This is a genomic window from Streptomyces sp. NPDC058000, from assembly GCF_042886435.1.
Taxonomy (GTDB): domain Bacteria; phylum Actinomycetota; class Actinomycetes; order Streptomycetales; family Streptomycetaceae; genus Streptomyces.
On sequence record NZ_JBHVQS010000010.1, the window covers coordinates 142,547 to 200,217 of the forward strand.

The 57,671-nt window shown below is 70.3% G+C and carries 44 protein-coding genes and 7 pseudogenes (2 of these 51 running past the window's edge); 19 read left to right on the plus strand and 32 right to left on the minus strand.

The window, feature by feature from the left end; translation table 11 throughout:
* The 5 genes in view from ACFVT2_RS13590 to ACFVT2_RS13610 are tightly spaced (at most 42 nt apart) and all read right to left on the minus strand, a layout consistent with a single transcriptional unit that may run on beyond the window.
* Positions 1-12,720 carry the 5' portion of an SDR family NAD(P)-dependent oxidoreductase gene (locus ACFVT2_RS13590; protein ID WP_390016314.1) on the minus strand. It extends 8,373 nt beyond the left edge of the window, so 12,720 of the gene's 21,093 nt are visible here — the first part of the coding sequence; it begins with the start codon at positions 12,718-12,720; its stop codon lies off the left edge, out of view.
* On the minus strand, positions 12,717-14,720 hold the full coding sequence (asnB, locus tag ACFVT2_RS13595; protein WP_390016317.1) for an asparagine synthase (glutamine-hydrolyzing): 2,004 nt from the start codon (positions 14,718-14,720) through the stop codon (positions 12,717-12,719). The genes ACFVT2_RS13590 and asnB overlap by 4 nt, the downstream gene beginning before the upstream one ends.
* 15 nt (positions 14,721-14,735) lie before the next feature.
* Positions 14,736-14,987: an acyl carrier protein gene (locus ACFVT2_RS13600; protein ID WP_390016319.1), complete on the minus strand. Its 252-nt coding sequence runs from the start codon at positions 14,985-14,987 to the stop codon at positions 14,736-14,738.
* 34 nt (positions 14,988-15,021) lie between these two features.
* The gene (gene fabD / locus ACFVT2_RS13605) at positions 15,022-15,870 is read right to left on the minus strand and encodes an ACP S-malonyltransferase (protein ID WP_390016322.1); all 849 of its coding nucleotides are present in this window, start codon (positions 15,868-15,870) and stop codon (positions 15,022-15,024) included.
* 42 nt (positions 15,871-15,912) lie between these two features.
* The gene (locus tag ACFVT2_RS13610; RefSeq protein WP_390016324.1) at positions 15,913-16,482 is read right to left on the minus strand and encodes an aldehyde dehydrogenase family protein; all 570 of its coding nucleotides are present in this window, start codon (positions 16,480-16,482) and stop codon (positions 15,913-15,915) included.
* A gap of 137 nt (positions 16,483-16,619) precedes the next feature.
* Between ACFVT2_RS13610 and ACFVT2_RS13615 the strand changes: the two genes are divergently transcribed.
* The 6 genes from ACFVT2_RS13615 to ACFVT2_RS13640 all read left to right on the plus strand — a co-directional run bounded on the left by ACFVT2_RS13615 (position 16,620) and on the right by ACFVT2_RS13640 (position 20,201).
* Complete coding sequence (locus ACFVT2_RS13615; RefSeq protein WP_390016327.1) at positions 16,620-17,192, plus strand: RICIN domain-containing protein; 573 nt, start codon at positions 16,620-16,622, stop codon at positions 17,190-17,192.
* Positions 17,193-17,615: 423 nt separating this feature from the next.
* Positions 17,616-17,765, plus strand: coding sequence for a hypothetical protein (locus tag ACFVT2_RS13620; RefSeq protein ID WP_390016330.1), 150 nt, complete (start codon positions 17,616-17,618; stop codon positions 17,763-17,765).
* 140 nt (positions 17,766-17,905) lie between these two features.
* Positions 17,906-18,439 carry a DUF1648 domain-containing protein gene (locus ACFVT2_RS13625; RefSeq protein ID WP_390016333.1) on the plus strand — a complete coding sequence of 178 codons (534 nt, stop codon included), beginning with the start codon at positions 17,906-17,908 and terminating at the stop codon, positions 18,437-18,439.
* Positions 18,440-18,532: 93 nt separating this feature from the next.
* Complete coding sequence (locus ACFVT2_RS13630) at positions 18,533-19,201, plus strand: SDR family NAD(P)-dependent oxidoreductase (RefSeq protein WP_390016336.1); 669 nt, start codon at positions 18,533-18,535, stop codon at positions 19,199-19,201.
* Between the two features lie 168 nt (positions 19,202-19,369).
* Complete coding sequence (locus ACFVT2_RS13635; protein ID WP_390016338.1) at positions 19,370-19,792, plus strand: GNAT family N-acetyltransferase; 423 nt, start codon at positions 19,370-19,372, stop codon at positions 19,790-19,792.
* 25 nt (positions 19,793-19,817) lie between these two features.
* Positions 19,818-20,201 (plus strand): hypothetical protein, encoded by a 384-nt coding sequence (locus tag ACFVT2_RS13640; RefSeq protein ID WP_390016341.1) that lies wholly within the window; start codon positions 19,818-19,820, stop codon positions 20,199-20,201.
* Between the two features lie 65 nt (positions 20,202-20,266).
* Here ACFVT2_RS13640 and ACFVT2_RS13645 read toward each other — a convergent pair.
* From ACFVT2_RS13645 to ACFVT2_RS13670, 6 genes and pseudogenes are all read right to left on the minus strand, one after another.
* Positions 20,267-20,591: pseudogene (locus tag ACFVT2_RS13645) on the minus strand (IS1182 family transposase); the annotation flags it as partial.
* Positions 20,592-21,378: 787 nt separating this feature from the next.
* Positions 21,379-21,633, minus strand: coding sequence for a PLD nuclease N-terminal domain-containing protein (locus ACFVT2_RS13650; protein ID WP_390016344.1), 255 nt, complete (start codon positions 21,631-21,633; stop codon positions 21,379-21,381).
* 129 nt (positions 21,634-21,762) lie between these two features.
* A complete protein-coding gene (locus ACFVT2_RS13655; protein ID WP_390016346.1) occupies positions 21,763-22,314 on the minus strand; it encodes a DUF1700 domain-containing protein in 552 nt (183 codons plus the stop codon).
* 13 nt (positions 22,315-22,327) lie between these two features.
* On the minus strand, positions 22,328-22,636 hold the full coding sequence (locus ACFVT2_RS13660) for a PadR family transcriptional regulator (RefSeq protein ID WP_390016349.1): 309 nt from the start codon (positions 22,634-22,636) through the stop codon (positions 22,328-22,330).
* Positions 22,637-22,814: 178 nt separating this feature from the next.
* Entirely contained in the window at positions 22,815-25,466 is a 2,652-nt protein-coding gene (locus ACFVT2_RS13665) for a SpoIIE family protein phosphatase (RefSeq protein ID WP_390016352.1), read from the minus strand.
* 272 nt (positions 25,467-25,738) lie between these two features.
* The gene (locus ACFVT2_RS13670; RefSeq protein WP_390016355.1) at positions 25,739-26,110 is read right to left on the minus strand and encodes a hypothetical protein; all 372 of its coding nucleotides are present in this window, start codon (positions 26,108-26,110) and stop codon (positions 25,739-25,741) included.
* Positions 26,111-26,801: 691 nt separating this feature from the next.
* Between ACFVT2_RS13670 and ACFVT2_RS13675 the strand changes: the two genes are divergently transcribed.
* On the plus strand, positions 26,802-27,056 hold the full coding sequence (locus ACFVT2_RS13675) for a PLD nuclease N-terminal domain-containing protein (protein ID WP_390016344.1): 255 nt from the start codon (positions 26,802-26,804) through the stop codon (positions 27,054-27,056).
* Positions 27,057-27,476: 420 nt separating this feature from the next.
* Entirely contained in the window at positions 27,477-27,653 is a 177-nt protein-coding gene (locus tag ACFVT2_RS13680; protein WP_390016492.1) for a transposase, read from the plus strand.
* A gap of 124 nt (positions 27,654-27,777) precedes the next feature.
* Here the strand turns inward: ACFVT2_RS13680 and ACFVT2_RS13685 are convergent, their stop codons facing one another.
* The 11 genes and pseudogenes from ACFVT2_RS13685 to ACFVT2_RS13735 all read right to left on the minus strand — a co-directional run bounded on the left by ACFVT2_RS13685 (position 27,778) and on the right by ACFVT2_RS13735 (position 39,668).
* On the minus strand, positions 27,778-29,508 hold the full coding sequence (locus ACFVT2_RS13685) for a mycolysin (protein WP_390016358.1): 1,731 nt from the start codon (positions 29,506-29,508) through the stop codon (positions 27,778-27,780).
* Between the two features lie 249 nt (positions 29,509-29,757).
* Positions 29,758-29,916, minus strand: a pseudogene (locus ACFVT2_RS13690) (aminoglycoside phosphotransferase family protein); the annotation flags it as partial.
* 508 nt (positions 29,917-30,424) lie between these two features.
* Positions 30,425-31,861, minus strand: coding sequence for an aldehyde dehydrogenase (NADP(+)) (locus ACFVT2_RS13695; RefSeq protein ID WP_390016361.1), 1,437 nt, complete (start codon positions 31,859-31,861; stop codon positions 30,425-30,427).
* A complete protein-coding gene (locus ACFVT2_RS13700; RefSeq protein WP_390016363.1) occupies positions 31,836-32,132 on the minus strand; it encodes a hypothetical protein in 297 nt (98 codons plus the stop codon). Before ACFVT2_RS13700 ends, ACFVT2_RS13695 begins: the two co-directional genes overlap by 26 nt.
* Before the next feature lie 112 nt (positions 32,133-32,244).
* Positions 32,245-33,744: an amino acid permease gene (locus ACFVT2_RS13705; protein WP_390016366.1), complete on the minus strand. Its 1,500-nt coding sequence runs from the start codon at positions 33,742-33,744 to the stop codon at positions 32,245-32,247.
* A gap of 84 nt (positions 33,745-33,828) precedes the next feature.
* A complete protein-coding gene (locus ACFVT2_RS13710) occupies positions 33,829-34,830 on the minus strand; it encodes a proline racemase family protein (RefSeq protein ID WP_390016369.1) in 1,002 nt (333 codons plus the stop codon).
* Positions 34,830-35,762, minus strand: coding sequence for a dihydrodipicolinate synthase family protein (locus tag ACFVT2_RS13715; protein WP_390016372.1), 933 nt, complete (start codon positions 35,760-35,762; stop codon positions 34,830-34,832). The genes ACFVT2_RS13710 and ACFVT2_RS13715 overlap by 1 nt, the downstream gene beginning before the upstream one ends.
* A 75-nt stretch (positions 35,763-35,837) precedes the next feature.
* Complete coding sequence (locus ACFVT2_RS13720; protein ID WP_390016374.1) at positions 35,838-37,319, minus strand: FAD-dependent oxidoreductase; 1,482 nt, start codon at positions 37,317-37,319, stop codon at positions 35,838-35,840.
* A complete protein-coding gene (locus ACFVT2_RS13725) occupies positions 37,316-37,750 on the minus strand; it encodes a (2Fe-2S)-binding protein (RefSeq protein WP_390016377.1) in 435 nt (144 codons plus the stop codon). Before ACFVT2_RS13725 ends, ACFVT2_RS13720 begins: the two co-directional genes overlap by 4 nt.
* Positions 37,747-38,946: an NAD(P)/FAD-dependent oxidoreductase gene (locus tag ACFVT2_RS13730; protein ID WP_390016380.1), complete on the minus strand. Its 1,200-nt coding sequence runs from the start codon at positions 38,944-38,946 to the stop codon at positions 37,747-37,749. Before ACFVT2_RS13730 ends, ACFVT2_RS13725 begins: the two co-directional genes overlap by 4 nt.
* Positions 38,947-39,053: 107 nt before the next feature.
* The gene (locus tag ACFVT2_RS13735; RefSeq protein ID WP_390016383.1) at positions 39,054-39,668 is read right to left on the minus strand and encodes a helix-turn-helix domain-containing protein; all 615 of its coding nucleotides are present in this window, start codon (positions 39,666-39,668) and stop codon (positions 39,054-39,056) included.
* A gap of 240 nt (positions 39,669-39,908) precedes the next feature.
* On the opposite strand from ACFVT2_RS13735, the gene ACFVT2_RS13740 reads away from it, so the two are divergent.
* The gene (locus tag ACFVT2_RS13740) at positions 39,909-40,220 is read left to right on the plus strand and encodes a hypothetical protein (RefSeq protein WP_390016386.1); all 312 of its coding nucleotides are present in this window, start codon (positions 39,909-39,911) and stop codon (positions 40,218-40,220) included.
* Between the two features lie 68 nt (positions 40,221-40,288).
* On the opposite strand, the gene ACFVT2_RS13745 is transcribed toward ACFVT2_RS13740, so the two are convergent.
* Genes ACFVT2_RS13745 through ACFVT2_RS13765 form a run of 5 tightly spaced genes read right to left on the minus strand, consistent with a single transcriptional unit; the run spans position 40,289 to position 45,974 of the window.
* Positions 40,289-41,305 carry an ABC transporter ATP-binding protein gene (locus ACFVT2_RS13745; protein WP_390016389.1) on the minus strand — a complete coding sequence of 339 codons (1,017 nt, stop codon included), beginning with the start codon at positions 41,303-41,305 and terminating at the stop codon, positions 40,289-40,291.
* Positions 41,302-42,306, minus strand: a complete 1,005-nt coding sequence (locus tag ACFVT2_RS13750; protein WP_390016391.1) for an ABC transporter ATP-binding protein — start codon at positions 42,304-42,306, stop codon at positions 41,302-41,304. Before ACFVT2_RS13750 ends, ACFVT2_RS13745 begins: the two co-directional genes overlap by 4 nt.
* Positions 42,306-43,292: an ABC transporter permease gene (locus ACFVT2_RS13755; protein WP_390016394.1), complete on the minus strand. Its 987-nt coding sequence runs from the start codon at positions 43,290-43,292 to the stop codon at positions 42,306-42,308. Before ACFVT2_RS13755 ends, ACFVT2_RS13750 begins: the two co-directional genes overlap by 1 nt.
* Entirely contained in the window at positions 43,289-44,215 is a 927-nt protein-coding gene (locus tag ACFVT2_RS13760) for an ABC transporter permease (protein WP_390016397.1), read from the minus strand. The genes ACFVT2_RS13755 and ACFVT2_RS13760 overlap by 4 nt, the downstream gene beginning before the upstream one ends.
* Before the next feature lie 13 nt (positions 44,216-44,228).
* Positions 44,229-45,974 carry an ABC transporter substrate-binding protein gene (locus tag ACFVT2_RS13765; protein ID WP_390016400.1) on the minus strand — a complete coding sequence of 582 codons (1,746 nt, stop codon included), beginning with the start codon at positions 45,972-45,974 and terminating at the stop codon, positions 44,229-44,231.
* 406 nt (positions 45,975-46,380) lie between these two features.
* On the opposite strand from ACFVT2_RS13765, the pseudogene ACFVT2_RS13770 reads away from it, so the two are divergent.
* From ACFVT2_RS13770 to ACFVT2_RS13800, 7 genes and pseudogenes are all read left to right on the plus strand, one after another.
* Positions 46,381-46,818, plus strand: a pseudogene (locus ACFVT2_RS13770) (M24 family metallopeptidase); the annotation flags it as partial.
* 7 nt (positions 46,819-46,825) lie between these two features.
* Positions 46,826-47,785: pseudogene (locus tag ACFVT2_RS13775) on the plus strand (aldehyde dehydrogenase family protein); the annotation flags it as partial.
* A gap of 47 nt (positions 47,786-47,832) precedes the next feature.
* A complete protein-coding gene (locus ACFVT2_RS13780) occupies positions 47,833-48,555 on the plus strand; it encodes a GntR family transcriptional regulator (RefSeq protein WP_390016403.1) in 723 nt (240 codons plus the stop codon).
* A 177-nt stretch (positions 48,556-48,732) separates the two neighbouring features.
* A complete protein-coding gene (locus ACFVT2_RS13785; RefSeq protein WP_390016406.1) occupies positions 48,733-49,998 on the plus strand; it encodes an alpha/beta fold hydrolase in 1,266 nt (421 codons plus the stop codon).
* Between the two features lie 45 nt (positions 49,999-50,043).
* Entirely contained in the window at positions 50,044-51,240 is a 1,197-nt protein-coding gene (locus tag ACFVT2_RS13790; RefSeq protein WP_390016409.1) for a M6 family metalloprotease domain-containing protein, read from the plus strand.
* Positions 51,241-51,340: 100 nt separating this feature from the next.
* Positions 51,341-51,757 (plus strand): annotated as a pseudogene (locus ACFVT2_RS13795) (helix-turn-helix domain-containing protein); the annotation flags it as partial.
* The gene (locus ACFVT2_RS13800; protein ID WP_390016503.1) at positions 51,699-51,962 is read left to right on the plus strand and encodes a hypothetical protein; all 264 of its coding nucleotides are present in this window, start codon (positions 51,699-51,701) and stop codon (positions 51,960-51,962) included. The pseudogene ACFVT2_RS13795 and the gene ACFVT2_RS13800, both read left to right, overlap by 59 nt.
* A gap of 12 nt (positions 51,963-51,974) precedes the next feature.
* Here the strand turns inward: ACFVT2_RS13800 and ACFVT2_RS13805 are convergent, their stop codons facing one another.
* Positions 51,975-52,199, minus strand: coding sequence for a hypothetical protein (locus ACFVT2_RS13805; RefSeq protein WP_390016411.1), 225 nt, complete (start codon positions 52,197-52,199; stop codon positions 51,975-51,977).
* A 370-nt stretch (positions 52,200-52,569) separates the two neighbouring features.
* Here ACFVT2_RS13805 and ACFVT2_RS13810 point away from each other — a divergent pair.
* Positions 52,570-52,738, plus strand: a pseudogene (locus ACFVT2_RS13810) (FHA domain-containing protein); the annotation flags it as partial.
* Between the two features lie 29 nt (positions 52,739-52,767).
* On the opposite strand, the pseudogene ACFVT2_RS13815 reads toward ACFVT2_RS13810, so the two are convergent.
* A pseudogene (locus tag ACFVT2_RS13815) lies at positions 52,768-53,609 on the minus strand (IS5 family transposase).
* A gap of 187 nt (positions 53,610-53,796) precedes the next feature.
* Here ACFVT2_RS13815 and ACFVT2_RS13820 point away from each other — a divergent pair.
* Positions 53,797-54,483, plus strand: coding sequence for a TetR/AcrR family transcriptional regulator (locus ACFVT2_RS13820; RefSeq protein ID WP_390016414.1), 687 nt, complete (start codon positions 53,797-53,799; stop codon positions 54,481-54,483).
* A 127-nt stretch (positions 54,484-54,610) separates the two neighbouring features.
* A complete protein-coding gene (locus ACFVT2_RS13825) occupies positions 54,611-55,822 on the plus strand; it encodes a serine hydrolase domain-containing protein (protein WP_390016417.1) in 1,212 nt (403 codons plus the stop codon).
* Positions 55,823-55,956: 134 nt separating this feature from the next.
* Here the strand turns inward: ACFVT2_RS13825 and ACFVT2_RS13830 are convergent, their stop codons facing one another.
* The 3 genes in view from ACFVT2_RS13830 to ACFVT2_RS13840 are tightly spaced (at most 14 nt apart) and all read right to left on the minus strand, a layout consistent with a single transcriptional unit that may run on beyond the window.
* Positions 55,957-56,409, minus strand: coding sequence for a Fur family transcriptional regulator (locus ACFVT2_RS13830; protein ID WP_390016419.1), 453 nt, complete (start codon positions 56,407-56,409; stop codon positions 55,957-55,959).
* A 14-nt stretch (positions 56,410-56,423) separates the two neighbouring features.
* On the minus strand, positions 56,424-57,287 hold the full coding sequence (locus ACFVT2_RS13835) for a metal ABC transporter permease (RefSeq protein WP_390016422.1): 864 nt from the start codon (positions 57,285-57,287) through the stop codon (positions 56,424-56,426).
* Positions 57,284-57,671, minus strand: partial view of a metal ABC transporter permease gene (locus ACFVT2_RS13840; RefSeq protein ID WP_390016425.1) — the end only. It continues 518 nt past the right edge of the window; the window shows 388 of its 906 coding nt (coding positions 519-906); its start codon lies beyond the right edge, outside the window; it ends in the stop codon at positions 57,284-57,286. Before ACFVT2_RS13840 ends, ACFVT2_RS13835 begins: the two co-directional genes overlap by 4 nt.

A 57,671-nucleotide genomic window follows, 5' to 3' on the forward strand; every position in this document is an offset into this window, starting at 1 on the left:
CGGTGTGTACTCCTCGACGATCACGTGGGCGTTGGACCCGCCGGCTCCGAAGGAGGAGACGGAGGTGATCCGGGGCCGACCGTCGAAGTGCCAGGGCGCCGCCTCGCGCTGAACGAAGAAGGGGGTGCGGTCGAACGCGATGTTCGGGTTGAGTTCCCCGGTGTGCAGGGTGGGCGCGAACTGCCGATGCCGGAGTTGGAGGACCGCCTTGGTGAGTCCGGCGATGCCGGCCGCGGCCTCCAGGTGCCCGATGGCCGACTTCGCCGACCCGATCGCACAGAACTGCTTGTCGTCGGTGTCCTGTTCGAAAGCGGTCGTCAGCCCCTGGATCTCGATGGGGTCGCCCAGTTCGGTGCCGGTGCCGTGAGCCTCGACGTAGCCGATGTCGCGCGCGGACACCCCGGCGCGGTCCAGGGCCTCGCGGATCAGTTCCGCCTGGGCGCCGGAGCGCGGCACGGTGTAGCCGTTGGAGCGGCCGCCGTGGTTGACGCTCGTGCCACGGATGACCGCGAGGATGCGGTCGCCGTCGGCCTCGGCCATGGACAGGGGCTTCAGCAGGACGCAGCCCACTCCCTCGCCCGGCACGAACCCGTGGCCGCCGCAGCCGAAGCTCCGGCAGTGCTGGTCCTGCGACAGCATGCCCGAGTGGCACAGCTCGATGTAGTCCAGCGGGTGGAGGTAGAGGTTGACGCCACCGGCGATGGCCATGTCGCAGGCGCCCCGGTGGATGTTCTCGCACGCCTCGTGCACCGCGGTCAGCGATGCCGAGCACATCGTGTCGATGGTCATGCTGGGACCGTTGAGATCCAGCTGGTACGACGTGCGGGAGCTGAGGGACGCGAACGACAGGGCGGGTACGACCGTCCCACCCGAGGGCAGCCGGGCGGCGCCGTGGCGGGTGTGGCCGCTCTTGGTGACGCCGGCGAAGACCCCGACGCGCTTGCCGTGGCGGCGGCTCAGCGTCTCACGGGTGTATCCGGCGTCCTCCATCACCTCGTGCGCCGCCTGGAGGAAGAGCCGCTCCTGCGGGTCCATGACGTAGGCGTCGCGGGGGGCGATCTGGAAGAACAACGGGTCGAACGCGGCGAAGTCGTCGAGAAATCCGCCCCATTTGCTGTAACTGAGTCCGGACGCGACAGCCTTGCGCCGGTCGGGCTCGTAGAAGCCGGTCAACGGCCAGCGGTCGGCGGGCACTTCGCGGATGCAGTCCCGCCCTTCCCGCAGGTTCGTCCAGAACGTATCGAGGTTGTCCGCCTGCGGGTAGCGCCCGCTCATGCCGATGACCGCGATGGGCTCGCGCACCAGCGGGACGGAGGCCGCGGCGCTCTGCCGCCCCGGCACCCGGTCGGCTACCCGGCCCGCCGTCGCGGGACGGTACGGTCGGCGCCCGTCCCCATCCGGCTCTGCGATCCCGTGCCCGCCACTGCGCTCCGCCGCGGCCGGTCCGGGAGCAGGCTCTGGGGGCTCGGTGGGCCGCGCGGCGTCCGCACCAAGGGACGCGAGCCGCTCCGCTATCTTCCGCAGGGTGGGCAGGTCGTAGAAGAGGGTCTTCGGCACGTCACCGAAGGCCAGCGCGAGTTCCCGGTTCAGCTGAACGACCATGATCGAGTCGAGGCCGGTCTCGCCGAGCGGCCGGTCCACGTCGATGGTGTCCACGGCGGTCTTCGTCACACGGGCGAAGAGCGTGACGAGATGGCGCAGGCTGTCCGCGGCGTCGCGCTCGCGGGAGGCGGTCGGCGCGGTGCCGGCAGCCTCCTGGCCCGGCGTGGCGGGTGCCGGGGACAGCCGGCCGTGGTGCACCCACACCCGGTCCTCGCCCAGCTGCCACGCGCGGGACAGCGCGGCGATTCCGTCGGCGGCGGGCATGGGGGCGAGGCCGCGGCTCCGCCACAGGTGGGCGAGGGCCGCGGGCGACACCGGCATCCCGCCGTCCGCCCACAGCGGCCAGGCCACCGACAGGGTTCGTCCCTGGCGTTCCCCGGCCGCGACCCGCACGTTGCGCAGCTCTGCGAACTCGTCGAGGAAGGCGTTCGCAGTGGCGTAGTCGCACTGACCGGGGTTCCCCGTGACCGCGGCCCCGGAGGAGAAGGCGATCAGGAAGTCGAGCGGCGCGTCACCGAGCGCCTGGTCGAGGTTGACCAGGCCGTCACTCTTGGGTTCGAGGACGTCCTCCCACTCCTGGTCGGTCTTGTTGGTCAACGCGGAATCCCGGAGCACACCGGCCGCGTGGAACACGCCGTCGATCCGGCCGAACTCGGCGCGGACACCCGCCACGAGACGGCGTGTCTCCTCCCATCGGGAGATGTCGGCCCGCGCGTGGCGGACGGTGGCGCCGGCGGCCCGCAGGCCGTCGAGGAGGGCGTCGGTCGCGGCGCTCCGCGGCGAGCGGCCCGCCAGGACGACAGTGGACCGCTCGGCGCGCTCGGCGATCCAGCGCGCGACGACGGAACCGACTCCTCCGGCCCCGCCTGTGATCAGGTACACGCCGTCGGGGCGCAGCGGGCCGTCCGCGGTGGGCCGCGCCGCCCGGGCCGCCTCCCACGTACGGACCAGGCGCTCGCCGTCGCGGTGGAGCACCAGGTCGTCGCCGACGCCCGCCTCCGCGGCCAGGGCGACACCGAGCGCGCCGCCCTTGCCAGGCTCGTCGAACCCGATGACCTGGCAGGTCAAGTGGGACGCTTCGAGCATCGCGGTCCGCATGAGCCCGGCGAGGGCGAACGCAGTGGCTCCCCGTCCGGCGGCCGGGACGACCGCCTGTACGAGGGTCCTGCCCGGACGTTCGTCGGCCGCCGCCGCACGGACGGCGTCCAGGCACTGGCGCGTCACGTCGCGGAACCAGCCGTCGAGTCGTTCCTTGGGCGAGGTGACGGTCACGCAGCGCACGTCGGGGTCCTGGACGAGGGCGTCCCGCGCGGCCTGGGCTTCCTCCAGGAGGATGACCAGGCGCCGTGCCGGGGCAGTCGCGCTCTCGGCCGCCGTGCGGGGCCGAGGCGTCCACCGGGGCACGAGCAGGGTGGTCTCCATGGCCTGGGTCCTCATGGCGGGGGTGCCGGAGCCGGTGTCCGAGGTCGTCGGCACGGCCGGGGCCCGCCCGGCGGCAGGGGCCGAGATGCGGCGCGGCGGGTGGCCGGGAATCCAGTGGCGATCGCGGGCGAAGGGGTACCCCGGGAGGTGCGCACGCTTCGGCGTGCTCGCTCCGTGCAGTGTCCGCCAGTCGGGGTCGGCGCCGCGGGTCCAGTCCAGCAGGACCTGCCGTAGGTCGTCGTACCCGGCCGTCCGGTCCGTCGCGGGGGTGGCGGATGCGCCGGCGCCGGCGTGGCGCCGCGCACCGCCGTCGGCGGGCAGTTCGACGCTTCCCCGCGCGCCGCCCTCGACGACGTGGCCGTCGGTGACGAACGCGTCGAGGGCCTGCGCGAGCCGTTCGTGGGACTCCACCACCCATCCCACGCGTTCCGCCATCGCCTCCCGTCCGGCCTGGAGAGTCCAGGCGAGGGAGGTGAGCGGAAGCGGAGTGTGGCGCTCGTCCCGCAGCCGGGCGAGAAGGTTGCACGCGATGTCGCGCAGGCGGTCCTCCGTACGCGCGGAGAGCGGGACGACGACCGCGCCCGCGGCCGGGCCCTGGTCGGCCCGGCCGGTGTCCGGGTCCAGGTACTCCTCCACGACGAGGTGGCAGTTGGAGCCGCCGAAGCCGAAGCTGCTGACGCCCGCGCGGCGCGGGGCCGAGGCGCCGTCGCGGCCGGTGGGCCGCTGCCAGATCTCGTTCTCCCGCACGATGTGGAAGGGTCCGCCGTCCAGCTCGATGAACGGGTTGATCTCGCCGCAGTGGAGCGTGGCCGGCAGCACGCCGTGCCGCATGGCGAGCAGCACCTTGAGCAGCCCGGCCATCCCGGCGGCGGCCTCCAGGTGACCGATGTTCGACTTGACGGAGCCCAGGCCGCAGGCGCCGTCGCCGCTCGCGCCGAGTCGCCGGAACGCCGAGCGCAGGGAACGCACTTCGACGGGGTCGCCGAGCGCCGTCCCGGTGCCGTGCGTCTCGATGTATCCGATGGTGTCCGGGTCGGTGCCGCCGACGGCCGCCGCGACGAGGTCGGCCTGAGCGTCGGCGTTGGGCGCGGTCAGCGAGTGGGCCCGACCTCCGTGGTTCTCGGCGCTGCCGAGCAGTACCCCGAGGACGGCGTCGCCGTCGCGTTCGGCGTCGGCGAGGGGTTTGAGGACGACCGCTGCGACGCCCTCGCCCCGAACGTAGCCGTTCGCCTCGCTGGAGAAGGTCTTGCACCGTCCGTCGGGGCTGAGCATGCCCGCCTTATGGGCGCTGACGAAGGTGTCCGTGCTGAGCAGCAGGTTCACCCCGCCCGCCACGGCCATGCGGCAGGCGCCCGAGCGGATGGCCTCCAGCGCGCGGTGGACAGCTACCAGGGAGCTGGAGCAGGCCGTGTCGACCGGCTCGCTCGGCCCTCGTACGTCCAGTACGTAGGAGAGGCGGTTGGCGAGCATGGAATGCGCGTTGCCGGTCGCTGTGAACGCGTCCGGCTCGATGCCGTGGGCGCTCAGCAGCGTGGCGTAGTCGGTGCCCGAGACGCCGAGGAACACGCCGGTGTCGACCGGCAGGTCGACGGGGCGGTACGCGCTGTCCTCCAGCGCGCTCCAGACGGTCTCCAGGGCCAGGCGGTGCTGGGGGTCCAGGAGTTCGGCCTCGCGCGGGTAGATGCGGAAGAAGCCCGCGTCGAAGGCGTCCACGTCCTCCAGGACTCCCGCGTGGTGCGGGAAGTCGGCGTCCTCGGCGATCGCCCGGTACGTGTCGTCGTAACGGTGCAGCGGGAACGTGCCCACGGAGTCCACGCCCGCGACCAGGTTCGCCCAGTACTCGTCGAGGTTGCGGGCACCGGGGAAGCGTCCGGCCGCGCCGACGACGGCGACGGGCATCGGTGAGCCGTCGACGGTGTCCCCGGGGCCGGTTGCCTCAGTGACGGGAGCCGTCGCCGCCCTCCGGGCCTCGGGCGAGCGCTCCGACGCGGCCGTGGTCGCATCGGCCCTCTGCTCCTGCGCGCCGACGGGGCGTGGGGGCGCGGTGCCGGTCGTCGGCGCGGCGGGAGGGGCCGGGGGCAGGGGGCAGTTGGTGGGTATCCGGTCGCCGAACTCCGCCACCAGGTGTCGTGCCAGGGCGTCGAGCGTGTCCAGATCGAAGAAGAGGGCCGGACTGACCTGCACGCCGAACCGTTCGCTCACGCGCCCGGCGAGGGTGACGAGCGAGATCGAGTCGAACCCGAAGGCGTAGAAGCCCGTGGTGGGTTCGATCTCCTCGGGCTCGAACCCGAGGATTCCGGCCGCGATCCCCCGCAGCTCACCGGCGACAAACCCGACCGCACCCTCACCTGAGGCGGTGGCCTCGGTGGCCTCGTCGAGGGACGCGGACGCGCCTGCGGGGGCGGGCGCCGCCGCGCTCACCGGTACGGAGACGGATGTGCGCGGCGGAGCCGAGGGGTACGGGATGGTACGCCGCTCGGTCCGACGTCCGGGCAGGTCGGCATCCTCGTCGCCCCACCACACGTCGGTCAGCTCGCCGACGAGGCGGCCGGTGCCGGACAGCAACAGGACGCGTCCGCCGAGTCCGCCGTCGCCGGGGACGAGGTCGAGGACGACGCGTGCCACATCTGCGATCGGAGGATGCACCACGGCGGCCTCGCCGATGCGGTGCGGTATCAGGCTCGCCCACCTCGCCGTGCCCGCTCGCTTCGCTACGAGCTGCGCGCCGTGCGCGACGGCCGCGAGGACGGCGGGCTCGATCGAGACGTTCCGCTTGACGTGGTTCTGCTGGAAGTCCGGCTCGGTGACGTCGAGCGCGAGGCATCCGTCCGGCAGCCAGTAGGCCGCCCGCACGCCTTCGGACATCGGCTGCCGCTCGATGCCGCCTTCGGCCAGCTCCGCGAGGAACTGCTCCTGGGTGAGTACGGCGACGGCTTCACGGGAGAGATCGCCGGCGCCTGGCGCGGTACCGGCCCACCGGTCCGCCGTGCCGGCGTCGTCACCGGCGTGCGCGGTGAACTCGGCGATCGCGGTACGGGCTCCCGTGTCGTCCTGCGTGAAGACAGTGCCGTACCCGCGGCCCTCGGCGGCGGCGAACGTGGTGACCAGCCGGGACGCTTTCTCCCAGTCGACGCGGCCCACGGTGCGCAGATCACGGATCAGGGCACCGGCCGCGAAGCCGGAGACGCGCGCGCAGGCGAGGGCCGAGTCGACGGCGAACGTCGGCACGACCGCGCGCCGCTTGTCGCGCAGGTGACCGTAATCGAGTAGGTCGTCCAGGCGCAGGTCCGTGCCGTAGCGCAGGCCACGGAGGTCCGACTCGTTCTCGCCGAGGAACGGATGCAGCGCGCGGCGGAACACCAGCGGAGCGACGACCGAAGGAGCGGCCGGGTCCTCCTCGACCCAGCAGCTCACCCGAGCGAAGGGGTAGGCGGGCAGCGGCAGGCGCCGGGGCCTGCGGTCGCCGTCGAGCACGCTCCAGTCGGTCTTGTGGCCGCGGGTCCAGGTGAGGGCGGTCTCCCGCGCCTGCCCGGCCTGCGGACCGTCCCCGGCAAGGGCGGCAGCGGTGTCGCGGTCTCCCGCGAGGTAGCGTTCGACGGCTGCGAGGACGTCCTGGCGGTCCTTCGCCAGGAACGCCCAGCGGCGCGGCAGTTCGTTCTTGCCGACGCGCAGGGTGAAGGCGATGGCGGGGAGGTCGTCGTCGGAGCGCGTGGCGACGAAGTCGCGGAAGCGCAGCAGGTAGCTCTCCAGGGCTTCGTCGGTCATCGCCGAGAAGACGAAGAGTTCGTGACCGCCGTCGTGTGCCGGGACAGGGGCGGGGGTGTACTCCTCCAGCACGAGGTGGGAGTTCATGCCTCCCGCTCCGATCGAGGTGACCCCGGCCCGCCGGGGGTGCTCGACCAGACCGCCGGCCACGAGCGTGGTCGGCCTGCGCCAGTCGGTGAGCCGGCGCTGCACGTGGAAAGGCGTGTCGCCGAACGGGATGTCCGGGTTGATCTCGTCGCTGTGCAGCGAGGGCGCGATCTGGCCCTCGCGCATCTGCAGGACGACCTTGGTGATGCCGGCTACGCCCGCCGCCGCGAGGAGGTGGCCCATGTTCGACTTGACGGAACCGAGGGCGCAGAAGCCGGTGTCGGCCGTGGACGCTCGGAAGGCGTCGTCCAGCGCCTTGACCTCGATGGGGTCGCCGAGCGATGTGCCCGATCCGTGGCCCTCGACGTAGCTGATGGTCCGGGCGTCGACGCCCGCGTCGTCCAGGGCCTTCCTGACCGCGCTGGCCTGCATGGCCACGCTGGGGACGGTGAACCCGTTGCGGGTGCCCGCGTTGGTGATCGCCGTTCCCTTGATGACCGCGTGGATGTGGTCGCCGTCCCGCTCCGCGTCGGCGAGGGTCTTGAGGACCACGACGCCGGCCCCCTCGCCGAGGATGGTCCCGTCCACGCCGAGGCCGTAGCTGCGGATGACGTCGGAGGTCGCCGTCGTGAAGTGCTCCTGGGACGACGTGATCAGGTTGTACGGGTGCAGCAGGAGGTTGACACCGCCCGCGACGACCATCTTGGACTCGCCGGCCCGCAGCATCTGGACGGCCTGGTGCACGCAGGTCGACGACGTGGAACACATCGTGTCGACGAAGAGCGAGGGGCCGGTCAGCCCGTAGAAGTACGACAACATGTTGGGCATGGTCGCGTTGTAGCTGCCACTCTGCGGGGCTCCGCGCACCAGGCTGTTCTGGAAGCCGTAGAGGCCGTAGTGGTTGCTCATGGTGCCGGTGAGCACCGCGACGTCGCCCTGGTACTGGCGCTGGATCTGCTCCCGCGAGTAGCCGGCGTCCTCCAGCGCCTCGACTCCGAGTTGGAGGAAGAGGCGGACCTCCGGCGACATCTGTTCCGCATCGCGCTTGGAGATGTGGAAGTACCGGGGGTCGAACTTGTCGATGTCGCGCAGGAAGGTGCCGGTGCGGATGACGCTCTTGCCCGGCTCGGCCCGGTCGCGGCTGTAGATGGCGTCGTGGTCCCAGCGCTCGCGTGGGACCTCCTCGAAGGAGTGCCGCCCGTCCCGCAGGAGTTGCCACAGCTCATCCATGGTCGCGGCGCCGGGGTAGCGGCCGGAGATGCCGACGATGGCGATGTCCCGGCTGCCGTCGGCCTCGGCGGACGGCTTCGCGGGCTCCGTGACGGTGATCGCCGCCGGGCCGGTGGCCGGTGCCGCGGCCACGGGCGTCGTGGTGCCCGTGGCGGGCTTCATGGCCGTCGCCGGGGCGGTGGGCTCGGGTGCCTGCTCCGCGTTCTGTTCCGGGGCCTGTTCCGTGTCCTGTTCGGCGAGGAGGCTCACGAGCCTGTCCCGGTGGGCCTCGGCGAAGTATCCGGCCACGTCGGTGACGTTGAGGTACTCGAAGAAGAGCGTCTTGGACAGCGTGCCGAACAACCCTTCCAGGCGCGCGGTCATGTCGAGGATGGCGAGGGAGTCGATGCCGTACTCGACCAGGTTCGCGGTGGGGTCGATGGCGTCGGGACGGTACTGGAGGACCTCTGCGAGAAGCCTCGTCACGAGCACCACCGCGCCCGCCCGAAGAGCCTCCTCTGAGGGGGCCGCTGGGACCCCCGTCCGGGGCTCGTCCCCGGACGGCGCCGGGGCGGGAACCGAGGTGTCGTCCCAGCGTCCGGCACCGGCGTCCGCCACCGGCGTGAGCGCCGGGTCGGTGAGCCTCGCCTCGACTCCGTGGGCCACCACGACGTGCGTGGGACCGTGGGCCAGCACATGTCCCAGAGCGCGCACGCCCGCCTCCGTAGGCAGCGGCTCCCAGCCGTGCCGCTCGCGCATCGACGCGCGGGTCAGATCGTCGACGCGCATCCCACCCTCGGCCCACAACGGCCAGCTCACCGCGAGGGTGGTACCGGTGCGCTCTCCGGCCTCGACGAGGGCCTGACGGTGCCCGGCGAAGGCGTCGAGGAAGGCGTTCGCCGCCGCATAGTCGGACTGTCCAGGATTGCCGAAGACCCCGGCAACGGAGGAGAACAGGACGAAGAAGTCCAGGTCGCAGTCGCGGGTCGCGGCGTCGAGGTGCAGGGTGCCGCGCACCTTGGGACCGAGCACGGTGTGCAGGTCCTCGTGGCTCTTGCGCAGGGCGAAGCCGTCCCGGAGCACACCGGCCGCGTGGACGACACCGTCGAGGGAGCCGTGAGCGCGCATGATGGCGCTCACCGCGCGCTCGACGTCCTGCGCCGAGGTGACGTCTACAGGCAGGCTGTGCGCGTCGACGCCCTCGTCGCGCAGGGTGCGCAGGGCGGCGTCGGTGTCCGAGCCGGACGCGGAGCGCCCGCTGAGCACCACGGTGACGCCATCGTGGCGGGCGAAGTACCGGGCGATGTGCCGTCCCAGGCCACCGAGGCCGCCGGTGACCCAGTAGACGCCGTCGTCCTTGAGTGGGGGTATCGAGGGTCCCTCGACGACCGTGGCCGGCAGGGTCCGGCGGACGTGCCGTACGCCGTCGGCGGTGTAGCGGACCTCCGCGTCGGCCACCGCGTCGGCGGCCTCGTCGCGCACAACGCGCCGCAGCAGTTCCGCGTCGGCCACATCGAGCCCGGCCACCCTGACGACCCGTCCCCGGACTACGGGGTTCTCCAGGGCCACGGTCCGGAACAGGCCGGTGAGCGGGGCGTGGAAATGCCGCGGCACACGGTCATCGACCAGGACGACGAAGCGATGGTCCTGCCTGGGCCTGCTGTTCAGTACCGCACCAAGCGCGCCAAAGACAGTGTCCGTGACGGCCGCGATCCCTTCGGCGGCCTTGGTGCGCGCCACTGCGGGCAGCCGTGCGAAGCCGGTGGCAGCGGAGTCCGGGGCCCCGGCGAGGTAGGCGTGCACGACGGTACCGGGGTCAGGCTCGCCGGTACCCTCCGGCAGCGGCACGGGTGTCCATCCGGTGACGGCCGCGACGACGTGCGAGCCGTCGGAGGCGGCAGGCAGCGGCGCCCCCGGCCTCTGGACCAGTCCGCGGACCCGAGCCGTCACCCGGCCCTCGCCGTCGGCGAGATCGATGTCGAACTTGTCCACCATGCCACTGCTCCCAGCTCGTCTGACCCAGGCCCATGTCTCGGCCGGGCTCGGTCCGGCGATCTCGATCCGTTCCAGTACGAACGGCATCACCGCCGTGTCTGGCGGCTCCGGCGCCTCGGCCGTCATCAGCGCGACCGATGCCTGGAACGCGGCGTCGAGCACACTCGGGGGCAGCACCAGACCGTCGTGCGGCGCCGGGTCGCCGGGCACGGTGATCCGCGCAAGCACGCCGTGCGCACCGTGCCGGATCTCCCGCAGACCGCGCATGGCAGGCCCGTACTTCAGGCCCTGGCGACGCAGTTGGGCATACAGCTCGGTGACCGGCGCGGGCGCGGAGGCGGCCCGCAGCGCGTCGAGGTCGAGTACGGCCGGGGCTTCGGCCAGGAGCCGTGCCTCGGCCGTTCCCCGGCTGTGCACAGTGTCCGGGGAGCCGGCGGTGGCGCCCTGCCGTACCTCGAAGGCGACGGCACCGTCCTCGTTCCGGGAGAGCTCCACGTGCACCTTGACGGGCTCGTCGCCGACGGTCAGCGGGCGCAGCCACGTCATGTCCTTCAGGATCACGGCGGCCCGCTGCCCGTGCCCGTCGGGTTCCACGGCACGGCCGACCGCCTCGCGGACCATCTCCACGTACGCCGCGGCGGGCAGGACGCGAGCGCCGTTCACCCGGTGCGCCTCCAGGAAGGGTTCGGCGCCGGTGAAGACGGAGGTGAAACGCTGCCGACCGAGCACGGAGGTGTTGCGGTGTACCAGGGGGTGCGGCTCGTCGCGGCTCTCGACGGCGGTGACCCGCCGCTCCTCGGGTATCACGTACCAGTGCGGCACGCGCTCGAAGGGGTAGGTGGGCAACCGGACGCGGCGCGCCTGCGGGTATCCCGCACGCTGCCGCCCGGCCTCCCAGTCGACCGTTTCTCCGGCCTGCCACTCCCGCGCGACGGCGAGGAGGACGGCCGGGTCCTCGTCCGGCGCCGTGGCGGCCCCGTCCGTGCTGCCGTCCATGGGGGCATCGGAGGCGGACAGGTTATCCCGCAGGAAGGTCTCCAGCGCCTCGGCCAGCCGGGCATGGCTGGTGGCGGTGATGACGCGGCGGACCTGCATGGCCTCTCGCCCGATCTGCAGGGTGTATGCGATGTCGGCCAGTGCCTGGCGGGGCTGTAGCGACGCGGCGTCGCCGTCGGCGGAAGCGGCGAGGTGTGCGAGGAGTTGACGGGCGACCGCGCGCAGGCGGTCCTCGGTTCGCGCCGAGAGAGGGAAGACCTCTACGCGTCCGTCCCGCGTACCGGCCGGCGGGTCGTCGGCGAGGTGCTCCTCCAGCAGGCAGTGCGCGTTGGCGCCGCCGAAGCCGAAGGAGCTGACTCCCGCGCGGCGGGGCAGTTCGCCGCCGTTCGGGGCGGTACCGGGGGCCTGCCACGGCTGGGTGTCGCGCACGACGTAGAACGGGCTGCCGTCGAGGTCGATGAGCCGGTTGGGCTGGGTGAAGTTCACCGTGGCGGGCAGTGTCCGGGTGGCGAGGGCACCGATCACCTTGACGATGCCCGCCACCCCGGCGGCCGCCTCCAGGTGACCGATGTTGGTCTTGACCGAGCCGAGGCCGCAGGTCCCCGGCACGGGGCGGGTGCCCTCGGCCGCGTGCAGGCGGTCGAATGCCTTCTTCAGGCCGAGTACTTCGATGGGGTCGCCGACCGGGGTGCCTGGTCCGTGGGCCTCGATGTATCCGACGCTGCCCACGGGGATGCCCGCGCGGGTGTACACGCCCTCGATGAGGTCGGCTTGGGCGGCGGGGTTGGTGACGGTGAGCGAGTTGGTCCGGCCGCCGTGGTTGGTGCCGGTCGCCTTGATCACGGCGTAGACCGGGTCCCGGTCCTCGACGGCGCGGTGCAGCGGCTTGAGCAGCAGCATGGCGCCGCCCTCGCCGCGGACGAACCCGTCGGCGCCCTTGTCGAACGCGTGCGACCTACCGGTCGGCGAGAGCATGCCCGCCTGGCTGAAGGCGACGAACAGCTTGGGCGACCAGATCAGGTTGATGCCACCGGCCAACGCCATGTCGCACTCGCCGCCGTGCAGCGCGGCGACGGCCTGGTGGACAGAGACGAGCGAGCTGGCGCAGGCCGTGTCGTTGATGACGCTCGGACCGTGGAGGTCGAAGTAGTACGACACCCGGTTCGCCACGATGGCGAAGTCGGTGCCGGTGGGGAGGTAGGCGTCGATCTTCGCCCCGTCCCGTTCCATCATCTCGGCATAGTCCGAGTGTGAGACGCCCATGAAGACGCCCGTATTAGTACCGGCCAGCGCGCTCTCCGGGTACCCGGCGTCCTCGATGGCCTTCCACGCCAGTTCGAGGGTCAGCCGCTGCTGGGGGTCCATGGTTGCGGCTTCGCGGGGCGAGATGTTGAAGAAGGCGGCGTCGAAGCATTCGGCGTCGTCGATGAAACCGGCCCAGACGCTCCTGGTCTTCTCCGCACCACCGCGCGGATCGCCGAACCAGCGCTCCTTGAGCCAACGCCTCTCGGGAACTTCGGAGATGAGCGATCGTCCGGCACGCAGCTCGCGGAAGAGACCGGCGAGTGTGTCGGAGCCGGGAAAACGCAGGGAAAGGCCGATGACAGCGACGTCACAGGACTGGTCGGAGATCGGACGGCTCATCGATCGGCTCCTGTCCGGACGGCTACGCGCCGCTTGTCGACGGTCGTCCGCAGATTCATCCGCGCCCGCTTCGGGCCGTATGCCGCGCCCGCGGAAGTCGCCTGCCCGGCGAGGACGTACTGCTGGTTGAGGATCGCGGTCGACAGCAGGTACACGAACGCCTGGTCCTCTTTGGTGCTGATCTGTTCGACCGGTGCCCGCATGATCTTCGAAACGAGTTTTCCGGCGAAGACGGGATTGACGCAGTCGATTCGGCGCAGCTCGTTCTCGGACAGCACCAGTTCGAGGCAGTCGGGCCGTTGTCCCTTGAACACCGCGCTGCCCGGCGCCCGGTAGGGCTGTTTGGGCCGGTTGAGCGTCCATTGCAGAAGATCATCGGCGAAAGCATTCTTCAGGATGGCCTTCTCGTCCGATCCGTCGTCGTAGCGGAGATTCACAGAGGCCGCGGCGCGTACGACGGACGGGTCGAGGAACGGGGCACGGTTCTCGACGCTGTGGGCGAGGCTCGCCCGCTCCCCCTGGGTCGACAGGAGATATCCGGCCAGAAGTGTCTTGTACTCGATCCACTGTGCTTTCTGCACAGCGGTAAGACGGTGGTATCCGGGCGTGCCGCGCACGAGTTCCCGCATGGGTTCCAACGGGTCGCCGGGGTCCTTGAGCAGGCGGGTGGCGAACATTCCGTTTTGGTAGCGCAGTTCGTGCGAGAAGAGGCCGGGGGCGCGCTCGGCGCTGAACTGCTGGAAGAGGCCCAGCAGATGGGACCGGCGGGCGGCACCGAAATGCGCGAGCTCCGGGTGCAGGGTGGCGAGCCGACGCAGCCGGTCCTCCTCGGACAGGGTGTTCCAGGACTCACGGAGCATGGTCTCGCGGAAGAGCGAGTAGCCGAGGAACGCCTCGTCGGCGCCCTCTCCGCTGAGCACCGTCTTGATACCCGCGTCGCGGACGTGCCGGGACAGCAGGTACATCGGGACGAACGAGGTCCGGAAGGCGGGCACCTCGGCGTGCCACACCGCGTCGGCGAAGGAGTCGGCGATGTCGCGGTGGGAGACGCGCAGGGCCGAGTGCTGGGTGCCGAGGTGGGAGGCCACCAACTGCTGGCTGCTGGACTCGTCGAAGGTCCGGTCCGCGAACTCGACGGAGAACGTGCGGACTTCGTGTGCGGACTGCTCCGTCGCCAGCTTGGTGACGATGGACGAATCGAGGCCGCCGCTGAGGTACACGCCCACCTCGACGTCGCTGCGCAGCCGCACCTCGACGCTGCGGCGCAACGTCTCCCGTATGAACGCGATGGCTTCCCGCTCGTCGCCGTCGAACGCCGGTCCGTCGACGCGCAGTTCCTCGTAGTGCGTCACGGTGCGCCGACCGCCCTCAACCGACAGGAAACCGCCCGCCGGCACCTGCCGCACCCCCTGGAACGGCGTGCGGCCTGGCAGCGGAGCCCACAAGGTGTACACGGAGGCGAGTTCCCGCGCGTCGAACTCGAACCGGAATCCGGGGTAGGCGGCGAAGGCCTTCATCTCCGAAGCGAAGAGCAGGGCGCCGTCGTGCTCGGTGTAGAAGAGCGGCCGCTTTCCGTACCGATCGCGGGCCAGAAAAAGTGTCCCGGCCTCGTTGTCACGGATAGCCAGGGCAAAGGCGCCGTTAAATCGCGTGAGGCATTCGGGTCCCCATTGGATCCACGCCTGGAGCACGACCTCCGTGTCCGACTTGGTACGGAAAGGACGCCCGAGCCGCCGGAGTTCCTCGCGGAGTTCTACATGGTTGTACAGTTCCCCGTTAAAACAGATCCAATGACGTTCACCGGGATCGGACATGGGCTGTGCGCCCGATTCCAGATCGATGATGGCCAGTCGGACCGTTCCCATCGCGACGCCATCGTCCAGGTAATAGCCGGCCTCGTCGGGCCCTCGGTGATGGATCGAAGAAAGCATCGAAGTAATACATCCAGAGACTTCTTCACCGAGCGAACGGGAAGCAACCAAGCCGACTATGCCACACACGTCGAATTCCCCTACCTACGCGTTCAATTCAATCTTTTCGGCCACGAAATCGTCGATCGTGGCGAGCGACACAAAAACGTTTCCGAGAATCTCGTCCGATGAGATCTTCATGCCGAACTCAGCTTCCAGGAAATCCATGAGCTGCAAGTAACCGAAGGAATCCATGACACCGGCCTTGAAAAGGTCGGTGTCCGGTGTGACGTCCTCACCGAACTCGACCAGGAACCGATCCTCCATGTAGTCCCTGATCTTCTCTCTCCTACCCATTCCCCAACCCTTCACTGTTCATTGAAAACCGCTGTCACACGCCGACGGTACGAATGTGCTGAACCATCCGCGTGAGGTCTTTTCCGCCGACTTCCTGGCATTCCAGTTCACCGCGCGACATGAGGTACCGGATGCTGTCGGTCCAGCGGACCGGCCTTACCAGCTGCTCGGCCAGCCGCTCGCGAATCCTGCCGGGCTCATGCGGCCGTGCCGTGACATTCGAGATGACGCGAACGCGCGGCGCACCGAAGGAGAAACCCTCCAGAAAACGGGCGAATTCGCGTCGCGCCGACTCCATATACCGGGAGTGGAACGCGCCGCCGACCCGCAGCGGAACGAACCTCACCCCCCTGTTCCGCAGCGCGGCGTGCGCCGCCTCCAGCACCCGCTCGGGGGCCGCGACGACCACCTGTGCGTCGGTGTTGAAGGCGGCGATGTCAACGCCCTCGACGCCGTCCTCCGCGAAGATCTCCGCCAGTCGGGCTTCCGAGGTGTTCATCACCGCGGTCATCCCGCCCCCGACCGCCTCGGCCATCAGCTCGGCACGCCTGCGCACGATCCGCAGACCGGTCTCCAGATCGAGGACGCCCGCCGCCATCAGGGCGTTGTACTCACCGAGGCTGTGTCCGAGGCAGTAATCGGCGGTGCGTTCCTCGCGCCGCTCCCGTTCGAACAGGTGCAGGGCGTTGACGACGAAGAGGGCTGGCTGCGTGTAGGCGGTGTCGGCCAGCCGGCCGCCGGGATCGTCCCGGCATAGTGCCACCAGGTCGTACCCCAGCAGGTCGGACGCGAACTGCGTCACTCCCGGATACTTCGGGAAGACGTCCTGCCCCATGCCACGGAACTGTGAGCCCTGGCCGGGAATCAACACTGCGAAAGCCATGAGTTTTCAACTCCGTGCGTTTCGTCCGGTGGGCACGCCTGATCACCCCCGGGATTCCACAGGGAATTCACGGCCCGTCCGCTTCCGCGGCGCGTATCTCGCACCGCGGGCGAACGACGGACCGCAGGAATGAAGGACAGCCGAGCGAGCCCGGCACGAGGGCCGCACCGTGGAGTTCAGCGCCCGGGTTCCGTCCGGCACCGCCGTGGCGAACGCCTGCTCCGGGCGACCCCAGGCCAGGTCGGCGTAGGCACGGAAGTTCGCGATCCCCCGGGGGATGTCGACGCTGCGGGCCAGCGACGCCGGTTTGCCGGTGTCGGCCACCTCCGCCGCGACGAACTCCTCGAACCGGGCCTCCATGCCGTCGGCGATCCGCCGCAGCACGGCGCAGCGCTCCTCCACCGTGCTGCTGCCCCACGGCCCGTCGAGGGCCGACCGCGCGGCCCGCACCGCACGGTCGACCGTTCCGGCGTCCGCTTCGGGAACCGTTCCGATCACTGCACCGTCCGCCGGATGGACCAGGGGGAAGCGCACTCCCGTCTCGTCGAACCGCCCGCTGACGTAGTGCGCCCAGTGCCGCGGGCCCGCTTGTGCGGGCCGTACGTCGCTCATGCTGATGACCTCCAAGCTTCCGCCGTCCGACAGCGCCTTCTCGTAGGAACATCTTGGCGAGCTGAGCCACGCCCGGATAATGCCTATTCCGATCATCGGTATACCCGATCAGGCATAGCTGCTGGAGAGGGGCATTCATGCACGGATTCATCGTCGACCTCGCCTGGAGTGCGGGGCAGGTGACCTCGTTCACCCTGCACAACATCGCCCCGGCCAGTGCCACCACCACGGTGGCATCGGCCGCGTGGAGCAGGCAGGTGACCCTCCCGCCCGGACAGTCGGCGACGTTCGACAGGTTCGTACTGGTCAACCGCGGCAGCGGCAAGGCCATCGACGACCCGGCGGCCTCAGGCGCCGCCGGGACAGGGCTGATCCAGTACTCGCCCGATGGCGGGTCCAACCAGTCGTGGACGCTGCAACCCGCCGGGCCAGGTGTCTTCACGCTCGTCAACGGCGCCTCCGGCCTGGCGATGGACGTGTTCGGCGGCTCGACGTCGGACGGCACCGCGATCGTCCAGTGGACCCCGACTGGGGCGACCAACCAGCAGTGGACGCTGAAGGACGTCGGCGATGGATACGTCAACCTGGTGAGCGCCCGAAGCCAGAAACTGGTCGGCGTCGTCGGCTCCTCGACGGCCGAGCTCGCCGGCCTTGAGCAGGAAACCAGCACCGGTGCCGCCAACCAGCAGTGGCAACTGATCCTCGCCTGAGCCCAACCGGGCCCGGGACCGAGTGGCCGAGGCGCCGGTCGTCCAGTGGCAGGCGACCGCCCCCGACCACCGCCGCTGCTGTCCGATCCCGACCGCAACGGCGCCGCGGTCTGCCGGGCCGGATCCGGCCCGATCCACCCGGCGGTGCCGGCACAGGCCTCGTTGCCCTCCGGGTCGGCCAGCACCCCGTGCCCAGAGCGCCTCCGCATTCCGAGTAACGGTCCGATCGGGGGGTGAGAGGGCACGGGCCGAGAGCACCGGCGCCAGCTGGCACAGGTACGGTCGGTCGCCGAGGCCGCGCAGCATGTCCTGCTGTGGCCGCTGCCGGACCGGATCGGTTCGTTGCAGGTCGCCTGCCTGTATCTGGCCGCTGAGGATGAGGCAGCCGACAGCCGAGGACGCACCCATCGACGGTACGCGGACATGGTTCCGGTCCCGGGGATGACCGGCGAGGTGGAGGCGCTGGCGCTCTACGCCGGCCAGTCGGCCGGCTTGATCCGTAACACCCTCCCCGCCGCGCAGATCGTGGCATCCATCTCCGACCAAGCCCAGCGGATCATTTCGGGCACCTAGAAAACTCAGGCCCTCGCGATACCGACACTGAACCCCCACCGGCGCCTCGGCCCCCTCACCACTGGCCAGGCCCACCTTGACGTGATCCGTACGTGCGGCGCCACCCGCCAAGAACTCATCAGTATCGGACAATTGACCCCATGGTCTTCTCATCTCCCGTCCGGCTGTGGCTGCTTCCCAACGTCGCGCTGCTCGCCGCACTGTCCCTCTGGGGCATCCTCCGCTACCCACATCTGCCGAGCCGGATACCTCGGCACCTCGGCATCGACGGTGTGGACGCCTGGACAGAGCGGTCGATCGGTAGCGCGTTCTTGCTGGTGTTCGTGTACATCGGGGCGACGGTGCTGCTGACCGCCTGCGCCGAGTTGACACTGCGGGTGACTCCACAGGCCGAGCTACCGAAGGAAGCGACGCCGTTCGGCAACGGGTTGGCCAGCTCCTCGCTCAACCGGCCGCGCACCCGCGCCTCGGCACTCGGCACCGCCCGGGCGTTGCTGGTGCTCAACGCCTGCGTGGGAGTCTCGCTCCTGATCGGCTGCGGGGTGCTGTGGCGCTCCACAGCCGATCAGGAGGTTCCAGGCTGGCTGTTCGCCACGATGCTGCTGCCTCTCCTCGCCGGGACCGCAGGGACGGTGGCGGCCGCGATGCGCGACCGGCGCACGCCCGCGAACTGAGCAAGCGACCGGGATGGGGAGGCGTCCGCGGATCGGGCCATCGGGCCCATCAGGGGGACGTCGAAAGCGGTGCGGTCCTCCCGTACCGTCCTGGTGACCGGAGCCACCTCCGGCATCGGCTTCGAGACCGCCCGCCAGCTCGCCGAACGCGGCGCCACCGTGCCCGTGCACGGCCGCACCCCCGAGGAGGCGCAGGCAGCCGCCGACCGTCTCATCGCCACCGCGGGCATCGACGCCGCACAACTGTGCACGCTCTCCGCGGACTTCACGCGCCTGGAGGAGGTCGAGGCGATGGCGCGCCGTGTCCTCGCCGAACATCCTCACCTGGACGTCCTGGTCAACAACGCCGCCACCGCCGCCCCAGAACGCCACACCCTCACCGCCGACGGCAACGAGATCGTCCTCCAGGTCAACTTCCTCGCCCACTACCTCCTGACCTGCCTGCTGGAGCCGGCCCTCACGATGGGGTCTCCCCTGCTCAAGCGGAGCCGAGAGCTCGGGGAAGATTCCGGCGGCCGCGTCGTCAACGTCTCCTCCGCACTGCACCGCACCGCCTCCATCCAGTGGAACGACCCCCAGCGGGCCCGTCGCTACTCCCGGCTCGCCGCCTACGCCCAGTCACAGCTCGCACTCACCGTCTTCGCCGCCGACCCCCGGGTCACGGCGGTCTCCGTCCGGGGCCGGTCGCTGGTGGGCCGACCGCCCCGTCGCCCCCCGAGCCGTCGCCATGGCCTGCGCCGACCACCTGCTGCTCCGCGGTGAACTAACTGCCCTGGCCCCGCTCGCACTCACCCCTTCACCGCACACTACGTCCAGGCACCAGCCCGCTTCCTCCCCCTGCTGGGCCGTGCGTTCGACGGTCTCGCGCCGTGGGAGCGCATGGGGTACGTCCACCGCGTTCCCGTGCTGCCGCCGCGCCCGCCTCGTGGGGTGACGGTGCGTCGGCTGACGCCCGCGGATGCTCCGGCACTTGCCACGCTGGGAGCCGAGTCGGCCTGGATACACGCCAGTTGGGGCGGTCCGGCGGGCCTCGCAGCCTCCGGACACGGCTGGGCCGCCTTCGAGAAGGATCGTGTCCTCGCCATGGCCTGCACGTACTTCCGCGGCAGCGCATACGAGGACGTCGCCTGCCTCACCGTCCCCGAGCACCGCCGTCAGCACCTCGCGCTTGGCTGCGTCACCGCCCTGTGCCAGGACATCGCCGCCCGCGGCCACACCCCCAGCTGGACCTGTTCGCGTGACAACCGCCCCAGCCGGCTCCTGGCCTGGACCGCCGGCTTCCGCCTGGAGCACGAGTACGTTCACTACCGCACCGGGCCGCCCGCGCGCCGCGTCGCGGGGCTCGCCGCCTGAACACCACCGACATCGAGGAGTCCTCTTGAAACCACACCGCACCCCCCGCGCCCCCCTCGCGTCGGCGAAGATCCTCAACGGCGGCCACGAACTGACCGTCCACGACCTGCAGCGGCGGGACGACTCCTTCACCCTCCACTACACCATCGCCCCGCCCCTGCCGGACGCCGGCGACACCACCCCCGTGCTGCTGTCCCTTGAGGCGGTGGACGACATCGGCAACGAGTACGTCGACTGGGGCGGAGCCTACGGAGCCGCTGCCGACGGCACGCACACCCAAGGCAGCATCTCCGCACAGCCCGCCCTCGCCCCCAGGGCATGTGAGATCCGCGTACGGCTCACTTTCCTCCGCAACGGCGAGGAGCACCCCTGCCATCTGACGCTGCGCACCTCGGCCACCACACCCTGAGGCCGCGCCCACCTCCGGTCCGGCCAACGACCGCGGTGCGCTCCTCCACCCAGCGGTACCCGTAGCCCTGGCGGCGGCTTCGGCCTCGATCTGCGCGCGGGCGGCCTGCAGCCTGGCCAGGCGCTTCTCGCGCCGGTCCAGTTCGGCGGGCAGGTCGACCTCCTTGCCGTCGACGCCGAACCTCCGGTCTTCGGCGGCGTCGACGGCCTCGGCGTCGGCCAGCAAAGCGGCGGCCTTGGCCTCCAACTGGGCGATCTCGGCTTCGATCCGCTCCTCCTTGTCGACCAGGCGGCCGTAGCTCATCGCCTTGTGCTTGGAGGCGTTCGCCTCCAGCTTGGTGCCGTCCAGGGCCACGCGGCCCATCTTGACCATGCCGAGCTTCCGCGTCAGTGAGAGCGTCGAGGGCGTTCTCGTAGCGCCCGCCGGCGAGCGCGAGCAATCCGTGAAGCTCATGGAGCCGTCCCGTCTCTCTCGCGGTGCGCCGGCCGTCTCCTCGCGCGGCGGCTGCTGAATCGGCAAGCTGGGAGAGGCGATTCAGCGTCTGGCTGGCGGATACCACGGTCTCGAAGTACGTGGCTTCGCCATCCCTGCGGGCACTGCGCAGAAGAGGGGCGTATTGAGCAACCTCGGCTCAAGTGGGTGAACGAGGTCCTGCGGACGGCCTCGGCTCTTTTCGCCGCTCAGCTCGACCCGACCCGGCCCGGGTGACCGCGCTCCTTACCGAGCAGCCGCATCTGGGGTCGAGCCCGTACGCCGGGAACTGCACATCGCCTCGTCCACCTACTACCGCTGGCGTCGCCCTGAGCGGGAGCTGTGCGCTCGCCGTCGCCAGGACATGGAGCAGAAACGCTGGCGAAGGGGTCCTGGCGGAGGTGCTTCTCGCGCTCTCCTTGACCGGTGTTTACCGCGCTGAAGGGCACGGATGGGGCACGGCGGTGGGGGGAAAGGGTTCTTCTGGGCCTTCCTGTGGGAGAGGAGTCTGGCACTTCCGCGCGCCAGGAATGACTCCGACCGAGGGTGTTGCTGGTGCAAGCGTGCTGGGCCGTGCCCACGGCACGGTGGTCTGGCCGGTCTGCGTCCGGATCGTGGTCGAGGAGACTGCGGGATGGTGTGCGGGTGCTGCCGTCGACGAAGGTGCTCGCGGATCTACCGCGAGACGTGACGGGGCGTTCTTGGATCAGGCGATGCCTGGCCGACGCTGGGAGTCGCGGCGACCGACGAGGAACCAGAGCAGGCACCCGAGGAAGGGGGCCATCAAGGCGAAAACGAGCCGGACCAGCTTCATCCCGCCGGTGAGGTCGGGCCTGACGATGCTGAGCAGGGCGCCGAAGTACAGCGCGGGAACGCCGAGGGCCATGGCAGCTGTTGCGCAGGCGATCATGATGTCGCCCGTAGGGGCAAGGGCCATCTGGTGTGTGAGCTGCGCCTGCATCGTTCTCTCGTCTTGCTGGTGGGGGATGCTCAGAGTTCGTCGGTCGGCTGGACGTGTGGTGCCCGGTGGTGGGGGCGAGCGGCGCACCAGGTGGGTGGGTGGAGGTGATCGGCAGCAGGTAATCGCCTGTCACGCCTGGTGCCTTGCCGCCCACAGCAGATAGAGGCCGGGAGCGCTGGGACGGCCAGGAGGGCCGGGAGGAATGCTCCGAGACCGAAGTTGAGCGTGCCTGCGGGGATCATCCACTGCGACATCAGGAACAGCAGTGGCACGAGGGCGGCTGCCGTCCCGAGCGCCTTGTCGCGGGTGCGCCACTGCGGCGGTCCACAGCCACCAGATCGCGCCGATCAGCGCCGGGATGCCCAGCACGGGTCCGAAGACTGTCAGGGGGCCGGTTACCGCCAGCAGTCCCAGTAGGGCGAGGGTGCGTCCTCGGCTGACGTGCGGGGCGGGGAGTTCCTCGCCGAGGGCGGTGGCCGCGATCGTGCGCGGGTCGCCGAGGCGTGCGAGCACGCTGCGGATCTCGTCGTCGCCGGAGGCGGACTCCTCCGCGAGGGCCACGGCGATGTGCTCCTCCAGGTCGGCCAGCAGCTCCTTGCGGCGTTCCGGGCTGAGTCCGGCCGATTCACGCCCCACGGCGGCCAGGTACTTCTTCACCAGCGGATGGTCGCTGATCGTCATGGTGGGACTCCTGTCAGTCGGCGATGAAGTGGTCGACCGCGTCACGGAAGTGCGGCCAGATCGCGGTGAACTCCTTCAGCGCCGCATGCCCCGGTGGTGTCAACTCGTAGTAGCGCCGGGGCGGCCCGCTGGGGGACTCCTGCCAGCGGGTCTCCACCAGTCCGTCACGGCGCAGGATCGCAAGCACGCAGTACTCCAGCACCCCCTTGCGGAGCTGGCTCTCCGCTTTGCTTGTGGTGCCCGCCAAGTACGGCAGCCAGATGACGGGCGCATGGTTCCTGGCGGTGGCTGCGGGTGACTGTGCCACCTCGCTGCTGGGCATCGTGCCGTGGTCGTGGCCGAGGTGATGCTGGCGGCGGTCGCGGGTCCGGCGGTCATCATGTACCGCAAGAAGATCGTGTCTCCCATGGACGACATGGGCTGACTTCCGGCCCGATCGCTGCTCTCGCCCGCTCTCGCCGGCATCGTTCGTCCTCAGGGCACGGACCGCTCTGCCTCTGTCAGGTCACCGCCTGCTCGGCCCAGATGACCTTGCCCCGGGCGAAGTAGCGGGTGCCCCAGCGTTCGGCGAGCTGGGCGATGAGGAAGAGGCCGCGGCCGCCCTCGTCCTCGTCGGCGGCGTAGCGCAGGTGGGGCGAGGTGCTGCTGGTGTCGGTCACCTCGCAGATCAGAGTCCGGTCGTACAGGAGGCGGACCTTGATCGGGCCGGGGGCGTAGCGGATGGCATTGGTGATCAGTTCGCTGAGGATCAGCTCGGTGGTGAACGCCTGCTCCGCCAGCCCCCAGTCCGTCAGCTGTCGGGTGACGTCGGCGCGGGCGCCCGCCACGGCCGCGGGGTCGGACGGCACGTCCCACTCGGCGATGCGGCCGGGATCCATGAGGTGGATGCGGGCGACGAGGAGGGTGATGTCGTCGCTCCGGCGGTCGGGTTGCAGCGTGCTGATGACGACGTCGCAGGTCTCGTCCGGTGGGCGGGAGGGGTGGGCCAGGGTCGTACCGAGGATTTCCAGTCCGGTGTCGAGGTCGCGTTCGCGGTCCTCGACAAGGCCGTCGGTGTAGAGGACGACGCTGCTGCCCTCTGGGAGCCGTAGTTCCACGGCCTCGAAGGGAAGACCGCCCACGCCGAGCGGCGGGCCTGCGGGAAGCTCGGTGAATTCCACGGTGCCGTCGGGGTGGACGACGACGGGTGGCGGATGGCCGGCCCGGGCCATGGTGCAGGTGCCGGTGGTGGGGTCGTAGATGGCGTAGAGGCAGGTGGCGCCCGTGATGGTGAGTTGGTCCTGCGCCGGGCCCGTTTCCAGGTCCGAGTCCGCATCTGTTGCCGTGTCCTGGTCGATGCGGTCGACCAAGTCGTCGAGGCGGGCCAGGAGTTCGTCCGGTGGCAGGTCCAGGGTCGAGAAGTTCTGTACGGCGGTGCGTAGCCGGCCCATGGTGGCGGCTGCGTGCAGGCCGTGGCCGACCACGTCGCCGACGACGAGCGCGACCCTGCATCCGGGCAGCGGGATGACGTCGAACCAGTCTCCGCCCACTCCGGTCCGGGCGGGGAGATACCGGTAGGCGACGTCGAGGGCGGTCTGTTCGGGAAGCACGCGGGGGAGCAGGCTGCGTTGCAGGGTGACGGCCATGGTGTGCTCGCGGGTGAAGCGGCGCGCGTTGTCGATGCAGACGGCCGCCCGGGCCGTCAGCTCCTCGGCCAAGGTCAGATCGTCTTCTTCCAGGGGCGGGCTTTCCCGCATCCGCCAGAAGTTGGCGACACCCATCAGCACACCGCGCGCCTTGAGCGGCACGGTGATGAGTGAGTGCAGGCCGTGCTCGATGACGATCCGAGTGCGCTCGGGGTCTCCCGCCCGCCATTCGGAGGCGGCGGGCAAGTCGGTGACGAGCACGGGCTGTTCGCTGAGGAAGACGGTGGCCATCGGCGTGGCGGGGGCGTACCGGTACACCTCGCCCACTCGGTACTGGGGATGCGTGAACGTACCGCTGAGCGCCACGCGACGCAGTTCCGGCGCCTCCTCGTATGCGCCGGGCGGCGGCTCGTCACCGCGCAGGACGGACTCGGCGAGGTCGACGGTGACGTAGTCGGCGAACCAGCGGGCGGCCACCTCGGTGAGCTCCTCGGCGGTGCGGGTGACGTCCAGGGTCGTGCCGACGGCCACGCTCGCCTCGTAGAGCAGCCGCAGCCTGCCCTGGGCGGCCTCGGCCTTCCCGGCGAGGGCACGCAGCTCGGTGGAGTCCCGCAGGGTGGCGACGCTGCCGGGTGGGCCGCCGTGGCGGTCCGTCGACCGGTTGTTCACCGCCAGGAGACGGTCGCCGACGGGGAGCACCTCGTCGGAGGCATCGCGCCGGGAGAGCAGCAGCTCTGTCGTCCTGGGGTCGAGGCCGAGGCTGTCGACCTGCCGCCCCTCCACGTCCGGGGGCAGAGCGAGGAGCCGGCGCGCCTCGTCGTTGGCGAGTACGACTCGACCCTCGTCGCCGACGATGACCACACCCTCGCGCACGGCGTGCAGCACCGCGTCGTGGTGCTCGTACATCCGCGTCATCTCGGCCGGCCCGAGACCGCGGGTCTGCCGCCGCAGCCGCCTGCTGACCAGGGCCGTCCCGGCCGTGGCCAGGGCCAGGGCGCCGGCGCCGGCAGCGATGAGGAGCGGGAGCAGCCGGTCGGCGGAACCGCTGATCTTGCTCATCTTGAGCCCGGACGCCACCATGCCCACGACCCGGCCCCCGTCCATCACCGGGACGACGGCCTGTATCTCCTCGCCGACCGGACCCTGGAGGCTTTCGATGGTGACGTGGCCGGCCAACGACGGTCCGATGGTGCCGATGAACTTCTTGCCGATCCGTTCCGGCCGCGGGCTCGAATAGCGGATGCCGTCCCGGTTCATGACGACGATGAAGTCGACGTTGCCCGTCTTGCGGGCCGCTTCGGCGAGCGGCTGGAGTACGGAAGCCGGGTTCGGGCTCCGCAGCACGGTGGGCAGGCCGGGGGCGTGGGCGAAGCTCTCGGCGGCGGCCAGCGAGCGGGCTCGCGCCGCCTGGAATCTGTCGTTCCGAGCCAGCAGCGCCAGCGCGGCCACCCCTGCCGCGACGAGCAGCACGATGATCAGCGCCTGTAGCACGAACATCTGCCCGGCGAGGCTGCTCATGATCACCATGGGCCGGCAACGCCGCTTCGGCGGTTCCGGAGAGCCTGGCGGCCGCTGTCGACGCTCACGCGAGGAGCGGCCCGGGAATCGGGCCATGCCCCTTGTCTAACCTCGCTCCGGCTCGGACGGCAGGCACCACGCCGGGCACTCGCACGGCTTGCCCAGTCCTGCGTCCTGCCCAGTCCTGTCACTCCTGTGCGGTCCGCCTCGCGCCCCACCAGATGAGCCGGTAGGTGGAGCTGTTCTCGGGAGTGCAGGTGGTCCGGCGGTACCGTCGAAGGTCAGTCTTGCGGTCCCTGTGGGCGCAGCAGCGATACCAGCAACATGGTGAATTGTGTAGCCGCCCCGGGCAGTCGTCGGCCGAGCATCGTCTGGACCTGGGCCTCGCGGTGGCGGAAGACCGGGTGGTCGAGCCGTACGTAGGCGTAGCCCTCGATGGAGGGGGCCGGGCGCGGGCCGCCAAGGTCGCCCAGGTCGCCGACGAGCGCGATGCCGCCGCCGGAGTGGACGAATGCGTACTTCGGGGCCAGGGCGTCGCAGACCAGCGCCGGCCGGGCGGTGAGGCCCTCCACTTGTACGCCGATGTCGAAGAGGTCGCGGTGGGTGGTTCCGGCCGGGGGCAGGGCGAGGGGGTACTCACACAGTTCTGCCAAGCCGGCCCGCTCGCAGCCGGCCAGGGGTGTCCGGGCGGAACGATGGCGGCCATCGGCACCACCACGGAGCATTCCACCCGCACGTCGTGCTGTGGGCCCAGGGCGTAGGTGACCGCGATGTCGGCGATGCCCTCGGCCACCCGGCGGGTCGCCTCCTGGTGGGTCCGTCAGCAAGCCGACGGACCCTCTGCCCGACTGATCCGCGGGGAACCATCTGCGTGCCCTCGCCCGCTGCCCTGCCAGGCACCGGCTCTCGCGCCGAGCCGTCGATGCTCGGCATGGGGTCGACGGCGGGTTTGTGGTGGCGGAGTGGGTCCGGTGCCGGTGCGGCAGGCGGAGGCGCAGCAGCGGCGCGCTCTCCGGCGCTCTCCGGCCGCATTCCGTTGCGTCGTCGACCACTTCGCCAGCGACCGGTCGACCACTTCATCACCGACTGACAGGAGTCCCACCATGACGATCAAACTTCGGCCTCGGAGCATTCCTCCCGGCCCTCCTGGCCGTCCCAGCACTCCCGGCCGCCACCGGCCTCTATCTGCTGTGGGCGGCAAGGCACCAGGCGTGACAGGCGATTACCTGCTGCCGATCACCTCCACCCACCCACCTGGTGCGCCGCTCGCCCCCACCACCGGGCACCACACGTCCAGCCGACCGACGAACTCTGAGCATCCCCCACCAGCAAGACGAGAGAACGATGCAGGCGCAGCTCACACACCAGATGGCCCTTGCCCCTACGGGCGACATCATGATCGCCTGCGCAACAGCTGCCATGGCCCTCGGCGTTCCCGCGCTGTACTTCGGCGCCCTGCTCAGCATCGTCAGGCCCGACCTCACCGGCGGGATGAAGCTGGTCCGGCTCGTTTTCGCCTTGATGGCCCCCTTCCTCGGGTGCCTGCTCTGGTTCCTCGTCGGTCGCCGCGACTCCCAGCGTCGGCCAGGCATCGCCTGATCCAAGAACGCCCCACGGCCAGGATGACGAGGCTCGTTGATTCTGGGGAACACACTTCAAGGTCTTATGGAGATGGCCAGCCGATGCGGGGGAACAGCCTGCGGCCACCGCGTCCATTTAAATCCGCGGCCGCGGATACGCGGGAAGCCTCAGCCTCCTCCACAAGTTCATCAACCGGGGCCGCTTGGAGGGCGACCGGATCATGCCCTCCCCACACCGCCTCATCTCCTGGATGATCACTCGCCCCCAGGACCTGTCCGATAAGCGCCGAGCCCACCTTTGAGGAACTTCTCGCCACCTGCCCCGAGATGGCTGCCCTGGCCCGCCTCGTGCATGCCTTCGCCCAGCTCATGACCGAACGCCGCGGCCACGACCTCGACGGGTGGATGGCCGGCGTCCGCACTGCCCGGCTACCGGAAACTGGACCCGTTCCTCAACGGCCTCGACCAGGACCACGACGCCGCCATCGCCGGGCTCACCCTCCCCTACAGCAACGGCCCCACCGAGGGCGTCAACGCCAAGACCAAGCTGCTGGCCAGGCAGATGTACGGCCGAGACCGCTTCCGGCTCCTCCGCCACCGCATCCTCTTGGCCTGACTTCACCCTCCGTCACCACCGAATGTGCGACAGAGCCGTTCTACATTTACAGTCCCGGAACACGCATGGACCGGGCCGACTGTTGGCCCGGTCCACCCGGTTGTGCAGCTGACAGCAATCAGTATCAGTACTGGATGGTGTGGTTGTAGAGGATGTTCCGGGCCGTCGTGCCGCTGTCCAGGCCGTAATCGGGCCGGTCGGTGACGAAGTACTCGCGGAAGCTGGACTGCCAGGTCCGGGTCATCATGGTGTTGCTCTTCGTCCAGCCGCCGTCGACCTGGGTCCACAGGTCGACCAGCGCGGTGGCCACGCGGGCCTCGCAGGCGTCGCCCGCGTCGATGCCGTTCGTGGAGCGGTCATTGGCGAGGTTCATGGAGCTGCCGTTGCCCCAGTAGTAGGTGGTGTCGTTGAAGGTGTGGAACGCCACCGCGTTGGCGAAGCCCTCGGTCCAGCCGCAGCTGGTGGAGGAGGTGCGGTTGACGTAGTGGGGCGAGCAGTTGCTCACGTTCGGCCACCAGCCCTTGTAGAGCTTTCCCATGAGTGCGTGGCCCGCCTCGTGGACGGTGGTGTGCTCGGAGTCGGGGTCGTTGTCCGCGAGGTGGATCTTGTCGTCGCCGGTGCTCCAGTACGTGCCGTCGGTGGAGCCGGGGTACCACTGGACGGTGATCGGGGTGCAGTGGCCGTCCTGCTGGCTGCTTGCCCAGCAGTTGGTCGTGGAACCGCGGTTCCACCACAGCTTGTTGAGGGTGTCGAAGGCGTGCCAGGCACGGCTCTGTCCGTCGTTGGCGTACACGTTGCCCAGGCTGGTGTTGCCCGAGATGTTGTTCAGTGAGTACGTGGCGGTGGAGTAGAGACCGGCGTTGGCGTCGACCACCGACCACATCCGGCCGGCCTGCGTCTGGAACTCCACCCAAGCTTGGGAGGTGACGGGGGTGCTTGGGGTGTAGCAGAGGTTGAACTTGCCGTCGCCGTTGCCGGTCATCCCCGTGGCGAGCTTCTGGGTACCGCTGTTGGGGGTCGGCTTGCCCCACAGGGTGATGTTGGCGTTGCTGACGGGCTCGTCCCGGTTGGCCTTGCCGTTCCAACTGCCGCCCTCGGCGGACTGGAAGCGGTTGCGGAAGGTGCCGCTGACGCAGACCTGGGCGTTGGACGTGGGTGCGGCGGTGGCGCGCGGGGAGGCCGGGGCTGAGGCAGCCGAGACACGGGCAGAGACAGGAGCAGGGGCAGGGGCCTTGGGGGTGACCGGGCGTGCCTTGCGGGCGCCGGGCCCGGGGCCGTGCACCGGGGCCGCGTCGGCCTTGGTGACCGAGACGCCCTTGTCGGAGGAGCCCTTGGATGTGCCGACGGTAAGCTCCACCGAGTCGTGCCCGGCACGGCGCGGGTCGGGACGGTCGATGTCGCTGATGTCCGCCTGGATCTGGGCGGGTCCGGCGGCGACGGCCTTGACCTTGAGCTTGACGGTGTGGGTGCCGGAGGTGAGGGCGAGCGTCCGGCTGGCGCGCTGACCGAAGGTGTCCGTCTTGGGCGCGTCGAGGCCGGAGCCCTCGCCGGATATCCGGAGCACGGGCGGCAGTTGGACGGACAGGCCGGCGTGCTTGATGTCGGCCTGTGCCTGGACGTCCACGGTGAGGGTGGCCTGCTCGCCGACAGCAGGCAGATGGTCGAGCGAAGCGGTGACGCCGAGACAGCTGAGCGGCGCCTCGGAGTCCTTCTCCGCGGGGCGGATCGTGCAGGTGCCGCCGGCCGGGGTGGTCGTGCCCGCGAACGCGGACGGTACGACGACGATTGCCAGACAGGCGCTTACGCCTGCCAGCGCGGTCAGAGCGGCGGGTTTCGTGACCCGTATTCGGGACATGGGCATGCCTTTCTGCGGCGCGCACGACCCCGGTCTGGCACGACCGGGTCCGGTGCACGCGGGCAGAGTTGTGAGGGGGGTAGGGCACTGCGCCCCGGGCACTACAGCGATCAACCACCGGATCAACCGCCGGCCAAAGCAACACCCTGAGTAACAGTGGCCGAACCATATACCCACGACCTGCGCATGTCATTGCCCATTCAGATGGTGCGGACCAGGATGCGCGAGACGGCACACTAAGACCGTTTCCTACGCGACGAGTTGGACGTTGATTCGAGCGTGGGGAGGAGTCGGATCGGCGCAGTCCGGCTCACGCCAGGGGACGGCGACCTTCTCGGCATCCGGAGCGAGGGCCAATGCGTCCAGCGGCCGCCGGTAAAGATGGGCAGAGCGATCTGCGGCCAGCGTCCACCGAGCCCAGGCCAGCCATTACCGCCGATAAGCCGCGAATCAGACATGAAGGTCACGATCTACGGCTGGAGTCAACGCCGTTGCGTCATGTCGTCTGACGCTGCGTCAAGTACATGAACTCGAGGACGGGACTCCTGGTAGATCCGGACCGCCGCGCGGTCCGGATCGCGCGTGTGGCCGGCGTGGCCAGCTGCGTGATCATCGATACCCGCCGTTCCCCCGCCGCACGGAAGGCCGCGCACATCTTGGTGGTTCCTGCCGAAGGTATGGCCAACCTGCGGTCGATGACGACCACACCAGCGTGGCCCACCCCTTCGTCGCTGAACTGGCGCGAACCATCTGGCGGCGAGCCGGTCCGCCGCCCAGCGCGTGGACGCGGTCTGACACACGATGGAACTGTCCGCCCAGGGCGAGCCGGGCAAGAGGAGCGGCCGCGCCCCGGGCGACACCGTCAGCCTGGGCGCGGCAAGCCCTTGCCCCGACGCTGTCGGGCTCTGCTGCCGCGCTACTCGTTGATCCGCTGGGGCACGCCCCAAGGGTTGTCGTCGCGCAGCGGCGGTGGCAGCAGCCGCTGAGGCCACGACTGGTAGGCAACCGGCAACAGGAACCGCTCGATCGCGGCGGTGCCGACCGAGGTCGTGGCGGGCGCGGTGGTGGCCGGGAACGGTCCGCCGTGCTGCATCGCGTGGGTGACCGAGACACCGGTGGGCCACTCGTTCCACAGCACCCGGCCGCTGCGCCCGGCCAGCGCCGCGGTCAGATCGGCCAGGTCGCCGCCCTCGTGGGGCTCGCCGTGCAGGGAGGTGGTGAGCTGCCCCGGCAGCGACGCCACCACGGCGGCCACCTCCTCCAGCCGCTCGTACGTCACCACCAGGCCGAGCGGGCCGAAGCACTCCTCGGCCGCCGCCTTGGGGTCGGCGGCGAACGCGGCCAGGTCCAGGGTGAGCAGCCGGGGGCTCGCCGACGCCTCGTCATCGGGCCACACCAACGTGCGCGTTCCCGGGAGCCTGGCGAGCCGGCGCGCGCCGTCGACGTACGCCTCGGCGATCCAGTCCCCCAGCATCGGCGCGGACGGGACCTCGCGCAGCAGTCGTACGATCGTGTCCACCAGGCCGTCGCCGGCCGGGGCGAACAGCAGGCCGGGGTTGGTACAGAACTGGCCCGCGCCCAGCGTGAGCGAACCGACGTATCCCTCAGCGAGCTCTGCACCACGGGCGCCGGCCGCGGCCGGGGTCACCACGACGGGGTTGACGCTGCCCAGCTCCCCGTAGAACGGGATCGGCTCGGGCCGGTCGGCGGCGATACGGGCGAGCGCCAGGCCACCGCGCTCGGAGCCGGTGAACGCGGCGGCGCGCAGGGCCGGGTGGCGCAGCGCGTCGATCCCGGCCTGCTGACCCTCGATCAGACCGAACACGCCGTCCGGTGCGCCGGCCTGGGCCATCGCCTTCTGGATGATCTCGGCGGTGCGGCGGGACAGTCCGGGGTGGCCGGGGTGCGCCTTGACCACCACCGGGCAGCCCGCGGCCCAGGCGGAGGCGGTGTCGCCGCCGGCCACGCTGAAGGCGAAGGGGAAGTTGCTGGCCGCGAACACCAGGACCGGGCCGAGCGCGGTGCGGTAGCGGCGCAGTTCGGGTCGCGGCCCGGTGGGCCACTGCGGGTCAGGGCGGTCGATGCGGACGTCGAGGAACTCGCCCGCGAGCACCTGCTCGGCGAAGAGCCGCAACTGGAAGGCGGTGCGGGTCAGCTCGCCGTTGAGGCGGGTCGTGCCGAGGTGGGTCTCGGTGTCGGCCAGGGCGACCAACTCCGTTCGCTCCGCCTGGAGAGCGTCGGCAACGGCTTCGAGGGCGCGCGCTCGGGCTGACGGCGCCGCCTCGGCCCATTCCCGGGCCGCGGCGGCGGCCGCGGCCACCGCTCGGTCAGGTTCGAGTACGACGGTGTTCATGGTGCTTCCTTCTCTCTTTCCGTGGAGCGGTGGGCGTCGGCCGTGACGCGTCGGGGAGCATCGAGCGCCTGCTGGTCTCCGTCATCCGGGCGTTGACCAGCAGAGCCGCGACGGATAGGGCGACGACGTACCACGCCGGTGCGATGGTGCTGCCGGTCTGCTCGATCAGGAAGACCGACATCAGCGGTGCGGTGCCACCGAAGATCGTGAATGCCAGGTTGTAGCTGATGGAGGCGCCCGTGTAGTGGGTGCGGCGGGAACAGCTCGACAAAGGCCGCCCCCGGCCGGGCCGAAGAACATGCACGCGCCCCCGAAGCGGCGGTGCTGCTGGAGGGACGCCGTGGCGCCCTCGCGGGTGGGGTGGACAGCGGCCTGCTCGCCGGTCATGACGAGCTTCCTTCGCTCCGCTCGGACAGCTCGTCCTCGACCGCTGCCCGGAGCTGGTTCTCCTCCGAGTGACGGACGCCGAACATGAAGTAGACGATCAGTCCGAGGGCCATCCAGCCCGCGAACCGCACCCAGGTGATCCAGTCCAGGTTGGCGATCAGCCAGAGAGAGAAGGCCACGCCAATGGCCGGGACCAGCGGCACCAGCGGGGTGCGGAAGGAACGCGGCAGATCCGGCCGTGTCTTGCGCAGCACCACGACGGAGATGGCGACGACGGTGAAGGCCGCCAGGATGCCGATGTTGGTGAGGTCGGCGGCCTCCCGGATGGGCAGGAAGCCGGCGATGAACGCGGAGCCGATGCCCACCGGCCAGATCACCCGGGTCGGCACGTGCCGCTTGGCGTGGTTCTTCGCGAAGTAGCGCGGCAGCAGCCCGTCGCGGCTCATGGAGTACCAGACCCGGGAGACCGCCAGCATGTTGGCGAAGGCGGAGGTGGTGATTCCGATGATGGCGCCGACCGCGACCACGATGCCGAGTCCGCCGAGGCCCACCGCGCCGAGTGCGCTGGAGAACGGGCTCTTCGTGTCGATGTCACGGTAGTTCTGCATGCCGAGCAGCACCACGCAGACCAGCAGATAGACGACCGTGGCGATGGCAAGCGAGATCACGATCGCCTTCGGCAGTACCTTCCTCGCCTCGGCGCTCTCCTCCGCGGCGGCGCTCATCGCGTCGTACCCGTAGACGGCGAAGAACGCGGTCGCGGCGCCGGTGAACGCGCCGCCGATACCGAAGGGCAGGAACGGCGTGTAGTTGCCCACGGAGATGTGGAACGCGCCGGCGATCACCACCAGGGCGACGATGCCGAGCTTGACGACCACCAGGACGGTCTCGAAGCGTGCCGACTCCTTGGTGCCCCGGGAGAGCACGAACGCCAGCAGCAGGCACAGCACGGCGGCGAACAGGTCGACCTTGTGGCCGGGCCCGGTGCCCGGCGCGCCGAGCATCCAGGACGGCAGGTCGACGCCGATCCGCTCCAGGATGTAGGAGAAGTAGCCGGACACGGCGATGGCCACGACCGCGACGATGGCGGTGTACTCGAGCAGCAGGTCCCAGCCGATCGCCCAGCCGACGATCTCGCCGAGCGCGGCGTAGGAGTACGTGTAGGCGGAGCCGGCCTTGGGGATCATGCCGGCGAACTCGGCGTAGCACAGCGCGGCGGCTGTGCTGGCGATGATGGCGACGAGGAAGGAGATCATCACGCCGGGCCCGGCGTCGTCGTGGGCCACGACGCCGGCGAGCGAGAAGACTCCCGCGCCGACCAGACCGCCGAGACTGAGGGCGACCAGCTGCCACAGTCCCATGGTCCGGCGGAGCCCGCCCGTGCTCTCCTCCTCGGAGGAGTCGACGGGCTTGAGACGGAAGATTCCCTGCCGGGAGAACAGGCCGCCGCTGGGGGCCGTTCCTTCCCGGGGTATTACTGGAGTCGAACGGGACATGACGGTCCCTCCGGTGAATACGTACGGGGTGAGGGGACGGACGTGCGTGTCCCCAGGGAGGGGCACGCGACCGTGCGGGGTGCTCTAGAGCACGAATCCATGCGGGAAGGGGTCGCTCGGGCCGAGCAGATAGTTCGCGGTGGCGGTGATCCACGCGCGGCCGGAGAACTCGGGGACGACGGCGGGCAGGCCGCCGACCTCGGTGCCCCCGAGCAGCCGGCCGGTGAACTTCGTCCCGATGAACGACTCGTTGACGAATTCGGTGTGCAGCGGAAGCTCACCGCGCGCGTGCAACTGGGCCATGCGGGCGGAGGTTCCGGTGCCGCAGGGGGAGCGGTCGAACCAGCCGGGGTTGATGGCCATGGCGTTGCGCGAGTGCCGGGCGGTGGAGTCCGGGGCGAGGAACTGCACGTGCTTGCAGCCGCCGATGAGCGGGTCGACCGGGTGCACCGGCCGGTTCTGCTCGTTGACGGACCGCATGATTGACAGTCCGGCGGAGAGGATCTCGTCCTTGCGCGCGCGGTCGAACGGCAGCCCGAGCCGGTCGAGTTCGACGATGGCGTAGAAGTTGCCGCCATACGCCATGTCGTAGCGGATCTCGCCGAGGCCGGGAACCTTGACCATCGCGTCGAGTTCGAGCGCGAAGGCGTCCACGTTGCGCAGGGTGACCTTCTCGGCACAGCCGTCGGTGACCGTCACCCGGGCCTCGACCAGCCCGGCGGGCGTGTCGAGACGGACTGTGGTCTCCGGCTCGCTGACCTCGACCATCCCCGTCTCCACGAGGACGGTGGCCACGCCGATGGTGCCGTGACCGCACATCGGCAGAAAGCCGCTGACCTCGATGTAGAGCACGCCCCAGTCAGCGTCCGGGCGGGTGGGCGGCTGCAGGATCGCCCCGCTCATCGCGGAGTGCCCGCGCGGCTCGTCGACCAGGAACCGGCGCAGCCCGTCCAGGTTCTCCATGGCGTAGCGGCGTCGCTCGGCCATGGTGTCGCCGGGGATGGGGCCCACCCCGCCGGTGACGACGCGGGTGGGCATGCCCTCGGTGTGCGAGTCGACCGCGCTGATCGTACGGATGGACCGCATCAGGCGGACTGCTTCTGGAGCGCGGAGATGGCACGAGCCATGTCGGCCTGGACCTGCTCGCGCATTTCCTGGGTGAGCGGGCCGCGCGGCGGGCGGCAGGGACCGCCGAACCGGCCGACCTCCTCCATGCCGAGCTTGATGGCCTGGACGAACTCGGTGCGCGAGTCCCAACGGAAGGCGGCGACCAGCGGCTCGTACAGGGCGCGGGCCTCCTCCAGCTTGCCGGCGACGGCGAGGTCGTACAGGCGCGCCGACTCCGCGGGGAAGACGTTCGGGAAGCCGGCGAACCAGCCGGTGGCGCCCATCAGCAGGCTCTCCAGGACGACATCGTCGGCGCCGCTGATGACCTCCAGGCCGGGCGCCTGCTCCTTGATCTCCAGGACACGGCGGACGTCGCCGGAGAACTCCTTGATCGCGACGATGTTGTCGAACTGGGCGAGCTCGGCGACCAGGTCCGGGGTCAGGTCGACCTTGGTGTCGATCGGGTTGTTGTAGACCATGACCGGCAGGCCGACGGAGGCCACGGCCTCGAAGTGGGCGAGGACCTCGTCGCGGTTGGCGCGGTACATCGTGGGCGGCAGGCACAGCAGACCGTCGGCGCCGTCCTCGGCGGCGACCTCGGCCCAGTGCCTGGCCTGGTGCGAGCCGACGCCGTGCACACCGACGACCACGATGCCCGAGTCGCCGACGGCCTCGACCGCCGTCTGCGCGACCTTGCGGCGCTCCTCGTCCGTCAGGGAGGAGTACTCGCCCAGCGAGCCGTTCGGGCCGACACCACGGCAGCCGTTCGCCACGAGCCAGCGGCAGTGCTCGGCATAACGATCGTAGTCAACTGCCAGACCGGCCGGGGCGGACGCGTCCTCGCGGTAGGGGAGGGCGGTGGCCACGACCACGCCGCCGAGAGACAGGGCCTGCTTCTTGGTGCTGTTCATGAACTCTGCTCCATACAAAGGAAGTTGGTGGAGTTGATGGATGTGGAGAGTCGAGCTTTCAGAGGTGGTGAGGGGTCAGGGGCGGTGCGGGGCGGGGCCGCCGAGGGACGGTTCGGGGGCGGCGGCCAGTTCGCCGAGCCGGATGGGCTGGGCGATCGGGCGCTGGTGCGGTGCGGTAGCCGGCAGGCCCTCGACGGGCCGGTCGGCGGGCTCACCGGACAGTCGGGCGTTCAGCTCGGCGACCGTGGGGCCGCAGATCCGGGCCTGGCAGGGGCCGAGCCCGGCCCGGGTCTCCAGCTTGGCGACCCGGGCGGCGGAGCTCGCCTTGTCGGCGGCGGCCCGGCAGATCGAGGCGTAGTCGGCCTCCTCGCAGCGGCAGACGACGGTCTCGGGGCGCAGCCACTCGCGCCAGGCCGCACCGATCGAGTGTGCCCGGGCCAGCCGCTCGGCGAACGCGCGGCCCTGGTCCCGGCTGCGGCGCAGAGGACGCAGCGCGGACGTGTCCGGGTCGCCACCGGCGGCGAGCCAGCCGGCGAGCGCGCCCTCCGCCCGTGCGGCCGGGGCGCCCGCGATGCCGGTGATCTCACCGGCCGCGTAGACGCCGGGGCAGCTGGTGGCCTGGTCGTCGTCGACGCCTACGAACTCGCCGCCCGGAGCGGTGCGCAGGGAGCATCCGGCGGCCACCGGTAGCTCCAGCTGCGGGCTGAAGCCGTGTGTGACGCACACCGCGTCCACCGCGACCGTGCGCTCGCTGCCCGGCACCACCGACCAGTCCGCGCGCAGCCGCGCGGTGACGACCTCCTCGGCCCGCCCGTCGCCGCGCGCCTCGATCACGGTGCGGCCCGTACGGTAGGGCACCCGGTGCCGGATCAACAAGGCGGTGTACTCGGCGAGTTCACCGGTCTTGCCGGCCTGCGCCGCGAGCTGCCACGGACGCCGCAACCAGCCGCGAGCGACCGTGCCCGGCGTGTTGGCCTCCAGCACCTCGAGCACCTGGGAGCCGGCGTCCAGCAGCGAGGAGGCCACGGGGAGCAGGAACGGTCCGGTGCCCGCGATGACCACGCGGTCGCCGACCACGACCCGCTCACCCTTGGCGAGCGCCTGGGCGGCGCCGGCTGTGAAGACACCGGGCAACTCCCAGCCAGGAAACGGCAGTACGCGGTCGTACGCGCCTACGGCGAGCACCAGCGCGTCTGGGTCGAGCGTCGTTCGGCGCCGGTCGTGGCCGTCGGCCGGACCGCGCAGCACGTGCACCCGCGGCACCCCGGGCCGCTCCGGGGCAGGGCGCTCCAGCGCCCACACCGAGGTCTCGGACCACCAGGCGCACCGCGGATGGGCGAGCACCCGGCGGCGGCGCCGGTCGAAGGCCCGCCAGCCGTGCTGCAGCACCTCCGGGCGGGCCGCGTCGTACGCCTGGGGCAGCAGCCGGTTGTACTGGCCGCCGGGCTGGTCCGCCGAGTCGATCAGCGTCACCCGGGCGCCGGCGCTCAGCGCGGCCTCCGCTGCGGCGAGACCCGCGGGTCCCGCGCCGACGACCACAACATGACGGTGCGTCATCTCGCCTCCGTTCCGGGTGCGTCGGACTTCTCGTGGCCGGCCGGGGCCGGGTGCCGGGAGGGCTCGGCGTCCTGGGCGGTCCCTGGACCCGGGGACAGGACCGTCTTCGCGTCCTGCGACCCGCCCGGCGCCGGCTCCCTGGTCTGAGTGGTCACCACATCTCCATCGCGGGCCCGGCGGCGGCAGGCGCGCACGTCGCGCTCGTCGCCCACCGTCACCAGGCAGTCGAAGCAGACGCCGATCCCGCAGAACACCCCGCGGGGGGCGCCGGAGCGGCCCCGGCGCCAGGCCAGCCGGTCGGCGGCGAGCATGACGCCCGCGATGGTCTGGCCCGCGATCCCGCCGACGGGCTCGCCGTCGACCATGATCCGCAGCGGCCGGTCCTGCCGACCGACGGCGTCGGACTCGGCGCGGACACGTCTGGGGCTCATGCCCTCTCCTCACTCACAGGGGGTGCGCTCTCGCCGAGCACGGCCGGACGGTCCACCCGGAACGGGGTGGCGTCCATGTCCGTCGGCTCGTCGAGCATCAGATTCCGCAGCAGCCGTCCGGTGCCCACCGACAGGCCGATCCCGGCGCCCTCGTGACCACTCGCGTGCCACAGACCCTCCAGCCGTGGATCGGCGCCGATGATCGGCAGATGGTCGGGGACGTACGGCCGGAAGCCGCCGTACGCACGCATCACCGGCACCCCGGCCAGCGTCGGGAACAGTCGCAGGGCCTTCGCGGCGATAGCCGAGAGGACCTCGGGGCGCAGCCGGTCGTCGAAGCCGACCCGGCGGCGCGAGGAACCGATGAGCACACTGCCGCCGTGTGTGGACTCCACGACCGCGGAAGTCTGCAGATCCTCCGCGCTGCTGCCGACCGCGCCCACGTAGTCCGCGTCGTAGACCTTGTGGAAGACCATCGGCGGCAGCGGGGTCGTCACCAGGACGTCGCCGCGGCGGGGCCGTATGTCCACCGGTGCGCCGAGGCGGGTGGACAGTTCGCCGGACCAGGGGCCCGCGGCGTTGACGAACCAGTCGGCCTCCAGCAGGCCGGCCGAGGTGCGGACTCCGGTGATCCGGCCCCCGCGGGTGACCACGCCGAGCACCTCGCAGCCCGTCCGCAGCGTCGCCCCCGCCGCGAGCGCGTCGCCGAGCAGGGCGGCGGCCGCGCCGGCCGGCTGCACTTGGGCGTCCTCGGGGTAGTACAGGGCGGCGGTGTGCTCGCGGGTGACGTACGGCTCGGCCTCGGCGAGCGCATCGGCGTCGAGGGCCTCTGACCGTACCCCTGCCGCGCGCTGGTCGGCGGCGAATCGGGTCAGCTCCCGGGCGCCGGCGTTGGTGGTCGCGACGACGATGCCGCCCTTGGGCTCCCACTCCACCGCGTGCGCCGTGTGAGCGGAACGCTCGGCGACGGCGGCGAGCACCTGCGGCCACAACCGCCGGGAGAGCTGGGCGAGTTCCAGTTCGGGGCTCGGTCCCTTGTCGGAGACCAGTACGTTGCCCTCGCCGTGCGAAGTGGTCGCCGCCGCGGCGCCGCCGCGGTCGACGACGCTGACCTCGAGTCCAGCCAGGGCCAGCTCACGAGCGCAAGCGGCGCCCACGATCCCGGCGCCCAGCACCACCACCCGCGTTCCGTACATCGAACCCCCTCGTTCGTTAAACCGAACGCTTGGAAAGTACGACGCGGTTCAGGGCGTGTCAACGGTCACGTCAGATCGAATTGTTTTGGTCACCCTGTCCTGGGCGACTATCCCTCCGCAGTCGAGGGGGCGTCCAGACACGCATCCGACAGATGCAGCCGTTGATCCGCCCGGCACTGCAGCAGCAGCACCGAGCGCACATCGCCGTCGAGCGCCGTGTAGCTGTGCGGCAGAGTGGCGTCGAAACCGACGTAATCGCCCGGGCCCAGTTCCACCTCGTGCCCCTCCACCTGCACGCCGAGCCGACCGGCCTGCACGATGGTGTGCTCGACCCCGACATGGCCGAGCGACTCCTGCCGACAGTGGGCCCGTACCTGCTGGTCAAAGACCTCGAAGACAGCATCGCCGGCCTCGATCCGCTGCAGCGGACGCAAATCGACCCCCTCCCCGCTGAGCACCTCCACGTCCTCGGCGCGAACCACGGTCAGGCCGCCGGGAGGCCGGGCGTCCAGCAGATCAGAGATCGCCACCTCCAGAACTCGCGACAAACTGAACACCGTCTCGATGGTGGGGTTCCCGGTGCCTGACTCCAGCTGCGACAGCGTCGCCTTGCCGATCTTCGAACGCCGGGACAGCTCGGAGATCGACAGTCCCCGCTCGGTCCTTGCCCGCCTCAGATTGATGGCCAGCATGCCCCGAATTGACCCCTCGGAGACGCTCACGCTCTCCCCTTTCTCTTTCCGTACTCGTTCGATATAAAGTACGGACGTCTAGCAGATTCGTTCACTATCCAGATCAGGATCAGGCTTCATCCCGCGGCACCGCAAGAAAGACGGCCTGAGCCGGGAGTGCCACCCGATCCGGACCGGAGCCGCTCCGCGGTACCCCAGAGGAAGTGAGGTCCCCCGAGACGCGTCTGCACCTGCTCGCCCGCCCGGCGCCGGCCCCGGGCGAGGTCAGCGATGGAGCGCTTCTTCCGGCGCCGCCGCCCGCGCGACGGGGCTGACCAAGGTCGGCGGGCCGTCCAGGCGGATTCGGACCTCTGCTCCACCGGCACGCTGGTCTACAAGGTCGACTCCTCCGCGAAGACCGGTGAAGGTCCGATCCGGGTGATGGACGCCAAGCCGGGTGCCACCCCGGCGTCGGGCTGTCGCGCACTGGACGACGCCCCGTACCGGGCCGGTGAGTCATTCACCGATTCCGCAGCAGGTGTCCGTATCGACGTGCTGAGCGCTGACGGGTACGGCGAGACCGTGCGGATCACCAAATCGTAGCCTGACGAGGGAAGTTGTGCCCCGGCTCACCCCTCCGTGAGCCGGGCCACAACCGTGCTCGGGTCGCTTCAGGCAGCTTCGGGGAAGTGGCACGCCACCTGCCGCGCCGCGCCCGGCACCACCGCGCGCAGCGCGGGAGTGTCGGTGCGGCAGATCCCCTGGGCATTGGGACAGCGCGGGCGGAAGGTGCAGCCCAGCGGGAGAGCGGCCGGGCGATTGGGGTCTCCCCGGCTCGAACGAAGCTGAGAGCTTGGGGAAGGGTCGCCGAGCAGGGTGATCCGCTCGCGGGCCCGTTCGGCGGCCGGGTCGGGCAGGGGTACGGCCGACAGCAGCGCGCGCGTGTACGGGTGGGCCGGGGCGGTGTACACCTCTTTCTTCGGGCCGGTCTCGACGATTCGGCCCAGGTACATCACGGCGACCCGGTCGCACACCCGCTTGACGACTGCCAGGTCGTGGGCGATGAAGAGGTAGGCCAGGCCGAGTTCGTGCTGCAACCGCTCCATCAGGTTGACGATCTGGGCCTGGACCGAGACGTCGAGGGCGGAGACCGGTTCGTCGGCGACGACCAGGCGGGGGCCGGTGGCCAGCGCGCGGGCGATGCCGATGCGCTGGGCCTGACCGCCGGAGAACTCGTGGGGATAGCGGTCGATGTGCTCGGGGATGAGCCCCACCAGCTCCATCAGTTCGGCGGCGCGCTCGCGGGCGTCGGCCGCCGGACTGCCCTGCACCAGCAGCGGATCGGCGATGATCCGAGCCACTGTCTGACGCGGGTTGAGGGAGGAGTGCGGATCCTGGAAGACCATCTGCAGGTCCTTGCGGAGCGGCTTCAGTTCGCGCTGCGACAGGTGGCTGATGTCGCGACCGTCGTAGGTGACGGAGCCGGCGGTGGGCTCCAGAAGGCGGACGATCAGGCGGCCGGTGGTGGACTTGCCGCACCCGGATTCTCCGACCAGTCCCAGCGTCTCACCCGCCGCCACATCGAAGGTGATGCCGTCGACGGCCCGGACCGGGGCAGCGGCCCGCCGTCGCCCGGGGAACGTCATGGTCAAGTCCCGTACCGACAGCAGGGGTTCAGCGGATGTCATGAGATCACGCCTTCGTACGTGGGGAAGTGACAGGCGGCCGGATGCCCGGCCGGGCCGTCGAGGAGGGGGAGTTCGCTCTCGCAGCGGGCGCGCTCCTCGGCGGCCGCGCCGGCGATCCGGGGACAGCGGGGCGCGAACGCGCAGCCGGGGGCCGGGGTGAGCAGGGACGGCGGGCTGCCGGTGATCGCCCGCAGCGGTTCGTCGTCGCTGTCGTCGAGGCGGGGCAGGGAGTCGAGCAGGGCGCGGGTGTAGGGGTGGGCCGGTGTCGCGAACAGGGTGCCCACGTCGGCCCGTTCGACGGACCTGCCCCCGTACATCACGAGGACGTCGTGGGCGACGCGGGCAATCACGCCGAGATCGTGCGTGATCATGACGACAGCCAGACCCCGCTCCTCCTGGAGCCGGGCGATGAGCTCCAGGATCTGCGCCTGGACGGTGACGTCCAGGGCGGTGGTCGGTTCGTCCGCGATGAGCAGTTCGGGTTCGCAGACCAGGGCCATGGCGATCATCACGCGCTGGCGCATGCCGCCGGAGAACTGATGCGGGTATTCGCGCGCCCGGCGCCGCGGCTCGGGGATGCCGACCTCGGCCAGCGCCTCCACGGCCCGCTCACGGGCGGCCCTTCTGCCGCTGCCGAGGTGCACGCGGTGGTGCTCTGCTATCTGTTCGCCCACGGTGTAGTACGGATGGAGGCTGGAGAGCGGATCTTGGAAGATCATCGCCATCTTCCGGCCGCGCAGCCGGTTCAGCTCGCGCTCCGGCAGGCCGGTCAGCTCCTGGCCGCCCAGGGTGATGGAGCCGGTGACCGAGGCGCCGGTGTGCAGCCCCATCACGGCCAGAGAAGTGACGGACTTGCCGGAGCCCGACTCGCCGACGATGCCGAGGGTCTCTCCCCGCCGCACCTCGAAGCCGAGGCCGTCCACGGCGCGTACCGGACCGCGTGGGGTCGCGAAGGTGACCGTCAAGTCCCGTACGGAGAGCACGGGTTCGGGGGTGATCATCAGTACCTCACTCGCGGGTCCACGACGGCATACAGCAGGTCGACGGCCAGGTTGGCGATGACGATGAAGGTGGCCGCCAGCAGCGTCACTCCGAGGATCACCGGTTGGTCGCCGCTGGAGAGCGCACCGTAGAAGAGCCGTCCGATGCCGGGGAGCCCGAAGATGGACTCGGTGATCACCGCGCCGGCGAGGAGTCCGCCCAGATCCATGCCGAAAATGGTCAGGATCGGGGTCATGCCGGCCCGCAGGCCGTGTTTGATCACGACCGTCCGGCGCGGCAGGCCCTTGGCGCGGGCGGTGCGGATGTACGGTTCCGCCATCGTCTCGATCATCGAACTGCGGCTCTGCCGCGCGTACATCGCCGCGTACAGGATGGCCAGCGCCAGCCAGGGCAGCAACAGGTTCGACGCCCAGCCCAATGGGTTGTCGCCGAAGGGCACATAACTCGGATAGGGCAGCAGCCCCGCGATCCGGATCACCCCGTAGATCAGCATCATCGAGGTGAAGTAGACCGGCAGGGAAGCGGCGGCCACGGCGCCGACCATCAGCGCGCGGTCCGTGAAGGTGTCCTTGCGCAGGGCCGCGACGACCCCTGTGGACAGCCCGAGGACCAGCCAGATCACGGCGGCGCCGAAGGCCAGCGAGACGGAGACCGGCAGACGGTCCACCAGCAGGTCCCAGACGGCCTCGCTGTTCTCGTAGGAGTAGCCCAGGCACGGGAAGTGGCAGTGCAGCGTGTACTGGCCGCTGCCCATGGTGCGGCCGGTGAAGATGCCCGTGACGAAGTCGCCGAACTGCCGCCACAGTGGCTGGTCGAGACCCATGTGCGCACGGATCGCCGCCAGCCGCTCGGAGCTGCACGACTTGCCGCAGGCCGCGGCCGCCGGGTCGGACGGCAGGACGTAGAAGATGATGAAGGTGATGGCGGCGACGGCGATCAGGACGCCGATCACGCTGAGCAGCCGACGCCCGGTGTAGCGGATCATGTGCGGCTTCCCCTCGGGTCCAGGACGTCCCGCAACGTGTCGCCGAGCAGCGTGAACGCGAGCACGGTGAGGAAGAGGCAGGTGCTGGGGATGACGAAGTACATGGGGTCGGTGTCGTAGAAGGCGACGCTCTCGGCGATCATCTGGCCCCAGGAGGGGGTGGGCGGACGGACGCCGACGCCCAGGTAGCTCAGGGCCGCCTCGGTGGCGATCATCCCCGGGATGATCAGGGTGGTGTACGCGATGACGGGCCCGGCGATGCCCGGGAGGACGTCGCGGGTGAGGATCCGCCAGGGGCCGGAGCCGCCGACACGGGCGGCGTCGACGTACTCACGGTGCTTGAGCGAGAGTGTCTGGCCGCGCACCACGCGGGCGATGCCGGGCCAGCCGAAGAGTCCGATCACGGCGGTCATCAGCACGATCCGGTTGACGTCCCGGGCCACCGACATCATCGCGATCATGAAGATGAGGGACGGGAAGGACATGGTGAGGTCCATCAGCCGGGAGAGCACCGCGTCGGTGCGGCCGCCGAAGTAGCCGGCCGCGATCCCGGCCGCCGTGCCGGCGACGACGACGATCGCGGTGGCGGCGAAGGCGATGAGCAGGGAGACCTGGGCGCCGTGCACGACCCGGGCGAACAGATCGCGGCCGGTGACGGGTTCGACCCCGAGCCAGTGGTCGGCGGAGATCCCGCCGAGCGGACCGATGGGCAGCCCGCCCAGGTAGGGGTCGACCGCGGTCTTGTCGAACTCCTCGGGTGACCAGCCGCCCAGCCTGCTCAGCAGCGGGGCGGCCACCGCCATGATCGCGAAGAGGGCGATCACGACGAGGGAGATCTTCACGGAGGCGCGTCGGCGCAGCTGCTGCCGGGCGAGCTGCCAGGGGCCGCTGCCCGCCGGGGCGATGGTGGAGGTGGTTGCCATGGCGGGGTGCTCCTCAACCTTCGCTCTTGGCGGGGTCCTTGAGGCCGACCGAGGCGTAGTCGAGCTGGCCGCCGAAGGAGGTCTGCCCGTATGCGCCCGCGATGTTGGTCCCCACCACCAGTGGCCAGCGCCGTACCAGGACGGGTACGGCCGGGGCCTTGGCGAGGATCTCGCCGTCCAGCTTCCGCCAGGCCGCGGTCGCCTTCTCGGCGTCGGTCATCGCGGCGATCTCGTCCATCCGCTTCATGGTCGGCCGGTCACGGAAGAGGGAGTGGTTGCCCGAGTTGCCCTTCTCCTTGATGTAGCGGCCGTCGAAGACGAAGGGCAGGAAGGTGGAGCCGGACGGGTAGTCCGGGCACCAGCCCGTGTAGACCATGTCGGTGCGGTTGGTGGTGTCGCCGATGGTGGCGTAGAACGCGGACGGGTCGACCGTCTCGATGGTGACCTTGATACCGGCCTTGGCGAGCGCCTCCTGGACCGCCTCGGCCCGTCCCTTGTCACCGTTGGAGACCGTCATCTTGGTGGTGAAACCGTTCGCCTTGCCGGCCTCCTTCAGCAACTGCTTGGCCTTGTCCGCATCTCCGGTGGCGGGGATCTTCAGGGTGTCGGGCTGCTTGCCGCCGAAAAGCGCGGCGGGCATGTACGCGGTGGACGCGTCGTTGAAGGCGGGACCGCCGGAGGCGGTGATCACGGTCTCCTTGTCGAGGGCGTACTGCACGGCCTGGCGGACCTTCACATTGTTGAAAGGGGCCCGCCCGGTGTGCATCTGCACCATGTCGGTGCAGTTCATCGACTCGGCCAGCAGTCGCTTTCGCACGTCGGCTCTGGGCAGGACCTTGGCCGCGCTCTCCGGTCGCAGCGCGTACCACGGGACGGCGGAGGCGTCCGCGCCCTGGCCGGCGATCATCCGGTCGTCGATCTGATTGGGCTTGAGCCCCATGACCATGACCATCTTGTCCGGGTACGCCTTGCGTATCGTGTCTGTCCTGGGGTCCCAGTGGGGGTTGCGGACCAGGACCAGCTTCTTGTCGCGCTGGTACGTCTCGATCTTGTACGGGCCCGAGGAGAACGGCCGGTTGTCGTACTGGGGCCCGGTGTCCTTCGCCTTCGGCACCGGGGCGAAGGTGGGCAGCACCGTCGCGTTGGGGAACTCGGCGAAAGGTCTGCGCAGTTCGAAGACGATGGTCCTGTCGTCCGGTGTCTTGACGGAGTCCAGGTGCTTGCCGTTGGCCGGGCCCTGGTATCCCGTGGCGTCCTTGAGGTAGCGGGCCGCGTAGTCCGCGCCGCCGGGCAGGTCCGGGGAGAAGGACCGCTCCACGTTGTACTTGATGTCCTGGGCGGTGACCGGCGTCCCGTCCTCGTACTCGATCCCGGGTTTGAGGTGGAAGGTCCAGGTCTTGGCGCCGTTGGAGGGTGTGCCGAGGTCGGTCGCCAGGTCGGGGACCAGCTCGCTGCCGGCGGTTCCTGGTGCCGCCTTGTACGACACCAGGGTGCGGTAGAGCAGCCGGGTCCCGAAATCCATGCTGTTCACCACCCAGTTACGGGCCGGGTCGAGATGGGTGAAGTCCTCGTCGGACAGGACGGTGAGGGTGCCGCCCTTCTGCGGTGTCCCGCCAACCACCCGGCCGTTGTTGGCCGTTGCGGGGTTCTGGCGGCCGCCGGCGTCGTCCGCGTGCTGCCCGCCGGAGCAGCCGGCCGCGCCGAGGGCGAGGGCGGCCGACAATGCGGTGGCCAGGGCGGTAGAGGTGCGCTTGTCCATGGGTGGTCACTCCCGAAGCAGTCGGACGGCTGAGAGGAAGGAGAGGGCAGCGAGCTGGGATGTGGCCAATAACATAGTAATGTGAAATTGCACTGACAAGGCGTCGGTGTCTTCGTTACCCACCCGTGCCCGAGGGGCTGCTGCCATGGACTACTCCATGGACGCCGGAACCACCGCAACTTCCGGAATCCGTACGGCAAGTCATGACCTCCCGGTCTCGGTGGAACTTGCCGCATTCGTGTCCGGTCGCTGAGCCGCGGCGCCACCGCCCGGTGACATCCGGATCCCGGCCGCCGAGCTGACCCCGGCCCGCCGTGCCCGCCTCTCCGCCCGCTTTCCGGGCGAGCGGCTGATCATCCCCGCGGGCGGGCTCGCGGTCCGCTCCAACAACTGCGACCACCGCTAGACGATCACCGCCTCCGAGGCTCACGCCTGCGTGCTCCACTGGATCCGCAACGACGGCCCCCCTGGACCTCGGTCATCTGCTGCGTGCGGGTGATCACCGAAGGGCTCGCCGGCTGGGGTGTACTGAAGAGCGCCGACGGCGACCCCCATCGCCGCTACACCCTGTGCAGCCGCGGGCACATGCTCGGCCTGGACGTCCATGACTGTGCCCGGGCGCGCGTCGGCGTATCTCGACGGGGTGTTGGAAGAGGGGCAGGTGCTCACGGTCGAGCCCGGTCCCTACCTCCAGCCCTACGACGAGTCGCTCCCGGCCGAGCTGCGCGGCATCGGTGTGCGTATCGAGGACGACCCGATCGTCACGGCGGAGGGCGCACGGCTGATGTCGGGTGCGCTGCCGCGTACGCCGGACGCGATCGAGGAGTGGATGGGAGAACTCATCGGCCGCCGCCTACCGGGCCGGCGAGTCGGGCGTGCGCGCCCACTACTCCGAGGTCGCCCGCGCCGGGGTGCCGGTCGTCGCGTACAACAACCCCATCGACACCAAGGTCGACCTCGCCCCCGGCACGCTGGCCCGGCTCCACCAGGACGGCAGCATCGTCGCCGTGAAGGAGTTCACCGGCGACGTCCGCAGGGCCTACGAGATCGCCGACCGAGCCCCGGAGTTCGATCTGCTGATCGGCGCCGACGACGTCCTGCTCGAACTCGCCGTCGCCGGTGCCGTCGGCTGGATCGCCGGATACCCCAACGCCTCCCCCGCCCCTGCGCGACCCTGTACCAGGCCGCTGTCGCCGGCGACCTGACCACAGCCCGTCCGCTCTACAAGTCCCTTGCACTCTTTGCTGCGCTGGGACTCCAAGACGGAGTTCGTCCAGGCCATCAAGCTGTCGATGGACATCGTCGGGCGGCGCGGCGGGCCCACGCACCCGCCGCGTTCCCCGCTCACCGGGCCGCTCATCGACGAAGCGGCCCGCGATCAGGTCAGCGACGCCTGGCGGGGCCTGAGCCCGGCGGCCGGCGGAACAGTGCCCGGCGGACCCGGCTGGTACCCGGCCCCGACCCTGGTCGAGGTCCCCCCGGGGCACCGCCTGCTGCGCGAAGAGATCGGCCCCCTCGCCGTCCTGCTGCCCGCCGACGACCTCGCCCATGCCGTACGCATCACCAACTCCGTGCCGTACGGCCTGGTCACCTCGGTTCACACCGCCGATCTGGACGCGGCGCTGTGCGGACTCGACCGGCTCGACACCGGAATGATCCGGTTCAACGCACCGTCCACCGGTGTCGACTTCCACCTGCCGTTCGGCGGCACCAAGGCGTCCAGCCACGGGCCGCGTGAACAGGGCCGGGCGGCGCTGGAGTTCTACAACTCCACCCGGACCCATACCCTGTCGCCCTCCGGGGCAACGTGACATCGTACGTTGGTGGTCCGTACCAGACCGAAGGGACCACGAGCGCCATGGGGCACCTGAAGCACCGCGACCTCAACGTCGGCCGGGAGCGGCTGCGCGACCAGGTGAGCCACGCCCTGCGGGCCGCCCTGGTCTCCGGCGAACTGCGTCCGGGCGTGGTGTACTCGGCGCCGGTCCTCGCCGAGGACTTCGGGATCTCCGCCACCCCCGTGCGCGAGGCGATGCTCGACCTGGCCCGCGAGGGCCTCGTCGAGCCCGTCCGCAACAAGGGCTTCCGGGTCACCGAGGTCACCGAGCGCGACCTCGACCAGTACACCGAGATCCGCGCGCTCATCGAGATCCCCACGGTCGCCCAGGTCGCCCGCACCGCCCCCCACGAGGAGCTGGAGGCGCTGCGCCCGGTCGCCGAGGGGATCGTGCGGGCCGCCCGTGACCACGACCTCATCGGTTATCTGGAGGCCGACCGGCAGTTCCACCTCTCGCTCCTCGCGCTGTCCGGCAACGACCGCCTCGTCGAGACCGTCGGCGACCTGCGCAAGCGGTCCCGCCTGTACGGGCTCACCGCCCTCGACGAGCGCGGTGAGCTGATTCCCTCGGCCGAGGAGCACCTGGAGCTCCTCGACCTGGTGCTCGCGGGCGACGTGAAGAAGGCCGAGAAGTGCATGGCCAGGCACCTGGGCCACGTCCGCTCCCTGTGGGCGGGCGGCGGTGGCTCCTCCCCGGCCGAAACCAAGGGAGCGGCGCGGCGTACCGGGAAGCGGTCCTCCTGAGGCAATGAGCTTCTGAGGCGGGGCGGGCTCTCATAACGCCGTGCTATGCCCAAGCAAGGGCTCCTCGGAAGCGGACGGCCGATGCACGCTGAGGTATGCACTCAGATGCAATGTCACACCTCACCGGTGCTTCACCCGCCACCCTTCGCTCGCCGTGCCTCGCCGTGAAAGGGCCCCATGAACCCCGCCTACGCCACCACCGACCACGTCTTCACCGTCCCCCTGGACCACTCCCTTCCGGACGGTCCGCCCCTCCAGGTGTTCGCGCGCGAGGTCGTCGACCCGGCTCGCATCAACGACCAACTGCCCTGGCTGCTCTACTTGCAGGGCGGCCCCGGCGGCAAGGCGCCCCGCCCTTCGGCGGGTTCGCCGGGATGGTTGCCCCATGCGCTGAAGACCCACCGGGTGCTGCTCCTCGACCAGCGCGGCACCGGCCGCTCCACTCCGGTCACCGCCCGCACGGCCTCCCGATTCACCTCCCCGTCCGAACTGGCCGCTCATCTGACCCACTTCCGCGCCGACGCGATCGTGGCCGATGCGGAGCTGATACGCAGTCAACTATGCGGCGAGGAACCCTGGGAGACGCTCGGCCAGAGCTACGGGGGCTTCATCACTCTCACCTACCTCTCTCGGGCCCCCGACGGCCTGCGGGCCTGCTACGTCACCGGCGGCCTGCCCGGACTCACCGCGACTGCCGACGACGTGTACGCCCGTACCTATCCGCGCGTACGGGACCGGGTCCTCGACTTCTACGCCCGCTACCCCGACGACGCCCCTCGCCTCCGCAAGATCGCCGATCACCTCGCGTCCGGGGACATCCGGCTGCCCGGCGGCGACCGCCTCACCACCCGTCGTCTGCGCACCCTCGGCCTCGCCCTCGGCATGGGCGACGGCTTCGAGCGCATCCACTGGCTGCTCGACGAATCCCTGGACGCGGACGGCGAGTTGACCGACACCTTTCTCCACCAGATCGAGTCCCTGACCGGCTTCACCGACAACCCGCTGTTCGCCATCATGCAAGAGACGCTGTACGGGCAGGGGGCCGGCCCGACCGCCTGGGCCGCTGGCCGGTCGCTGACCGACTTCCCCGAGTTCACCGAGGACACCGACCCCCTCCTCCTCACCGGCGAAATGATCTACCCTTGGATGTTCCGCGAGATCAAGGGTCTGCGCCCCTTCGCGGACGCCGCGGACCTCCTCGCCCAGCGCACCGACTGGCCCCCGCTCTACGACCCCCAACGCCTCGCCGCCAACCAGGTCCCCCTGGCCGCGATCGTCTACCACGACGACATGTACGTCGACGCAGGACTCTCCCTGCGCACAGCGTGTGAAGTCGGTGCCACCCGCGCCTGGGTCACCAATGAGTGGGAGCACGACGGCGCCACCGCCTCGAACGGCCGCGTCCTTGCCCGCCTGATGGACCTGGCCGCCGGCCGCGCGTAGTCCGCTCGTCTCTCGCCGCCCCTCCTCCCTCCCGACAGGAGTGACATGCCTCCCCTGCCCAGGCATCTGCGCGCCTTTACCGCGGCCCTCGCCCTCACCTCCTGCCTCGCCACCCTCACGACGGCGAACGCGGCCGCGCCGCCTCCATCCCAGCGTCCCCACTCGCCCGCCACCGACTGCGCACTGCCCGGTAGGACCGGCTGGACCGACGAAGGCCACAACACGGACAACACCCAGTTCCAGCGCGCCACCGGAACCAGGCGTGTCCTCACGTTGTTCGTGGACTTCCCCGACGCCAAGGCCACCGGCCCCACAAAGGAGTACGCGGCTCAACTCGCCCCCGCCGCCGACTGGATGCGCACGGCCAGCTACGGGCGCACGCATCTCGCCCTCACCTCACTGCACCGCTGGATCCGCATGCCGGCGACTGCGGACTCGTACGGCTTCCGGCGCGGCCTCACTTTCGAGGCCCACGAGAAGTACGTACGCGACGCGATCACCGCCGCCGACCCGTACGCGGACTTCTCTCGCTACGACATGGTCTACGTCGTCCCCACCAAGGCGGCCTCCGCGATCTCCTTCTCCCCGACCTACCTCTACGACCCCACCACGTCCGGGGTGACGGCCGACGGCACCCGCATCAAGTGGGCCGTGACCTTCGGCCAGGATCTCTGGCGCTGGGGCCCCAAGGTCGCCGACCACGAGACCGGCCACACCTTCGGCCTGCCCGACCTGTACTCCTTCACCAGTGCCACCCACCAGTACGTCGGCGGCTGGGACGTCATGGGCAACATCGCCGGCCCCGCACCTCAGTACCTGGGCTGGCACTCCTGGAAGCTCGGCTGGACCCGTGATGCCCAGGTAGCCTGCCTGGCCGCACCCGGCCGACGCACCGTGCGCCTGACCCCGGTGGAACGGCGCGACGGCACCAAGATCGCCGTATTGCGCACCGGTGAGACGACGGCGTACGTCGCGGAGTCCCGCAGGGCTGAGGGCAACGACCGGGACGCATGCTCGGGCGGCGTCCTCATTTACCAGGTCAACTCCGCGACCCGGACCGGCGAGGGACCGGTCCGGGTCATGAACGGCCACCCGTCGGCGAAGCCGCATGCCGACTGCACCGGCCTCGACCTGGCGGCGTACACGCCCGGCCAGACCTTCACGGACCCGGACAGCGGCGTCCGTATCGACGTTCTCGCGGGTGACAGAGCGGGAGATGTGGTGAGGCTCGGCAGATCCTAGGTGTATCGATCACGAGCGTTGTTGACACTTGTGGATCTTGATCATGGCGAAGACCTCCGGTGTGGTGGAGGTGTCGAGTCTTCACCGCACGGAGGTCTTCATGTCCCACCGTAATGCCCGGCTGACCGTTCACGGCAGACGAATCCTGATCGAACGTGGCTGCTCAGGCCGTCCGATCGCGCATGTCGCAGCTGAGATGGACGTCTCCCGAGCCACGGCCCACAAGTGGGTCCGCCGCTGGCGGACCGAGGGCGAGGCAGGTCTGCACGACCGGTCCAGCCGTCCACGCACGACACCGCACCGGACTCCGGCACAGACAGAGACACAGGTGTGCCGGCCGCGCCAGACCCACAAGCTCGGCCCAGCCCGCATCGGCCCGATCCTGGGTCTACCCACCTCGACCGTGCACCGCATCCTGACCCGGCACGGCATCAACCGTCTCGCCCACCTCGACCACCGTGCCAGCAACCGCCCTCACAACCGCCTTGGACGACTTCGAAGTCCCCGCGCACGCCCGCGGCGGCGAACACACCGCCGTCGTCGAGCCGGACGCGGACGGCGACGACACCAGCATGATCAGCGTGGTCCACCGCTCCTTCACCAACCGGGACGGCGATACTGAGGTCGACCTGACGGTGGGTGGCGACCCGTCCGCGGCCCGACTGTGCAGCTTGGCCACGCAGTTGGGGACCTCAGCCGACGCCCAACTCGGACAGCAGTAGGCATCTGTGCCTTCATGCCTTCGGAAAGAAGTCGAGCACGGCCTTGTCATCGCCCAGTTCCTTCACCCGGAAGGTCAGCCCGTTCAGGCTGCCGGTCCCGCCCTCACTGACCGATGAGGACAGGAACACGCCGTTGCCCGAGGCTTCTACGACCACCGAGCGCACCGTGATGCGTGTGACCTCAAGCGAGCCGACACCAAACCGGCTGTCGATGGGAATGCGCGTCGGCTTCGTCACCAGGAGCTCACAACGCCCGTCGAAGCAGGCGTCGACGTCAGCTGAGGGCGAGCCGGCAGCGGGTGAGGAAGACGGGGAGGCGGAGGGTGAGGAGGACACTGCGGACGAGGTACCACCCGGCGAAGAAACGGCAGACGAGGACGGCGACTTGGCTCCCTCCACCGAACCGACGCCTTCATCCCCTTTCACCGACCCACAACCCGAGACAACCGCCACCATGTCCAGTGCCACCATGGCCGTGCCCGTTCGATACGCACCCGTCCCCATTCCTCAGCCCTCCACGCTCGGTCCGTTCCACGGCCTTTCTAAGGGCATACCGTGGGGAGGGGTCCCGAACCGGACGGCGCACACTGGTGGGGCGCACTTCGGCGACCTGCGGGTGAGCCGACGGCACGGCGATGACCTACCGCAAAAGGCAGTGGCGGCTCAGGAACGCCGGACAGCAGCTCCTACGGCTACCGCGCGGGCGGTTGCTGCACAGCAGCAGCGAGCCGGTGCCGCTCGCGACGGGTTACACCCCGCTTTTCGTGAAGGGCTCCGCTTAGAACTCGCGCGGATAGGCGTGGGCTTACTGGCATCGCCTCGGGCGGTTGTCCCAGCGGTGGATGGTCCAGGATCGTCGGATCAGGCTGCGGACGGTGATGATCGTGTCCGCAAGGTCGAAGAAGGCATCGATCACGACGGCGCGGCGTTCGCAGCACCGCGAAAGACGGTGGAAGGCGTTCTGCCAGGCGTGGGAGCGCTCGACGTGCCACCGCCGGCTTGACTGGATCGGTGCTTTCTCGCCCTTGTGCGCTATCCGAGCGTGCAGCCCGCGTTCGTCGAGCAGGGCGCGGGTCTTGTTCGAGTCGTACCCAGCGTTCAGGTGCACCGTGATGTCGTCGGGCAGCGGTCCGAGTTCCGCGAGGCGGTCCAGGGGCGGGGCCAACAGCGGAGAGTAGTGACAGTTCGCCCCGGCCAGAACACGGTCGAGCGGTTCCGTAGCCGTCTGTCATGCCGGAGCGTTTCAGGCCCTGTTTTCCCCCGTCGGCCGGGGAACGCCCGGCGACCTCGCCGCCGCCGGGGGCCTTGGTGAGGGAGCCATCGATGGCGATCTGATCCAGCATCAGGCCGACGATGCGGTCGTAGGAGTCGAGCGCGATCTGCTTCAACTGGCTGAAGATGCCCAGGCGGATCCACTCATCGCGACGGCTGCGGATGGTGCTGGCCGAGCAGGTCGTGTCAGCGATCGCCTCGTAGGGGCAGCCGAACCGCAGCAACTGCAAAAAGCTTGTCGAACACGATCGGGTCGCTGATGCGCGGACGGTGGCAGCGCAGAGGATGGTCCGGGTGGTGGAGCGGCCGCTGGGGCAGCAGCGCCGAGAACTGGTCCCACAGCGGTTCGGTCAGCCATGGCGGAAGAACGGGCACAGGTCTCCCTGGTGATCGCAGAGCGTCGCGCTGGGCTGGCGGCAGCGATCGCCTCGACTGCCGGCGTCCGACTGATAGGCCCTTCCCGAACGTCGCCGCATCGTGGTCGCACTCCAGAGTTGACCACCCACCCCAGCGTTGTCATCATTGATGACAACGCTGATGATTTCGAGAGTGGGGGATGGACATGGCTGTGGGCAAGGGCCGGGCGGTGCGGTTGTCGCCGGAGCTGATCGTGGAGGCGGCCGTGCGGATCGCGGCGCGGGCGGAGCCGGACGGGCTGACCGGACGGGCTCTGGGGGAGGAACTGGGCGTGGATCGGTCGGCGGTCTGGCGGCATTTCGCGGACCGCGACGCGCTGCTGCTGGCGGTGGGTGACCGGCTGCTGGCAATGGCCGTGGAGCGTGTGCCCGACGGCCTGGGGCCGCGGGAGGCGCTGCAGGAGCTGGCCCGCTCCCTGGTGGAGGTCTTTGAGGCCCACCCGTACGTCGGTGCGGCCGTCGCGTGCCGGACCACCCGCGGCCCGGGCGAGTTCGCCGCGATGGAGACGATGCTCGCGGCGCTGGAGGAGATCGGTCTGGACGCGGGCAGTGTGGCCCGGTACCAACGGATGCTCGCCGATACCGTGCTGGCGTATGCGGGTATGCGTGCCGGGTATGCCGCGCTCCCGCAGGAGGTGCGCGCCGCCGACGAGCATGCCTGGGCCGGGGCGTACGCCACCCTCTCCCCCGAGCGCTATCCGGCCATCACCACGCACCTGCCCCACCTGGCCGCGCAGGACGACGAGGCCGTCTTCCAGACGCTGATGGAGGCGTTCTGGCTGGCCGTCGACGCAACCGCCCGCACCACTCCCAAGGACGGCGCCGATGTCTGACCATCGCCCTGCTGCGGAAGCCGCCGACGAGGCTGTCGACACGGACCAGAAAGCCCCCCAGGACAGTGGTCCCGAACCGGCAGCCAGCTCCCGGTCCGCTTCCGCTGCCGGTCCCACCACTCGGGCCGTGGAGCCGACCGACCGCACCGTGGCCGCCTCGCGTTGTGCAAAGCCGCGGACACGGCGCGTACTACGGCGCACCCTCATCGCGCTGCCGGTGGCGCTTGGCGTGCTGGTGGCCGGCTCCTACACGGCCACCGCGCTGCTGGACATCCCCTCCCCACCCAGGCTGGTCCAACTGCTGACCACCGAGCCCTCGCGGCAGGGCGACCTGTTCGACACCCGCACAGTCCCCGCCTCCGCCACGCCGGCACCTCTGCCCGTCCACGACGAGTCGCTTCCTGCGACCGTGCCATGGAAGGGCGAGCGGGTGCCGGTCGAGCAGTTCCTGACGACCACCCACACCAATGCCTTGCTCGTCCTCCGGGATGGCCGGCTGACTCACGAGTGGTACCGCGACGGGGTGGGCCCCACCACCCGTCTGTCCTCCTGGTCGGCTGCCAAGTCGGTCGTGTCCCTCCTCGCCGGGCAAGCCATCGAACAGGGCAGACTCCGGGAAAACGACCGGCTGGTCGACATCCTGCCCCAGCTGAAGACCGGCGGGGCCTACGACGCCATCATGGTGCGCGACCTGCTGGACATGACCTCGGGTGTGGACGTCCCGGAGAACTACAACGAGTACTACCCGCTGACCGGCACCGCCCGGATGTACCTCACCCGGGACCTGCCCGCCTTCGCGCAGGACCATCGCGACCTGCAGTTCCCGCCGGGCAGCCAAGGCGCCTACCGCAGCATCGACACCGAACTCCTCGGCCAGGTCCTGGCCAAGGTCCAAGGACGGCCGCTGGCCGACCTCCTGGCGGACAACATCTGGGCACCGATGGGAGCACAGGACAGCGCCACCTGGAACCTCGACCATGACAACGGCCACGAGAAGGCGTACTGCTGCATCAACGCCACCCCCCGCGACTACGCCAAGCTCGGCCAACTCGTCCTCAACAACGGCCGCGCCCAGGGCAAACAGATCATCCCCATGGCATGGATCAAGCGCATCGCCACCCCAGCACCCCACAAGGTCGACGGCTGGGGCTACTCCGCGCAGTGGTGGCATCCCCCCGGCGGCAATGGCAAGGACTACTCCGCCCTCGGCGTGTACGGGCAGTACATCTACGTCGACCCCGTAAGCAGGACCGTCGTGGTGAAACTCAGCGACTACGGGGACCAGCAAGACGAACAGGAGACCTTCGACGCCCTGCGCGCCATCGCTCAGAGCGGCTGACCTGTGCCTGCCGTGCTGTCACGGGTACCCCCGCGCCTATCTGCGCGAGCTCTTACGGTCTGCTGGCCCACTTCTTACGGCCCACCGCTGACCGCCTTCCAATGGTCCACCGCTGACCGCCCGAGCCCGCGTCGTCATCGCACGCGCGCCTGCTCCTGGTTGCAGTCCGGGCAGAGGCCGGTGAGCTCGACGGTGTGCCGGACGTTCGCGAAGCCGGAGGTGCGGGCGATCTTCTCGGCCCAGGTCTCGACGGGTTCCGAGTCGACCGGGAGGCTGAGGCCGCATGCGGTGCAGATCAGGTAGTGGCGGTGGTCGGGGCCGGGACGGTAGCGGAAGAGGCGTTCGCCGTTGCTGTCGCGGACGACATCGGCGCGGCCGGCTTCGGCGAAGGCGGTCAGGGTGCGGTAGACCGTGGTCAGGCCGACCGGCGTTCCGTCGCCGGTCAGCCGGTTGTGCAGGGCCTGGGCGCCGACGAAGCCTTCCACCGCCTTGAGGGCCTCCAGCACGATGGCGCGCTGCTGGGTGAGGCGGCCGATCAGCGCCACTTCCTGCGTCGGCGCGGCGGTGTGCGGTCGGTTGCTTGCCATCACCGTGCTTTCGTTCATGCCCTCGCAGGGGCTGGGGTGGGGGTACGGGTGGCGGGCCGCCGTATCAGGAAGGTGGCGGCGTAGCCGGTGGTGGCGGCGGCCATGATGGCGAAGCTCGGTGGCATCGTGGGGACCGCGTAGGAGGCGAAGAGCCCCGCCCACATCTCCAGCACCGCCAGTGCGGCGGAGAGGGCGAGGGCCCGGTAGGGGCGGTCGGTGAGCCGGATCGCGGCGCCGGCGGGGGCGGCCAGCAGGCCGAGCAGCAGCAGGGAGCCGACCGCTTGGGTGGCCTCGGCGGTGCTGACGCCGGCCAGGGCGAGGAAGCCGTATCCGAGCAGGCGGACCGGCACGCCGCGGGCGGCGGCCACGGCTTCGTCGAGGGTGGCGAACAGCAGGGGGCGGGCGATGAGCAGTACCAGCAGGCAGACGCCGACGGCTACCAGAGCCGCCACGGTCGCCCTGCCGGCGGAGATGCCGAAGATCGAGCCGAACAGCACGCTGATCCCGGCGGTGCCGTTGGCGGTGCTACGGGAGGTCGTATAGAGGGTGATGAAGAAGGCTCCCAGGCCCAGGATCCAGGAGAAGACGCTCCCTATGACGACGTCATCGGGCCGCGCTTTGCGGCCGAGGGTGCCGAAGAGCAGCGCCACGGCGATGGTGGCGGCGAACAGCCCGAGGCGCAGGTCGTAGCCGAAGGCGAGGGCGGCCATGGCGCCGGTGAAGGCGACGTGGCTGAGCGCGTCGCCGGTGAAGACCTGCGCGCGCAGGACGAGGAAGCAACCGACGAGCCCGCAGGCCGCGGCGATGGCGGTCCCCGCAAGCAGAGCGTGCTGGAAGAAGGGCTGGGCGAGCGGCGATGCGGCCAGCAGATCAGTCATGCCGCAACCTCCTTGGCCGGCAGGGACGGCTTGATCCGGCCGCGGATCGTGTGCAGCGCGTGCACGCCCCGGGCGACGACGTATCCGGCGAAGGCGAACGACGTCACGAAGAAGCCCAGCGGGTACGGCGAGTAGTAGGCGGCGGTCAGCCCGAGCCAGGTGGCCGCGAACGCCAGCAACACGGCCAGCGCAAGGCTCAGGCCCGGACGGGCCGTGAGGGTCTGGGCGGTGGCGGCGGGGATGACCATCAGGGCGAAGACGAGCAGGGTCCCCGTGATCTGACTGGCCTCGGCGGTCGCCGCGCCGAGCAGAACAAGAAAGAGCACGGAAAGAGCGCGGACCGGGACTCCCCGTCCGGCGGCGACCTGAGGGTCGATGGACGCG

Bases quoted from the DNA above. Each gene is read 5' to 3' on its own strand.
- ACFVT2_RS13710 (WP_390016369.1), bottom strand. From the start codon at position 34,830: ATGCGGTCCATCCGTACGATCAGCGCGGTCGACTCGCACACCGAGGGC.
- ACFVT2_RS13675 (WP_390016344.1), top strand. From the start codon at position 26,802: ATGCAGGCGCAGCTCACACACCAGATGGCCCTTGCCCCTACGGGCGAC.
- ACFVT2_RS13705 (WP_390016366.1), bottom strand. From the start codon at position 33,744: ATGTCCCGTTCGACTCCAGTAATACCCCGGGAAGGAACGGCCCCCAGC.
- ACFVT2_RS13790 (WP_390016409.1), top strand. From the start codon at position 50,044: ATGCCTCCCCTGCCCAGGCATCTGCGCGCCTTTACCGCGGCCCTCGCC.
- ACFVT2_RS13685 (WP_390016358.1), bottom strand. From the start codon at position 29,508: ATGTCCCGAATACGGGTCACGAAACCCGCCGCTCTGACCGCGCTGGCA.
- ACFVT2_RS13720 (WP_390016374.1), bottom strand. From the start codon at position 37,319: ATGACGCACCGTCATGTTGTGGTCGTCGGCGCGGGACCCGCGGGTCTC.
- ACFVT2_RS13750 (WP_390016391.1), bottom strand. From the start codon at position 42,306: ATGATCACCCCCGAACCCGTGCTCTCCGTACGGGACTTGACGGTCACC.
- ACFVT2_RS13745 (WP_390016389.1), bottom strand. From the start codon at position 41,305: ATGACATCCGCTGAACCCCTGCTGTCGGTACGGGACTTGACCATGACG.
- ACFVT2_RS13820 (WP_390016414.1), top strand. From the start codon at position 53,797: ATGGCTGTGGGCAAGGGCCGGGCGGTGCGGTTGTCGCCGGAGCTGATC.
- ACFVT2_RS13765 (WP_390016400.1), bottom strand. From the start codon at position 45,974: ATGGACAAGCGCACCTCTACCGCCCTGGCCACCGCATTGTCGGCCGCC.
- fabD (WP_390016322.1), bottom strand. From the start codon at position 15,870: ATGGCTTTCGCAGTGTTGATTCCCGGCCAGGGCTCACAGTTCCGTGGC.
- ACFVT2_RS13760 (WP_390016397.1), bottom strand. From the start codon at position 44,215: ATGGCAACCACCTCCACCATCGCCCCGGCGGGCAGCGGCCCCTGGCAG.
- ACFVT2_RS13625 (WP_390016333.1), top strand. From the start codon at position 17,906: ATGGTCTTCTCATCTCCCGTCCGGCTGTGGCTGCTTCCCAACGTCGCG.
- ACFVT2_RS13610 (WP_390016324.1), bottom strand. From the start codon at position 16,482: ATGAGCGACGTACGGCCCGCACAAGCGGGCCCGCGGCACTGGGCGCAC.
- ACFVT2_RS13650 (WP_390016344.1), bottom strand. From the start codon at position 21,633: ATGCAGGCGCAGCTCACACACCAGATGGCCCTTGCCCCTACGGGCGAC.
- ACFVT2_RS13830 (WP_390016419.1), bottom strand. From the start codon at position 56,409: ATGGCAAGCAACCGACCGCACACCGCCGCGCCGACGCAGGAAGTGGCG.
- ACFVT2_RS13785 (WP_390016406.1), top strand. From the start codon at position 48,733: ATGAACCCCGCCTACGCCACCACCGACCACGTCTTCACCGTCCCCCTG.
- ACFVT2_RS13740 (WP_390016386.1), top strand. From the start codon at position 39,909: ATGGAGCGCTTCTTCCGGCGCCGCCGCCCGCGCGACGGGGCTGACCAA.
- ACFVT2_RS13655 (WP_390016346.1), bottom strand. From the start codon at position 22,314: ATGACGATCAGCGACCATCCGCTGGTGAAGAAGTACCTGGCCGCCGTG.
- ACFVT2_RS13620 (WP_390016330.1), top strand. From the start codon at position 17,616: ATGGTTCCGGTCCCGGGGATGACCGGCGAGGTGGAGGCGCTGGCGCTC.
- ACFVT2_RS13780 (WP_390016403.1), top strand. From the start codon at position 47,833: ATGGGGCACCTGAAGCACCGCGACCTCAACGTCGGCCGGGAGCGGCTG.
- ACFVT2_RS13695 (WP_390016361.1), bottom strand. From the start codon at position 31,861: ATGAACACCGTCGTACTCGAACCTGACCGAGCGGTGGCCGCGGCCGCC.
- ACFVT2_RS13715 (WP_390016372.1), bottom strand. From the start codon at position 35,762: ATGAACAGCACCAAGAAGCAGGCCCTGTCTCTCGGCGGCGTGGTCGTG.
- ACFVT2_RS13615 (WP_390016327.1), top strand. From the start codon at position 16,620: ATGCACGGATTCATCGTCGACCTCGCCTGGAGTGCGGGGCAGGTGACC.
- ACFVT2_RS13730 (WP_390016380.1), bottom strand. From the start codon at position 38,946: ATGTACGGAACGCGGGTGGTGGTGCTGGGCGCCGGGATCGTGGGCGCC.
- ACFVT2_RS13660 (WP_390016349.1), bottom strand. From the start codon at position 22,636: ATGCCCAGCAGCGAGGTGGCACAGTCACCCGCAGCCACCGCCAGGAAC.
- ACFVT2_RS13725 (WP_390016377.1), bottom strand. From the start codon at position 37,750: ATGAGCCCCAGACGTGTCCGCGCCGAGTCCGACGCCGTCGGTCGGCAG.
- ACFVT2_RS13835 (WP_390016422.1), bottom strand. From the start codon at position 57,287: ATGACTGATCTGCTGGCCGCATCGCCGCTCGCCCAGCCCTTCTTCCAG.
- ACFVT2_RS13600 (WP_390016319.1), bottom strand. From the start codon at position 14,987: ATGGGTAGGAGAGAGAAGATCAGGGACTACATGGAGGATCGGTTCCTG.
- ACFVT2_RS13665 (WP_390016352.1), bottom strand. From the start codon at position 25,466: ATGGTGATCATGAGCAGCCTCGCCGGGCAGATGTTCGTGCTACAGGCG.
- ACFVT2_RS13755 (WP_390016394.1), bottom strand. From the start codon at position 43,292: ATGATCCGCTACACCGGGCGTCGGCTGCTCAGCGTGATCGGCGTCCTG.